Annotated in this window: 55 protein-coding genes and 1 tRNA gene (1 of these 56 cut by a window edge); 27 read left to right on the forward strand and 29 right to left on the reverse strand. The window is 47.7% G+C overall.

The features are described 5' to 3' along the window. Window positions 1-463: 463 nt before the first annotated feature. The 3 genes from ACM64D_RS10210 to gcvT all read right to left on the reverse strand — a co-directional run bounded on the left by ACM64D_RS10210 (window position 464) and on the right by gcvT (window position 2,126). Window positions 464-546, reverse strand: a tRNA-Leu gene (locus ACM64D_RS10210). Window positions 547-643: 97 nt separating this feature from the next. Next, complete coding sequence (gene gcvH, locus ACM64D_RS10215; protein ID WP_415063111.1) at window positions 644-1,033, reverse strand: glycine cleavage system protein GcvH; 390 nt, start codon at window positions 1,031-1,033, stop codon at window positions 644-646. Window positions 1,034-1,043: 10 nt separating this feature from the next. After that, a complete protein-coding gene (gcvT, locus tag ACM64D_RS10220; RefSeq protein ID WP_415063112.1) occupies window positions 1,044-2,126 on the reverse strand; it encodes a glycine cleavage system aminomethyltransferase GcvT in 1,083 nt (360 codons plus the stop codon). 86 nt (window positions 2,127-2,212) lie between these two features. Here gcvT and ACM64D_RS10225 point away from each other — a divergent pair, with 86 nt between their 5' ends. Both ACM64D_RS10225 and ACM64D_RS10230 read left to right on the forward strand, forming a co-directional pair. Further along, window positions 2,213-2,719, forward strand: a complete 507-nt coding sequence (locus tag ACM64D_RS10225) for an SAM-dependent methyltransferase (protein WP_415063113.1) — start codon at window positions 2,213-2,215, stop codon at window positions 2,717-2,719. Between the two features lie 102 nt (window positions 2,720-2,821). After that, window positions 2,822-3,301, forward strand: a complete 480-nt coding sequence (locus tag ACM64D_RS10230; RefSeq protein ID WP_415063114.1) for a DUF4423 domain-containing protein — start codon at window positions 2,822-2,824, stop codon at window positions 3,299-3,301. 63 nt (window positions 3,302-3,364) lie between these two features. On the opposite strand, the gene ACM64D_RS10235 is transcribed toward ACM64D_RS10230, so the two are convergent. The 9 genes from ACM64D_RS10235 to ACM64D_RS10275 form a co-directional block, all read right to left on the reverse strand. Further along, entirely contained in the window at window positions 3,365-3,745 is a 381-nt protein-coding gene (locus ACM64D_RS10235) for a hypothetical protein (RefSeq protein ID WP_415063115.1), read from the reverse strand. An 89-nt stretch (window positions 3,746-3,834) separates the two neighbouring features. Continuing rightward, window positions 3,835-4,860: a small ribosomal subunit Rsm22 family protein gene (locus ACM64D_RS10240; RefSeq protein ID WP_415063116.1), complete on the reverse strand. Its 1,026-nt coding sequence runs from the start codon at window positions 4,858-4,860 to the stop codon at window positions 3,835-3,837. A 9-nt stretch (window positions 4,861-4,869) separates the two neighbouring features. Next, window positions 4,870-5,859, reverse strand: coding sequence for a glycosyltransferase family 9 protein (locus ACM64D_RS10245; RefSeq protein ID WP_415063117.1), 990 nt, complete (start codon window positions 5,857-5,859; stop codon window positions 4,870-4,872). 11 nt (window positions 5,860-5,870) lie between these two features. Beyond that, entirely contained in the window at window positions 5,871-8,744 is a 2,874-nt protein-coding gene (gene gcvP / locus ACM64D_RS10250; protein WP_415063118.1) for an aminomethyl-transferring glycine dehydrogenase, read from the reverse strand. Window positions 8,745-8,912: 168 nt separating this feature from the next. Then, window positions 8,913-9,665 (reverse strand): hypothetical protein, encoded by a 753-nt coding sequence (locus ACM64D_RS10255; protein ID WP_415063119.1) that lies wholly within the window; start codon window positions 9,663-9,665, stop codon window positions 8,913-8,915. A gap of 128 nt (window positions 9,666-9,793) precedes the next feature. After that, window positions 9,794-10,270, reverse strand: a complete 477-nt coding sequence (locus ACM64D_RS10260; protein ID WP_415063120.1) for an actin-binding protein — start codon at window positions 10,268-10,270, stop codon at window positions 9,794-9,796. Window positions 10,271-10,336: 66 nt separating this feature from the next. Next, window positions 10,337-10,660, reverse strand: a complete 324-nt coding sequence (locus ACM64D_RS10265; RefSeq protein WP_415063121.1) for a DUF4286 family protein — start codon at window positions 10,658-10,660, stop codon at window positions 10,337-10,339. Between the two features lie 8 nt (window positions 10,661-10,668). Continuing rightward, window positions 10,669-12,006, reverse strand: coding sequence for a TldD/PmbA family protein (locus ACM64D_RS10270; RefSeq protein WP_415063122.1), 1,338 nt, complete (start codon window positions 12,004-12,006; stop codon window positions 10,669-10,671). 15 nt (window positions 12,007-12,021) lie between these two features. Next, a complete protein-coding gene (locus tag ACM64D_RS10275; protein ID WP_415063123.1) occupies window positions 12,022-13,446 on the reverse strand; it encodes a TldD/PmbA family protein in 1,425 nt (474 codons plus the stop codon). Between the two features lie 241 nt (window positions 13,447-13,687). On the opposite strand from ACM64D_RS10275, the gene ACM64D_RS10280 reads away from it, so the two are divergent. The 6 genes from ACM64D_RS10280 (at window position 13,688) to ACM64D_RS10305 (ending at window position 19,369) form a co-directional block, all read left to right on the forward strand. Next, a complete protein-coding gene (locus ACM64D_RS10280; RefSeq protein WP_415063124.1) occupies window positions 13,688-13,927 on the forward strand; it encodes a hypothetical protein in 240 nt (79 codons plus the stop codon). Between the two features lie 12 nt (window positions 13,928-13,939). Then, entirely contained in the window at window positions 13,940-15,166 is a 1,227-nt protein-coding gene (epmA, locus tag ACM64D_RS10285; protein WP_415063125.1) for an EF-P lysine aminoacylase EpmA, read from the forward strand. 130 nt (window positions 15,167-15,296) lie between these two features. Further along, window positions 15,297-16,553: a hypothetical protein gene (locus ACM64D_RS10290; protein WP_415063126.1), complete on the forward strand. Its 1,257-nt coding sequence runs from the start codon at window positions 15,297-15,299 to the stop codon at window positions 16,551-16,553. Further along, the gene (locus tag ACM64D_RS10295) at window positions 16,546-17,265 is read left to right on the forward strand and encodes a hypothetical protein (RefSeq protein ID WP_415063127.1); all 720 of its coding nucleotides are present in this window, start codon (window positions 16,546-16,548) and stop codon (window positions 17,263-17,265) included. Before ACM64D_RS10290 ends, ACM64D_RS10295 begins: the two co-directional genes overlap by 8 nt. 183 nt (window positions 17,266-17,448) lie before the next feature. After that, entirely contained in the window at window positions 17,449-18,855 is a 1,407-nt protein-coding gene (locus ACM64D_RS10300) for a hypothetical protein (RefSeq protein ID WP_415063128.1), read from the forward strand. 10 nt (window positions 18,856-18,865) lie between these two features. After that, window positions 18,866-19,369, forward strand: a complete 504-nt coding sequence (locus ACM64D_RS10305) for a hypothetical protein (protein WP_415063129.1) — start codon at window positions 18,866-18,868, stop codon at window positions 19,367-19,369. A 17-nt stretch (window positions 19,370-19,386) separates the two neighbouring features. Here the strand turns inward: ACM64D_RS10305 and ACM64D_RS10310 are convergent, their stop codons facing one another. The 6 genes from ACM64D_RS10310 to ACM64D_RS10335 all read right to left on the reverse strand — a co-directional run bounded on the left by ACM64D_RS10310 (window position 19,387) and on the right by ACM64D_RS10335 (window position 24,883). Beyond that, window positions 19,387-19,683 (reverse strand): HU family DNA-binding protein, encoded by a 297-nt coding sequence (locus tag ACM64D_RS10310; protein WP_415063130.1) that lies wholly within the window; start codon window positions 19,681-19,683, stop codon window positions 19,387-19,389. A gap of 94 nt (window positions 19,684-19,777) precedes the next feature. Next, window positions 19,778-21,037, reverse strand: a complete 1,260-nt coding sequence (locus tag ACM64D_RS10315; RefSeq protein ID WP_415063131.1) for a glycosyltransferase family 4 protein — start codon at window positions 21,035-21,037, stop codon at window positions 19,778-19,780. Window positions 21,038-21,080: 43 nt separating this feature from the next. Beyond that, entirely contained in the window at window positions 21,081-22,190 is a 1,110-nt protein-coding gene (locus ACM64D_RS10320) for a hypothetical protein (RefSeq protein ID WP_415063132.1), read from the reverse strand. Further along, the gene (mutT, locus tag ACM64D_RS10325; RefSeq protein ID WP_415063133.1) at window positions 22,178-22,639 is read right to left on the reverse strand and encodes an 8-oxo-dGTP diphosphatase MutT; all 462 of its coding nucleotides are present in this window, start codon (window positions 22,637-22,639) and stop codon (window positions 22,178-22,180) included. The genes ACM64D_RS10320 and mutT overlap by 13 nt, the downstream gene beginning before the upstream one ends. Further along, the gene (locus ACM64D_RS10330) at window positions 22,626-23,609 is read right to left on the reverse strand and encodes a quinone-dependent dihydroorotate dehydrogenase (RefSeq protein WP_415063134.1); all 984 of its coding nucleotides are present in this window, start codon (window positions 23,607-23,609) and stop codon (window positions 22,626-22,628) included. The genes mutT and ACM64D_RS10330 overlap by 14 nt, the downstream gene beginning before the upstream one ends. Next, window positions 23,609-24,883, reverse strand: a complete 1,275-nt coding sequence (locus ACM64D_RS10335; RefSeq protein WP_415063135.1) for a Glu/Leu/Phe/Val family dehydrogenase — start codon at window positions 24,881-24,883, stop codon at window positions 23,609-23,611. The genes ACM64D_RS10330 and ACM64D_RS10335 overlap by 1 nt, the downstream gene beginning before the upstream one ends. Before the next feature lie 272 nt (window positions 24,884-25,155). Here ACM64D_RS10335 and ACM64D_RS10340 point away from each other — a divergent pair, with 272 nt between their 5' ends. Then, window positions 25,156-26,730: a hypothetical protein gene (locus ACM64D_RS10340; protein WP_415063136.1), complete on the forward strand. Its 1,575-nt coding sequence runs from the start codon at window positions 25,156-25,158 to the stop codon at window positions 26,728-26,730. A gap of 55 nt (window positions 26,731-26,785) precedes the next feature. Here ACM64D_RS10340 and ACM64D_RS10345 read toward each other — a convergent pair whose 3' ends face one another. Beyond that, window positions 26,786-27,661 (reverse strand): alpha-ketoglutarate-dependent dioxygenase AlkB, encoded by an 876-nt coding sequence (locus ACM64D_RS10345; protein ID WP_415063137.1) that lies wholly within the window; start codon window positions 27,659-27,661, stop codon window positions 26,786-26,788. A 105-nt stretch (window positions 27,662-27,766) separates the two neighbouring features. Here ACM64D_RS10345 and rfaE1 point away from each other — a divergent pair, with 105 nt between their 5' ends. Then, window positions 27,767-28,795: a D-glycero-beta-D-manno-heptose-7-phosphate kinase gene (gene rfaE1 / locus ACM64D_RS10350; RefSeq protein WP_415063138.1), complete on the forward strand. Its 1,029-nt coding sequence runs from the start codon at window positions 27,767-27,769 to the stop codon at window positions 28,793-28,795. Window positions 28,796-28,840: 45 nt separating this feature from the next. Here rfaE1 and ACM64D_RS10355 read toward each other — a convergent pair whose 3' ends face one another. The 3 genes from ACM64D_RS10355 to ACM64D_RS10365 are packed head-to-tail and all read right to left on the reverse strand — an operon-like array spanning window position 28,841 to window position 33,886. Further along, a complete protein-coding gene (locus ACM64D_RS10355) occupies window positions 28,841-30,388 on the reverse strand; it encodes an exonuclease domain-containing protein (RefSeq protein ID WP_415063139.1) in 1,548 nt (515 codons plus the stop codon). Then, on the reverse strand, window positions 30,378-32,750 hold the full coding sequence (locus ACM64D_RS10360; protein WP_415063140.1) for a helicase C-terminal domain-containing protein: 2,373 nt from the start codon (window positions 32,748-32,750) through the stop codon (window positions 30,378-30,380). Before ACM64D_RS10360 ends, ACM64D_RS10355 begins: the two co-directional genes overlap by 11 nt. Beyond that, window positions 32,747-33,886 carry an MFS transporter gene (locus ACM64D_RS10365; protein WP_415063141.1) on the reverse strand — a complete coding sequence of 380 codons (1,140 nt, stop codon included), beginning with the start codon at window positions 33,884-33,886 and terminating at the stop codon, window positions 32,747-32,749. Before ACM64D_RS10365 ends, ACM64D_RS10360 begins: the two co-directional genes overlap by 4 nt. 235 nt (window positions 33,887-34,121) lie before the next feature. On the opposite strand from ACM64D_RS10365, the gene rlmN reads away from it, so the two are divergent. The 10 genes from rlmN (at window position 34,122) to ACM64D_RS10415 (ending at window position 44,681) form a co-directional block, all read left to right on the forward strand. Continuing rightward, entirely contained in the window at window positions 34,122-35,327 is a 1,206-nt protein-coding gene (gene rlmN / locus ACM64D_RS10370; RefSeq protein ID WP_415063142.1) for a 23S rRNA (adenine(2503)-C(2))-methyltransferase RlmN, read from the forward strand. Window positions 35,328-35,330: 3 nt separating this feature from the next. Further along, window positions 35,331-36,239 carry a PfkB family carbohydrate kinase gene (locus tag ACM64D_RS10375; RefSeq protein ID WP_415063143.1) on the forward strand — a complete coding sequence of 303 codons (909 nt, stop codon included), beginning with the start codon at window positions 35,331-35,333 and terminating at the stop codon, window positions 36,237-36,239. 177 nt (window positions 36,240-36,416) lie between these two features. Beyond that, on the forward strand, window positions 36,417-37,949 hold the full coding sequence (locus ACM64D_RS10380) for a methyl-accepting chemotaxis protein (RefSeq protein WP_415063144.1): 1,533 nt from the start codon (window positions 36,417-36,419) through the stop codon (window positions 37,947-37,949). Between the two features lie 132 nt (window positions 37,950-38,081). After that, complete coding sequence (locus ACM64D_RS10385; protein WP_415063145.1) at window positions 38,082-39,389, forward strand: hypothetical protein; 1,308 nt, start codon at window positions 38,082-38,084, stop codon at window positions 39,387-39,389. A gap of 2 nt (window positions 39,390-39,391) precedes the next feature. Then, window positions 39,392-40,531: a hypothetical protein gene (locus ACM64D_RS10390; protein ID WP_415063146.1), complete on the forward strand. Its 1,140-nt coding sequence runs from the start codon at window positions 39,392-39,394 to the stop codon at window positions 40,529-40,531. A 23-nt stretch (window positions 40,532-40,554) separates the two neighbouring features. Continuing rightward, window positions 40,555-41,772: a glucose-6-phosphate isomerase gene (locus ACM64D_RS10395; RefSeq protein ID WP_415063147.1), complete on the forward strand. Its 1,218-nt coding sequence runs from the start codon at window positions 40,555-40,557 to the stop codon at window positions 41,770-41,772. A gap of 37 nt (window positions 41,773-41,809) precedes the next feature. After that, a complete protein-coding gene (locus ACM64D_RS10400) occupies window positions 41,810-42,745 on the forward strand; it encodes a diguanylate cyclase (RefSeq protein WP_415063148.1) in 936 nt (311 codons plus the stop codon). Window positions 42,746-43,071: 326 nt separating this feature from the next. Beyond that, on the forward strand, window positions 43,072-43,692 hold the full coding sequence (locus ACM64D_RS10405) for an RNA polymerase sigma factor (RefSeq protein ID WP_415063149.1): 621 nt from the start codon (window positions 43,072-43,074) through the stop codon (window positions 43,690-43,692). A 3-nt stretch (window positions 43,693-43,695) separates the two neighbouring features. Next, the gene (locus tag ACM64D_RS10410) at window positions 43,696-44,175 is read left to right on the forward strand and encodes a hypothetical protein (protein ID WP_415063150.1); all 480 of its coding nucleotides are present in this window, start codon (window positions 43,696-43,698) and stop codon (window positions 44,173-44,175) included. Window positions 44,176-44,198: 23 nt separating this feature from the next. Further along, entirely contained in the window at window positions 44,199-44,681 is a 483-nt protein-coding gene (locus tag ACM64D_RS10415; RefSeq protein WP_415063151.1) for a hypothetical protein, read from the forward strand. 2 nt (window positions 44,682-44,683) lie between these two features. Here the strand turns inward: ACM64D_RS10415 and ACM64D_RS10420 are convergent, their stop codons facing one another. The 5 genes from ACM64D_RS10420 to ACM64D_RS10440 all read right to left on the reverse strand — a co-directional run bounded on the left by ACM64D_RS10420 (window position 44,684) and on the right by ACM64D_RS10440 (window position 48,887). Further along, window positions 44,684-45,412: a hypothetical protein gene (locus ACM64D_RS10420; RefSeq protein ID WP_415063152.1), complete on the reverse strand. Its 729-nt coding sequence runs from the start codon at window positions 45,410-45,412 to the stop codon at window positions 44,684-44,686. A gap of 49 nt (window positions 45,413-45,461) precedes the next feature. Continuing rightward, window positions 45,462-46,463 carry an aminopeptidase gene (locus tag ACM64D_RS10425; RefSeq protein ID WP_415063153.1) on the reverse strand — a complete coding sequence of 334 codons (1,002 nt, stop codon included), beginning with the start codon at window positions 46,461-46,463 and terminating at the stop codon, window positions 45,462-45,464. 50 nt (window positions 46,464-46,513) lie between these two features. Then, a complete protein-coding gene (locus tag ACM64D_RS10430; RefSeq protein WP_415063154.1) occupies window positions 46,514-47,086 on the reverse strand; it encodes an outer membrane beta-barrel protein in 573 nt (190 codons plus the stop codon). A gap of 71 nt (window positions 47,087-47,157) precedes the next feature. Beyond that, the gene (locus ACM64D_RS10435; protein ID WP_415063155.1) at window positions 47,158-47,994 is read right to left on the reverse strand and encodes an alkaline phosphatase family protein; all 837 of its coding nucleotides are present in this window, start codon (window positions 47,992-47,994) and stop codon (window positions 47,158-47,160) included. Window positions 47,995-48,008: 14 nt separating this feature from the next. Then, window positions 48,009-48,887: an energy transducer TonB family protein gene (locus ACM64D_RS10440; protein WP_415063156.1), complete on the reverse strand. Its 879-nt coding sequence runs from the start codon at window positions 48,885-48,887 to the stop codon at window positions 48,009-48,011. Between the two features lie 92 nt (window positions 48,888-48,979). On the opposite strand from ACM64D_RS10440, the gene ACM64D_RS10445 reads away from it, so the two are divergent. From ACM64D_RS10445 to ACM64D_RS10470, 6 genes are all read left to right on the forward strand, one after another. Beyond that, complete coding sequence (locus ACM64D_RS10445; RefSeq protein WP_415063157.1) at window positions 48,980-49,489, forward strand: PilZ domain-containing protein; 510 nt, start codon at window positions 48,980-48,982, stop codon at window positions 49,487-49,489. 124 nt (window positions 49,490-49,613) lie between these two features. Continuing rightward, a complete protein-coding gene (locus ACM64D_RS10450) occupies window positions 49,614-50,930 on the forward strand; it encodes a PhoH family protein (protein ID WP_415063158.1) in 1,317 nt (438 codons plus the stop codon). A 10-nt stretch (window positions 50,931-50,940) separates the two neighbouring features. Next, complete coding sequence (locus ACM64D_RS10455; protein WP_415063159.1) at window positions 50,941-51,363, forward strand: MaoC family dehydratase; 423 nt, start codon at window positions 50,941-50,943, stop codon at window positions 51,361-51,363. A 9-nt stretch (window positions 51,364-51,372) separates the two neighbouring features. Next, window positions 51,373-51,801 (forward strand): BLUF domain-containing protein, encoded by a 429-nt coding sequence (locus ACM64D_RS10460; protein WP_415063160.1) that lies wholly within the window; start codon window positions 51,373-51,375, stop codon window positions 51,799-51,801. 25 nt (window positions 51,802-51,826) lie between these two features. Continuing rightward, window positions 51,827-52,258, forward strand: a complete 432-nt coding sequence (locus ACM64D_RS10465; protein WP_415063161.1) for a DoxX family protein — start codon at window positions 51,827-51,829, stop codon at window positions 52,256-52,258. A gap of 29 nt (window positions 52,259-52,287) precedes the next feature. Further along, window positions 52,288-53,196 (forward strand): hypothetical protein, encoded by a 909-nt coding sequence (locus tag ACM64D_RS10470; protein ID WP_415063162.1) that lies wholly within the window; start codon window positions 52,288-52,290, stop codon window positions 53,194-53,196. A 16-nt stretch (window positions 53,197-53,212) separates the two neighbouring features. Here ACM64D_RS10470 and lipB read toward each other — a convergent pair whose 3' ends face one another. Next, on the reverse strand, window positions 53,213-53,869 hold the full coding sequence (lipB, locus tag ACM64D_RS10475; RefSeq protein WP_415063163.1) for a lipoyl(octanoyl) transferase LipB: 657 nt from the start codon (window positions 53,867-53,869) through the stop codon (window positions 53,213-53,215). A gap of 197 nt (window positions 53,870-54,066) precedes the next feature. Between lipB and ACM64D_RS10480 the strand changes: the two genes are divergently transcribed. Next, complete coding sequence (locus tag ACM64D_RS10480) at window positions 54,067-55,695, forward strand: hypothetical protein (protein ID WP_415063164.1); 1,629 nt, start codon at window positions 54,067-54,069, stop codon at window positions 55,693-55,695. A 53-nt stretch (window positions 55,696-55,748) separates the two neighbouring features. Here the strand turns inward: ACM64D_RS10480 and ACM64D_RS10485 are convergent, their stop codons facing one another. Then, a protein-coding gene (locus ACM64D_RS10485; RefSeq protein ID WP_415063165.1) for a lytic transglycosylase domain-containing protein crosses the window boundary here: on the reverse strand, window positions 55,749-56,290 show its 3' end. The gene runs 868 nt beyond the window's last position; 542 of the gene's 1,410 nt are visible here — the last part of the coding sequence; its start codon lies off the right edge, out of view; its stop codon occupies window positions 55,749-55,751.

Here is a 56,290-nt window from a genome sequence, read left to right on the forward strand (position 1 = left end):
GCCTCAGCTCCTGCAGCCATTGCGCGGCTATTGCTAACGACTTCGGCCAACATTAATAAAGATACAATGAACGTCTTTTTCATACTCAGTCCCCATTGTGTTGTTTATGTCCTGGGGATTTTTAAGCTCTTTCAATAAATTATAAAAGGGGATATTTTTTTATTATCTTTACTTCACGATGGACATGACCGACATGAGTTGCCTTGTTCAGTACCTGCACAGTCTCTCGCGCTTAAAATGAATTTAAGGGATCCGAGGATTGGAATAGATGTTACATCGCCAATACGGCCTTCTGTGATCAAGTTTGCAGAACCTGGGGTTGGCGAGCATGTCTGTGCGGAAGGTAAACACAATCTGGTCAGAACCTTTTATGCTGACAAATTGTATCTGCAGAAAGGTTACTAAAGTAGCCAGTCAATTTCGGACATAAAAAAAGCCGACTTATTCAGTCAGCTTTTTTATTTGGTGCCCCGCGAGGGACTTGAACCCCCACGCTTGCGCACTAGATCCTAAGTCTAGCGTGTCTGCCAATTTCACCAGCGGGGCACACCTTATTTGCGAATGTCAGTGATAGCTTAAGTCGCTATCGGGTTGCAAGGAAAATTTCACGGTAAAGACCGCAAAATCCTGCGTTGAAGGCCGATTATTTCTCGGCGATCAACTTTTTGTAGTCTGGAGCTCTCATAAGGTTTGCGAGTTCCTTTTCAGTATCCATCTCGATACGAACAAGCCAGCCCTCATTTACGGGGTCGTCGTTCAATACAGAAGGGTCGTCGCCCAAGCTGGTATTCACTTCGATCACAGTGCCTGAAACTGGGGCATAGAGGTCGCTGACGGCCTTTACGGACTCAACAACGCCGAAAGTTTGGCCTTGAGTGATTTTTTGACCTTCTTCTGGAAGCTCCACGTAAACGATTTCGCCAAGAGAGTCTTGCGCAAACTCTGTGATTCCCACAGTGACGATGTTCTCGTCAACTTGAGCCCACTCGTGTTCTTTTGTGTAATAGTAGTCTTCAGGGATGTGAAATGCCATGTTCGGCTCCTTATTTCTGAACAAACGGGGTTTTTACAACCACCGCCTTAACTTTACGACCGCGGATATCGAGAAGGAATTCGGTTCCTTCTTTTGCGTGAGCTAAATCGATATAAGCAATACCAACAGGCTCATCCAAGGTCGGAGAATGTGTACCACTAGTTACCTTGCCGATTTCTTTGTTGTCAAAAGAAAACAGGCTGTAACCCTGACGAGGAATGCCCTTCTCAAGCATCTTAAATCCCACAAGATTTCTTGAAAGACCGGCCTCTTTTTTGCCAACGATCAAGTTCTTACCCATAAAGTCTTTTTTGGCAGGTTTAATCACCCAACCAAGACCGGCTTCGTATGGATTCGTCGTGTCATCGATTTCGTGCCCGTAAAGAGAATACTTCATTTCTGTACGGAGGGTGTCGCGGGCGCCCAAGCCAATAGGCATGACTCCCAAGTCTTTTCCTTGCTCAAGCAAAGCCATCCACAAAGCCACAGTGCCGCCGGCCTCCACGAACACTTCACAGCCTTTTTCGCCGGTATAACCCGTGGTTGCGACCATGATTTTGTGATTTTGGAATTGACCGTGCTGAACAGTGAAAGGCTTCATTTCGCCGACCTTCATTCCAAGCACGCGATGGCAAAGCTCTAAAGCTTTCGGTCCTTGGATGGCGATTTGCCCCCAAAGATCACTTTCATCGGTCATGTCGGCGCCCTTATTGTGTTTCGTCATCCAGGCAAAGTCTTTGTCTTTGTTAGAGGCGTTGACGCAGACAAGGTAGTCTTCATTCTTTTTCAGGCAATAGACGATGATATCATCGACCAAGCCACCTTGGTCATTGGGAAGCAAAGAGTACTGGGCTTCGCCATCATTCAACTTAGAGACGTCGTTGGTCGTCAACCACTCGAGAGTTTCGAGGGCCTTCGGGCCTTTTACGCGGACTTCTCCCATGTGGGAAACGTCGAAGAGGCCGACGTTTGTGCGCACATTGTTGTGCTCTTCACGAAGACCGATGTATTGAACGGGCATATACCAGCCGGCAAAGTCGACCATGCGGGCGCCCAACTTTTCATGTGTTTCTGCGAGTGGTGTCTTTTTCATGGGCCGAGTGTCCTTTTCCCAAGGCAGACAGTCAAGTCGCTGTGTGCTTGCCCGCAAAAATGGCATCGTGTTATGGATGTGCCTTCATGGTTAAACTCTCTCGCCGTATGCAGCTTATTTACGATCATCTTCTTTCGGGAGAGCCCGTGTGGGACTTCTGTTGTGATCACGGTTACATGGGACTGAATGCCTATGAAAGTGGCTCTTTCCCGGAGGTTCATTTTGTTGATCAAGTGGAGCATATCGTAGGGCAGCTCCAGAGCCGCTTTCAATCTGAGTATTTACGCCCGGATTCGACGTCGCGGGCCTACTTTCACGCATTGCCAGGAGAGGATCTTCAAGAGGTTCTGCGCGGAACTGCCGTGATTGCGGGCGTCGGCGCACACACCATTCATAAAATTGTGGGGTCTTTGTATCGTCGAGAGCTCTTGCTAGTCTCCCGGTTGATTTTGTGTCCACAAAGAGATGAGGAAAAGCTCGTAAAAATGCTGGATTTTGAGCTTCGGGACAACTTCAAGTTGTGTAATGTACATTACGAAGTTGTAGAGCGTGGCCGTGTTCGTAAGTTATTGATATTCGATAAAAATGATTAATTTCTAGAATTAAAATGACGCACCCCGAATGGCATTATTAAAAGTTCGTAAGGTGTGAACAAAATATTGATTAATGGGGGCCCTATACATAAATGTGTCCACATGCAGGAAGTAAATAAAAACTCAGATTTTAGACAGTTTCTTGAAGATGAATTGGCTCGTCGTAGCCAGAACTATCCCCGTTACTCATTGCGTGCGTTCGCCCGCCATTTGGAAGTGGACTCGTCATTCTTGTCCAAGATTCTAAACGGCAAAAGAACTGTCACCATGAGAACTATTCGTATGTTTGGGGAGCGTTTGAACCTCACTCCGGACGAGCTTCTGCGCTTTGGCGAAATCAGCCGTGAAAAGAAGATGAAGCGTAAACTAGAGCGTCTTTTGGAGAGAATGCCCACGGAAGAGCGTGAGCAATCCACCATCACGATCACCGTGGATGAGAATCGTCTGACGGAAGCCAAAGAAAAGATCAAAGCTTTCCGTAAAGAATTAGCTCAGTTCCTTGATGCGGGTGTGGCAGAGGGAAAAACTTATCAAATTTCTGTTTCTCTTTTTCCTGTCGCTGGATTCGGCATTAACGACTAAAGAGTTTTGATCACAAAAAAATGATCTTGAATGAACCGAGCCTCTAGGGCTCGGTTTGTTTTTTTAGAGCCCATGACAAGCGGGAATAGTCAGCTCCTTAGTCACAGGCTTGATGTTGTCATAGTCATCGGAAAGCTGATACTCGATAGCGACTGTCAATCCGCAAACTTCGCAGCTTTTTAGTTCCATTAAATCATGAGCACCACTGCGATACTCGTAGGCGTTGCGAGCGAAGTCTTTCTTCAAAGACTTACAGACATCATAAAGATTGCCAATGTAACAGGCCTGGATGTTATAGCGGCCTCCCCAGAAAGAAGAGTCCTTAAAAGAGTTGAGCGTGTAAACGATTTCACCATCTTGAATGATGTCTGTTTTTACGTGCGTTTTCGCGGCCAGAGCTGAAGTCGAAAAAAGAAGAGCACAGAGTGCGACAATCAGTTTCATAAGAACCTCACTGAAAGCACTCTTATAACAAGCCCCAGAAGGGCTATCAAGACGGGGCGGCCAGGACCGTGAAATTTCTAGAAGGTGTCTTAATCTTCGACGATTTTTATCTCGCTTTGCACGCGCAGTTCGTTAGAGACCTTCTGGAGGGCCTCGGGCGTTTCAATCAAGGCCCCGCGGGGTATTTCCTGGCGCAACCCTGTTTTGTGCATCCATGCGAGGAACTCTCGTTCAGGGCTACGACAAATCAACTGGCGGTCTTTGCCTTTTTCTTCCAGGTGGTCACCGACGACACGGGCTAAGTTCGTCATCTTGGGCGGAGCAGTTTTTCGCATTAGAAGATAGCTCATCGTTAAAGTACGGTTTTTCATAGGGAGCTGTTCTTCCAGCTTTTCAAACCACGCCGGGGCTTGAAAGTGAACACGGTCATGACACCAATCGTGTTTTGATTGGGTCAATAAAGGGCAAGGGCCTTCGTGAGTGCAGGGGGCCCATACGTGATAACCTTGCGCTAAAAGTTTTTGACGAAGTTCTAAGAGCTTTCGACCATCTTGTTGAGTTGAAGGTTCAACCAACATCAAGGCCTCGCATTGCAAGGCCCACTCAGGAAGAGTGGAAAGTTCCGTCAGTGAGTATGAAAAAACCGCGAGGGTTTTCAGAGGATTTTTAAGTTTGGGCGCACTGAAAGTACGCTGCCATTCTTCGGCTTTGAATTGAGTGAAGAAGGTTTCAATGATCTTTTGAGGTTCCGCCGCACGTTCGATCAGGCGAAACTTGAAAGGATGTACTTCAGAAAGCACCAAGGAAGCGGTGGCTAGGCCCGCTCCAAAATCAATCACCTCGTCGAGCCCACGAAAGAAACCACGTGCCTGTGCTTCCGCTGCAATTCGACGCAGGCGAGTGGCATTTAAAGGAAGATAGTAACAGAGATACGCTACCTGAGCCCAGGTCTCATGCCAGGGCGTTTGATCCTCGGGCTTATGAATGAAGTAGTCCGACAATGCCAGGACACATTTGGCCAAGGCCTTAGAGTCTTGCAGGGAAAGCTTGTAACTTTCCAGGGCATGAGTCAGAGAGGCTTCAAAAGAGGCGGGATAAGACCATTGTTTTTGCATGATCCGATTTTACAGCGAAGACAAAGCCTTTAGCAAATCGTCAGGCAAAATCTCGTCCATGCAGCGAGGGTCCACGTGATCAGGATCCTGGTGGGTCGGCATGAAGATATGCACTTTTTCTCCACGAGCCGCCCAACGTCGCGGGTGTTGCACACGAACAGGAGAGTAGATCCCTAAAACCGGGACCCCGAGGGAAGCTGCGATATGCGCAACCCCGGTGCTGGGGACGATCACGGCTTTGGCGTGTTTTAAAACTGTGAATAGCTCTGCAGGCTGTAATTGGTTTTGCAGGGAAAGAACACGAGAATGGTTTTTAAAATATTCTTTGATCTTGGTAAGCCAAGGTTCATCAGCGGGGGTGCCGGTCAGAACCACTTGCGTGGTTTCGGCGGCCTTTTCAATGAACTCGATATAGCGGGCCGTCGGCCAGTTCAGTGCGGAGCCTGCCATCCCGGGATGCACGACGAGGTAATGCCCTGGTTGCAAGTGATGTTTTTCCAGCAGGGCGAAGTTTGCAGGGGCTTGCAGTTTTAGGACGGGCGTTTTTTCCTGAGTCACTTCTTCTTCGATGGAAAATGCATGAAGCAGAAGATCCAGATTGTAGTCAGCTTCGTGTTGCGTCGCTAGGCTGCGACGTTGGCGAAGACCATGATTCAAAAAAAGAAAGCTATGCCACTGGGATTTCACTCCGGCGCGAACAGGAACTTTCTCTGCCCAAAGGGCATAGCTGACCCACCACGGGGCTTGAAAGCTCACGGCAACATCAGGTCGATAGTTGCGAAGAAATATTCTTAAATCTCTTAAGGATTCTTGCCAGTTCTCTTTGGAAAGTTCGAGGTATGTGCGTGGAGGCTCGGCGTGGTCGGGCACAAAACCCAGGCCTTTGGAGATCACCCACTGCACCTCACAGTCTTTTAAAAAAGAAACCTGATCGACACACAAGGTGCAGATCAGGTCGCCAATTTTATCAAGTCTGATAAGAAGAACTTTCTTTTTCATCAAGTTCTATTTTATTTGTACTCTTCAATGGAAGGGCAAGAACAAATCAAGTGTCTGTCGCCGTAAGCGTTGTCAACACGACCTACGGTCGGCCAGTACTTGTTACCGCGCAACCATTCCACTGGATATACCGCTTCCTCGCGGGAGTAAGGGTGATTCCATTCTGGCATCATCATCATCTGAGCCGTGTGAGGAGAGTTCTTTAAGGCATTGTTCTCTTTGTCCACTTTTCCTGATTCGATCGCAGAGATTTCTTTGCGAATGGTGATCATGGACTCGATGAAACGATCCAATTCTTTTTTGGGCTCAGACTCTGTCGGCTCGATCATCAAGGTTCCCGCAACAGGGAAGCTCATAGTCGGAGCATGGAAGCCATAGTCCATCAAACGTTTTGCAACATCCGTGACGTCAATGCCGGAGACCTTTTTGATGTCACGAACATCGACGATACATTCATGGGCCACCAAGCCGTTTTTGCCTTTGTATAAGACTGGGTAATGAGGTTCGAGCTTCTTAGCGATGTAGTTGGCGCTCAAGATGCTGACCAGAGTGGCTTTGCGTAAACCCTCTGCTCCCATCATTGTGATGTAGGCCCAAGAGATTGGCAAAATGCTAGCACTTCCCCAAGGAGCCGACGTCGTTGCAGAAATTCCTGTTGCAGGACCGCACTCGGGAACCAAAGAGTGTTTAGGCAAGAAGGGGGCTAAATGCGCTCCCACGCCGATCGGGCCAACACCAGGTCCGCCACCACCGTGAGGAATGGCGAAGGTCTTATGCAAGTTCATGTGAGAAACGTCAGGACCGAAAGTTCCTGGGCGACACATGCCGACTAGGGCATTCATGTTCGCGCCGTCCATGTAAACCTGTCCGCCGTTATCGTGGATGATCTTGCAGATCTCTACGATCCCTTCTTCAAACACGCCGTGTGTGGAAGGATAGGTGATCATCAAAGCCGCCAAGTTATCGCGGTGTTGTTCGGCTTTAGCCTTAAGATCCGCGACATCGACGTTTCCATGATCGTCACAGGCAACAACAACGACTTGCATGTTCACAAGTGCTGCTGAGGCAGGATTGGTTCCGTGCGCTGATGAAGGAATCAAACAAATATTGCGGTGACCCTGGCCGCGAGATTGGTGGTACTTACGAATCACCAAAAGACCCGTGTATTCCCCTTGAGAACCGGCATTGGGTTGCAAGCTCACAGCTGCGAAACCAGTGATGTCAGACAACTTCTTTTCAAGGTCATGAATCATCTCAATCAAACCTGCCGCTTGCGAAGTGGGCGCAAACGGATGAAGTTTGCCGATCTCAGGCCATGACACAGGAACCAGTTCCGTTGTTGCGTTAAGCTTCATCGTGCAGGATCCCAACGGAATCATCGAGTGAGTCAACGTCAGATCTTTGTTTTGCAAAGAGTGGATATAACGAAGCATCTCTGTTTCGCTGTGGTGAGAGTTAAACACCATGTGCGAAAGATAAGTCGAAGTGCGAGTCAGATTTGCTGGCAGTTCCACATCTTTCATGGCTTCGTCGATAGAGAGAGCTGTGAAGTTGGTCGCGGTCCCTTGATTGAAAGCCGCCCAAATTGCCTGGACGTCTTCAAGGGTTGTTGTTTCGTTTAAAGAAAGACCGATCTTACCACCACCGAAGTTACGGAAGTTCATTTCCATTTTTTCAGCTTGGGCCAGAATCGCCGTCGCTTTGTCCGTCGTTACGGTGAGAGTATCAAAGAAAGGGCCTTTGGCGACAGAGTAGCCCAGCTTCTGCAAGCCTTCGGCTAAAATTCCGGTCAGGCGTTGAAGACGTAATGCAATTTTCTTAAGTCCTTGAGGACCGTGGTAAACGGCATACATGGAAGCCATGTTCGCCAAAAGAACCTGCGCGGTACAAATGTTGGAAGTGGCTTTTTCGCGGCGGATGTGTTGTTCGCGAGTTTGCAAAGCCAAGCGTAAAGCGCTCTTGCCTTGCGAGTCCACGCTGACGCCGACCAAACGACCGGGCATCAAACGTTTGTAGGCATCTTTCGTCGCCAAGAACGCCGCATGAGGCCCGCCGTAACCGAGAGGCACACCGAATCTCTGTGAGTTCCCGACAACCATGTCAGCTCCCCATTCACCTGGAGGAGTCAGAAGAGTCATCGCCAAAAGGTCCGCAGAGGCAGTCACCAGAGCACCATGATCTTTGTATTTCTTGGCAAGAGCCGAGTAGTCTTCGATCAAACCGTGGGTGTTAGGATATTGGAAGAAAACGCCGAAGACGGGTTTCGCGAAATCATATTTCGCTGGGTCCATCACGATCATTTCAAAACCCAAAGGCTCTGCGCGAGTGCCCATCACGTCAATCACGTGGGGATGCATGTCGGGGGAGACCACGAAAGCATTCGCTTTGTTCTTACAAAGAGAGTGCGCCATGAACATCGCTTCAGCCGCCGCGGTCCCTTCATCAAGCAAAGAGGCGTTGGAAATTTCCATGCCCGTCAAATCACTGACCATCGTTTGGAAATTTAAAAGAGCTTCCAAACGACCTTGAGAAATTTCTGGCTGATAAGGCGTGTAGGCTGTGTACCACACCGGGTTTTCAAAGATGTTTCTTTGAATCACGGTCGGCGTGATGGTGTCGTGGAAGCCCATGCCGATGTAGCTTTTGAAGACTTTGTTTTTTGAAACCATCTGTTTCAAGTAATTCAAAAGACCGTACTCAGAGATTCCAGAACCGACATCTTGATATTGATGTTGGCTGCGAATTTGCGCCGGAATCACTTTGTCCGCCATTTGCTCTAAAGAGTTAAAGCCCAACGTCTTCAACATCTCGTGAATGTCAGAATCAGTAGGACCAATATGACGAGGAATAAATTCATTTTTTGGGGAAAGATCTTCGATTTTCATGAGCACCTCAATTGACCCGACGAGACTAGCACACCCCCCTAGGGGAGTGAAAGATTTGTAAGTGCGCAGATCAGCTAATGCGAGGCGAAATGGGGATCTGTCGCGGAAAAGCCCGACGTTATACATAAAAACATATTTATATGGAGCATCTAAAAAACTAAGACTAGTTTATATGCCCTCGAGCTGAGAGCGACACTCGGATATGACTTTATTTCGAGGGGTTCCGCGCTCGCAGGAGCGAACGAGGTCACGAACTAATTTGAGTTTGTGGGTGTCTTGCTTTAGAGCATCCCAGCGCAGCCCAAAAGAGGAAATTTCTTTGAGCACGGCGAGTTCCAGTTTTATGGCCAAGGTCATCTTGTTGGTTTTTTGTTCAGAGTTTTTTGCTGTCTGCTCAATCTGGGCAAGCACACTGCGCAGAGAGGCCGGGAAGAGTTCTGAAAGAAATCCGATCTCTTCAAGTCTCAATCGAAACAAGGGATCTTCCAGAGCGCGAGCGCCTTCTTGTTTATAGTAGGCGGTTAAGTACGAGGTTCGCTCATTGCTGAGGCGCTCTCGGTCCATGCGAATGGGATTGCACAAGGTTGTGCAGAGTGAGGGCATGGATTTTAGAGAGAGCTCAGTGGCCAGTTGATCAAATTGCCCTAGTTCTTCCACATAGTTCACCCCAATGCGAGTGAGATCTTTGAGGTTCGGGTTGACGGCGTCGTCAGTCCTTGTTTTGGAGTCTTCTGACGAAGAAAGAGTTTTTGTCGCTTTGACTGCAGAAGTTTTCTTTCCCACCGGGGGCTCTGGCGTGACCGCTTTGGTGAGTTGTTCGATGGTGTAGTAAGAGATTCCGGTGAGGCCGACAACGGCGCAAAAGAAAGCTCCGAAAAGGAAGAAACCAAGATATTTGAAGATGCTTTTTACGAGCTTCATGATCGTTCTATGAATATCAAAAAGAGAGGGCTCTGTCAGCGCTCGGGGCCCTGGACCTGGCCGAAAGAAAATAAAAAACCCACGACCAGAGAGGCAGTGGGTTCTTCGTCCTTGCTAAAGATCTGGCTTTAAGACTTTTTAGCCGCTTTTTTAGTTGCTTTGCGAGCCACAGTTTTCTTGGTCGCTTTCTTGGCTGTCGTCGCTGCTTTTGGTTTTGCAGTTGCGGCTGTCTTTTTCACAGAAGCTTTTTTTGTCGTCTTTTTGAAAAGAGTTTTTTCAAGCTTTGTTTTTTGCGCGATCGCTTTCTTTTTGTAGGCCGCGATGTTTTTTTCCAAACTGTCTGCAGATTTTTTGATCTTCGCGATGGTGCTGTTCACTTCTTTTTCAAGTTTCGCTTCAGAAGTTCCAAGAACCTTCACGATCTCTTGATATTTCTTCCAGGCCAACTCGATCTTTTGATCTTTTTGTTTGTCGAAGCGATTTTTCAGTTCAGACTCTTTCTTTTTGATCTCGTCATTGAGCTTTTGGAAATTTTCAAGAAGGTTTTGAACGCCTTTTGTTTCAGACAGATTTTCCAAGATTTTTTGAAATGCGGGTGTCGCCACAAGAGTCTCCTTTGTTTGCCGAACCTAACATACACCTGGAAGGGCTGAAATGAAAGCCCCCCAGACTTATTTTGACTCAAAATTAATAGTTTCTAACCAAACTTCACGCTGAGCGGAAAACTGACCCGGGAACTTCTCAAGACCCTTCTCGCGAAGTTTCATCGCGTACTCAGTCATGTAGAGTTTCATGTGCTCTTCATCTTTAAGTTTATAGATGATTTTAACGTCTTTACTCGAGGCTTCCATATTGCCCCCTTTACGCAGGCACATTTCAGCAGAAATAAATCCTGGCAGCGTCAGCATTTCAGGAATGTGTTCGCTTTTAAGCCAGTCAACGTACTCAGTATAAACTTCGTGTCGAACCATCAGGTGGACAATATAAGTAACCATGATTTCCCTTACAGAGTGAATTTGAAGTCCTTGATTAACATACCGGGAACCTTTTTTCCACCGAAAGAGCGGCTTTCATAGGTGGAAACCATGGGGTCCACGGCCTGGAATTCAGTGATGGCCAAAAGATTCGGCCCCCAACAGTCATAAAGACTCTCATCAAACCGTAAATCGGCGATGGGAGCGATAATCTCGCCATTTTCCACCCAAAAACACGCATAGCGGGTCATTCCTGTAATGCGGGCGTTCAAACGATCGGACCAGTTCAAGTAGTGAAGATTGGAAAGATAAAGGCCCGTTCCCAGTTCTTTAAGAATATCTTGTTCTTTTAAAGAACCAGGGAGGATCTCTAACGACCGAGGCGCCTCATAGGAGTCTGCGGCATTTCCTTGAACCCCATATTCTTTCGCAGAACGACTGCTGGTCATAAAATTTTTGAGTTCTCCGACCGAGATCAGCTCCAGGGTTTCGTCAGCCAGTTCTCCTAAGGAGTTGAATCGGTGAGTCAGCCCCAGACCGTAGTTTTCACGAAGAGAAAGCAATTTTGAAAGAGACTTTTCTTTTTCAGCCAGCTTCTGTAAAGCGCTGCCTCCTTGTTTGTAGGCATTGAAGCTCAAGGCACCCCAGGAAAGCATCGAAGCCATCTCGGCCACCGCCCCTGGAGCAAGATAAGTGCGGTAAGCGCCGGGCTTAAGAGTTCTCTTTGGACGGTCCATCAGGTTGAGTTGATTTTTACTAAGCGCCAGATTGGCCTCGAAGTCCTTTTGGTTCCACTCTGTTCCCGCGTAAACCGACTTCACCGCCTTTTCGCCATGGTAAAGAGAATAATCCATAAAGAAGTTCTCTGTAGCAAACCAGTGACTTTGTCCTTGTGAGTTTTTATTGGCAGAGATCAACGGACCTCCGCAGTAAAGACCCGCCAGATCGGTGCCTTGGGCGGGCCGTGTGATGGCGGAAATCACTTCTTCGTCAGGCAGCAGAGCTCCTTTGAAGGTGTTGTCACTGGTGCCGTTGTTTTTAATAGGGACCTGATATGGATCTTCCGGCAGAAGATCACATTCTTTGCGAGCTTGAGAAAGCCAGAAGTCGGCGCGTTTCTTGTCTTCATCGACTTGTCCGGTGATAGAAAAACTGACGTGAGCCGTCTTTCCCTCTTTTTGCAAAAGCAGCCCCAGGGTGCGCTGTTCAACATGGGTGTTTTGGCGAACCTTGTTGCCATTAAAACGTACAAACAGCGATTCTTCGGCATTCAGATTCACGTTGGCTTGCTCGCCGCTTTTGAGTTGTCCTAAAAGATAATCTGCAACTTGATGGAAGGACTGTTTCATATTCTCGGTAAAATTCATAAAATCTCCAAAGGCTTAGGCGCCGAAAACTTCCACGTTCGCAAACAGGCAGTAAGGCGTTGTGTGTCCCACGCGAATCACTTGATTGGGTTCACCCTTCCCGCAGTAAGGGGAACCGTAGGTTTCGCGGTTTTCGCTGACCGCCTTCAGACTGTTCCAGAACTTCACGGTGGTGCCGCGATAGTTGGGATTTTTAAGTGTTTTAGTCAGTTTGCCATTTTCAATAAGTTTTGCGTATTCACAGCCGAATTGAAACTTGTTGCGATAGTCGTCGATGGACCAAGATTTATTGGCCATCATGAAAACACCGCGTTCGACGGAAGAAATCATATCTTCCAGTTTTGAGGTTCCAGGTTCAAGATTGATGTTCGCCATACGATCAATCGGCGCTCGATTCCAAGAAGCGGAACGGAAGTTGGCAACGCCGGGAAGCTCTAAGCGAGATTGGGACTCCAGGCCGCCCAGGCCTTTGAGCAAAAGACCGTTCTGAATCAGAAACTCTTTGGTCGCTTGATGGCCTGAATCATCAAAAGCATAGGACGCCAAAGCATCGGGAATTGTCGGATCAAAAGTGACGTTCATCAACGGCGAGCCGTATTGAAGTTTGCCGAAGTCATCGGGTTTTACAAAACTCCAGCCGGCGTAGTTTCTTTCGTCTCCTAAAATACGATCATATTCCAAAGGATGTCCGATGGACTCGTGAACTTGCAAAGTCATCTGATCGGGCGCGAGCAAAAGATCCATGGTCGTGTCAGGGCAGTTGTCGGCAGAGACAAGCTCTAGGGCTTCTTCGGCAATGCGCTGGCAGCGCTCTAAGATGCTGGCCCGATCAAAAACTTCGGCACCGACTTGCAGACACCGCGCCAGTCCCCCGCTGTCAGATCGTGTTTGGGTTTCGCTGCCAGTTCCGGCGGTGGTGGAAAAGTCTGTGCTGACGATTGAAAAGTGTTGATCCACTTCTGAGCCCGAAGAACTGATCGAGTGAAAAGAGGTTTCAACGATCATCGTTGTGGCCGAGCGGCTCAAGATTTTGTCAGAGATCTTCATGGCCTTGGTGGCTTCGATAAAAATATCGGTGATTTCTTTGGCGGAAAATGAGTCCAAAGGTTTAATGACCGGAGAACGATAGGAGCCTTGAGCCAGTGGGCGATGTTCCAAGGAAAATTCATGAACTTTATAGGCTGAGGCCGATTTGGCCATGGACACCGCTTTGGCAAAGGCTCTTTGAATTCCGGAGGGGCTGAGATCACTGGTGCCGGCAAAACCAAAATGACCCTCGACCAAAACCTCGATCATGACCCCTTGATCAAAAGAGATGCTATTGCGATCGGCCTTCTCATCGCGAATCGTGCGGTAGGTAGTTTTTTCTGCGACGTGACGTAAACTGACCCAGTCAGCTTGGTTCTTGAGCGAACTGAGGGTGTGTTGCAAATCAAACATATCGGGATCCTTTCCTCAATGTCCTCCGCCTCGGGGGGCGACAAGGGACTCCTTTCCATTAAAGGATGCGACCTCAAAAAACAACTCGGAAACGTCCAAATATCCAAAGTCGCGTCCAGTAATACCCGACGAATTTTGTCAGGGAGGTAGTGGCAAAAAATCTTGGCAAGGCCTTTGCTTTAATAAAAAGGCAGGAGGTGGCTGGTGTCATAAAGACCCAGTTCAAAAAAAGGCGGGAATTATGAGAATCATTTGGGCTTTAATCACAACAATGTTTATCGCGATGTTAACTCACTTGGGGGCGGCTCAGGCGGCAATCCCGACTCTTCCCGTATGCGCTTTGGCCAGCGAGGGCATCTATCAAGGTTATTGGGTGAAACACCGTATCTACGTTAATGAAGATGTGGTTTTTGGCGCTAACGACATGGATTCCATCCTCTCTCAACTTGAAAACTTGCGTGAGCAGGGGCTTTGCCGCTAAAGTGGCAGAGCTTTGACACGAAACGATTATCTAAATCACATTTGGAAGCCTTATCCCGCGATGCCATATTCTTCTTTGGCGGCGGGGCGTATTTATCGAATTCAAAAAGAAGGGGAGTCTTTAGATCTGACTCTTCTGCGTGATCAGAAAACCCATAAAATCCATTTTGAAAAGGGCCCTCCTTATTCCGAGTTTTTACAGGAAGGGGATCTGGTGGCCGTTGTGTCGGCAGCAGAGATTTGCCTGTTGGCTCCGCAAAAACAAGCTTTGCCTCCGCGACATTTTCAGAAGGATCTTTTTGAAAAGTGGTCGCTTTATCTTCAGGCCTTACGAAACTTTTTTCAGCAGCAGGGTTTTTTAGAGTTGCGCACACCTTCTTTGGTGGCGTGTCCTGGGACGGAGCCCAGTTTAGATGTATTTGCGACCCCACTGAAGGTCGGCTCGTTTCAGAAGAAACTTTTTTTGCCGACCAGCCCTGAGCTGCACTTAAAAAAAGCCCTGTCCTTGGGGGCGGAAAAGATTTTTGAAATCGCCAATTGTTATCGGAACGGCGAAGTCACCGAACGACATCAGCCTGAGTTCTTGATGCTGGAGTGGTATCGCGCTTATGAAAACCTGACGAGCATCAAACAAGATGTTCAGAATCTGATCAGTCACCTAGCCTCGGCGTTGCGACTGACAGGTCCAGAAAAAGTGCGAAGTTATAGTGTGGCAGAGCTTTTTAAAATTCACTGTGATTTTGATTTTCTCCCGACCACCACCCAAGAAGAGCTCAAGGCGTTGGCCCATAAGCTGGGTGTTGACGTGCGCAGTGCTGAAAGTATCGATGATTTTTTCTTTTTGATTTTCATGGAGAAAATTGAATCGCAGTTGCCTCCTGATGAGTTGATTTTTGTCGAGAAATATCCTCCCTATCAGGCGGCCTTGGCGCGTTTGACTGATGACGGGTGGGGCGATCGCTTTGAGGTGTACTGGAAGGGCCTTGAACTTGCCAACGCCTTTCATGAATTGAATGATCCCTCTCTTCAGCGGCAGCGTTCGAATGAAGATCTGCAAAAGAAGAATGACCTTGGTAAAGAAGCCATCACATTGGATGAGGAGTTCTTTGTTTGTCTTGAAGCGGGGATGCCTCCCAGTGGCGGCATTGCGCTGGGAGTAGAGCGCCTTTTCATGGCTTTTGAGGGAATCTCAGAGATTTCAGAGCTGCGACTTTTCCCGTGGCGTTCGCCCAATTCTTAAACACCCCTTTGTCTTTTCTACAAGGCCACGGTGGACAGGGGCCTTGTGGCGCGAACCTATTGTCAGAAATCCTTTCAAGGTGTGGCACTCTTCCTGCTTAGCTTCAGGTGAATCATTTTTTGGAGGATCCATGAAAAAAGCTTTGCGTCGGTGCATTTTTGCTGTGAGCTTTGTGACATCGCTGTCGGCAACAGCATCGGTCTGGGAAGATTCCGAGACGTGGAGCCCGGCCTGGGAACAAAAGTATTCAGAGTGGATTTCTCAGTCTTTCAATGAAGACTTCTTCATGGTGGGAAAATATCAAGGTATTCCGACGGACTGTGCGGATGCAGTTTATATGTCACGGGCCATTTTCGCCTATGAAAATAAACTTCCCTTTGTGATCAAAGATCCCACCGGAGGGTCCGCCAAGTTGACCAACAAAATGTCCCGCTTTGACTCGGAAGCTGACGAGTTTAAGCGTGTTCGTAAGTTTTTGCTTTTCTTGGCAGATGTCGCAAGCACGAAGTCTTTACCCAATGATTCTTATCCGGTCTCTATTAAGAGGGACTATGTTCGTCCTGGTGCCATTTGGAGTCGCCCCCGTATCACGAAAGACAATGTCTTCCGTCGTATTTTTGGCGGAACTGTTCAAGAAGATCCTGGCCATGCTGAACTTGTTAAAGATGTGTCAGACACGGGGGCCGTTTTCTTGATTGGCTCCACAGTGCCTCAAGCGGTTAGAAAGCTTATTTCGACTTCCAGTTTGGTGTTTATGCCTGTGGAACAAAGTACCGGTTTGCGTGCTTGGATGGCTCCAGAGCAGTACTCTTTAAAGAAAGAAGAATTGCCGGGCTACTCCTTAGAGCAGTTCTCTATGGGGAAACCGGAAGAGAATTTTTCTTCTGATAATGTGGGACGAAACACCCAACGCAATATCACGGATTGGACTCGGGAGGTGCAAGGTCGATTGGCCCTGCGCTCGGAAAGCAAAGAAGAAAATTTGAATCGACAAGCTCAGAACGTCTGCAATCTGGTCAATGCCCGTGTTGAAGCTGTGACCAAGGGCAATAACTATCGTAAGAAGCTCGACGGTGATTGCATGGATCGTGACGCCTATGATGCGTTCTCGACACCGTCACGCGATAAACGCATTAAAGCCACACTGAGTGATATGGTGGATTCTGGAGGCGGGTTTGGCTTTAGCTCGGCGCAAAGAGCAAAAAAGCTGAAGTCTTATCTGGATAAGTGTGCGGATATCGAATATGCGCCAGGTAAGAAGATCTCTCTTTATGAGTATTCCTTGAAGGCATTGGCTAATGATGTTTCCTCAAATCCCAATGACAGCCTGGAGGCACGTTGGGGAATGGCGGAGCCTGGTTCGAACAAGTGCCCTCGATATGAATAGAAGAAACCTTGTTGTACTTTTAATTATGGGAAGCATCGCTGCGGCGGTGCTTTTCTCGCGTAGCGGACCCCCCGTTGAAACATCGGCCTCGGATGAAATACGCGCTGAAGTTCCTCAAGCCACCCCAGAGCAGAGCGCAAAAACATCCTCAGCCCAAGACGCTCAAGCCGCGGAATCTTCGATGACAACAGCCAAAACTTCCCTGGCAAATCATCTGCGCGAACTGGGGGCGTGTCTTTCTATTCACAACACTCTTCGCGATGATAAAGAGAATAATTTTGAAAGTGTTGTGGCGTCAGTGCGCTCGGAATTGGGTGATCTCGAGGCGGATAGTTTGGACTGGAAAAACACCCATGTTGTTTTGCCTAGTGGGGAAAAACGCCGTTTGCGCCTGGAGATTGAAGGCACCGGGGAACAATCCACGATTCGGCGATTAAAGTATTACGGCGTGGATGCGGACGATCTGCCGGTGCCGCTGCCATTAAGCAAAGAGCAAAGTATCAACCCAAGCGACACTTTTCTGGCCAGTCTTGAAAAAGAAGGTCGCATCACCTTGCAGGAAGAGGCTCGTCGAGGTTTGTTTGCTGGCGGGGCTGAGGTTTATCATGTCGAAAGGGATGGGGTTCTTTCGGAATTCGAAATCTCCTATCAAGGGAAGAGTTTTAAGTGTTCAGACTTAGAGAGCTCCCAAGGGCGTTGTCAGTGTTTCTAAGAAGCCCCGAGGTCTTTCTGGGGGACCCTGTAGTATTTATCTGTCAAAAGACTTAACAATTCCCTCTTAAAAAGCAATGGACGGACCCTGAGGTTCGCAGCCCCTGTTAGAAATATAACAGGTGAAGTCCTCCTCACAATCCCTTATATTTCCCGGTCGAATCATTATTTGTGGAGGTATTGTATGCGTTCGTTTTTAGCGGCATTGGTCGGAGTGACCGTCATTGCCTCACAGGGCTTTGCTCAGCAAAAGTCCGCGGATAAAACGGGACCCGGCTTTGATAGTAAGCCGCAGTATCAAGACGACACTTTCAAAAATAATAAAAAGAAGATCGCGACGTTGTGGCATAGCATTCCATTTTTCCCAGGCGGAGATCTTGGTCAATATGAAAAGACCATGAGTCAGGATCGTGATTCAGTTCGAAATGATTTCTGGAATACGTTGATGTCCAGTCTTGAAAAGATGGCAGACAAAGGGGCCGTCGTTGAAGTGATGTTGGAACCCATGGCGAATATTTTAATGATGTTCGATCAGGTGCATGACATCCATAAAGCCAAAGATATTGTGGGAATTGATTTTTCGTTAGAGCAGCAGTTTAAAAGTGCTTTGGACGACCTTTTTATTCGCTATGATGTTCGTGACGATAAACGAAAAATTCAGATTTCGGAAGGAACGAAACCGGATCTTCTGCAAGCCTATATCCGCGGTATTTCAACCAAACGTCCTCTTGGTAAGGCCATTACTGCAGATGAACTCAACGTGACATACGCCATTGAGATGTTGAATCAAATTGATTACGTGGCCTATGGAACATTCTCAAGTCTTGGAAAAGGGAAGTTTCAACTGACCTTCCATGTTCAGGGCAATAAAAACGGCGTGACTCGTAATTTTATTTCTCGTGGAAAATTGACCGAAGCTGTGGATGATTTGGCGAAGCAGGTTTTTGATTTCTTCCAGAAGAATGTCTATGAAGATTGGGACACTCCTCACAAAGGTTTGAAGTGGTTGCCAATGCCGATTAATGAGGAAGGCAGAAAACGCATGGAAGACACAGGCGTTTATGATGCGTACACCTTTGCGGAAGCTAAAACATACTGTCAGGCGCGCGGTTATCGTTTGCCATACTCCCGCGAATTGTTGATGGCCGAGTCCGGTACGGAATATAAAGATGGCGGCATTAAAAATCTGAATCAGTATGCGACATATGCAGTGGCGGATCGTCGCTCTACTTTGGATAACTTGTGGGTCCGACCGATTAACGGTGATAGTACGGGAGGACCTTTCATGGCCGACGGAAGTCTTCCTATGAAGGGCCTTTTCTGGTGTGTGAAGGGAACTCCGGCACCTGAGATTCAGCTTTACGAAAAAGTTTGGACACTGTTGCGCAAATACAGAAACGTTGATTTGAAGGTTTATACCGCTCTTGAAACCATCCGTGCCGAGATCGGTGACTTTGATGTTCCCTTTGGAAGTGTTTTCTGGAAGGGAAGCTTTGTGACGATCCAACCGATGAACAGCATGGAAGAAGCTTTGAGTGTATTACGTAAAAAGGGAATTCAATTGGAAGTTCCTGGATATTTAAATCCTTAAGGAAGAAGACATGATGTTACGAAACTTCTCGATCGGTCTTGTGTTTACAGTCTGTTTCTCGCAAGGGATTTTGGCTCAGTGGAATGGGGCTCCTCACGACAGAGTTGAGGGGGCCATTTATAGAGAAGTCGGACGAGTTATTGGTGGTCATATCGGTCGAGAAATCATCAACTCCCTTTCGCCGCGCGATCGTTTGTCTTTTCTAGAGGTGGGTCGTCAGGCTTTACGTGGATCCTTGCTGATGCGCTATGCGTTTCAGGGTTCGGACTTTCGCAATAGAGTTTATGGCTACATGATGACGACACGAGAAGGACGAGATGGCAGTGGTCGTCTGTGTCGTGAAATCGAAATGGATTTAATTTATCAATTGCAAAGACACTATGAAAGATCTGTCGCTTGTTTGGATGCAGAAGGTTCTTGGGAGCCGACGGCTGAAGGTGCGGTGAACTTTCCTCCTCGAGGAACTCCTGGGGTTCCACCAGGAGCTGGAGGGGGCTGGTTGCCACCTCTCTAGATCAGAGGTGGGAACGGTTAGCCTTCTTTTTTCTTTGGACCGTTATTGATGTCTTCTTTTAGTTCTTTGCCGACTTTGAAGAATGGCAGCTTCTTTTCCTCAACATTGATGATTTCACCCGTGCGTGGATTGCGCCCTTTGTAGGCTCCATACTGACGATTTACAAAAGAACCAAAACCACGGATTTCAATACGGTCATCACGCATGAGGGCTTCCACCATAGAATCAAAAATTGTGTTTACCACAGTTTCTGCTTTGACTCGGGTGATGCCGGCTTTTTCAGAGATTAAATTTATCAAATCCGCTTTTGTCATCTTCTGCTGTCCTCAAGCTCCGCTTAAAGTATTGATAACACTCTCGATTATACAGAACTACGGGGGCCTGGCCACCAAAAATCAAGCATTTAACTCAATGCTTCTTATACAGGCCGGTGTTGAGCAGGATTTTACGATAGGCCTCTAGCGTCGCCTGGACCATTTTAGGGGTGTCGAACAGATCAACCACTTTTTGGCGGGCACGGTCGCCGATCTCGTCTGCAGGCATGGTTCCTGAGAATATTTCGACCAAAAGATTGCTCATGGACTCCACATCTGCAGGACGCAGTAAAAAACCATCTCGGCCATCTTCGATAATATTGGCAATCGGGGACACTTCCGAACCTAAAACGACCTTCTTTTGAGCCATCGCTTCCAGGGTGGAGGGTTCGAAACCTGTTGTGCGCGAGCCCATGTTGACGAAGACATCTCCCAAGACGATGTAGTCTTCAAGCTCTGTGGTAGGAACCGCGCCCGTCATCACCACGCGATTTCCGAGAGCCAGGTTCAGAACTTGGTATTCGATGTCTTTATACTTAGGGCCGTTACCAACAAGAAGCAGATAACTGTTTGGTTTTTTTATCGCGACCTTTTCGAAAGCTTTCAAAAGGGGCAAAAGCTCCTGCACATCCGTCATATCTGTGATCGAGACAGCCACATGAGCGTTCTCGGGTATGCCCAGGGACTTTCTTAACTCCAGGGACTTTTCTTTTGGAGTCAGATCCCCCAACTCGATTCCGTAAGGGACGGTATAGGTGTGATAGTCGGGATAGAGGTAGTATCGCTCTAGAATAATTCTTTGTTGAGGATTGGTGACGAAGATCCCATCGGCTGTTGAAAGAAGACGACGGTCTCCGCCGTAATAAGTTGTGAGAAATTTATAAGTCGTTGCCAGGGCCGTCGTGATCATGCTTCCCAGAGTGTCTTGTTTCATGGCGAGGATCGCAAAAAGTTGAGACATCTGAGTTGCTTCCACGTCATAGGCCATTGCCACGTGAAATTCTTTTTTGCGACTGCCGATGCGATAGCCTGATTTATCGATACTGTGAACAAGATGAAAAGGATCTTCTTTGTGAAGTTGGGCAAAACGCTGGCGGACCGCCATCTGAAAGTTCATGTGCGAAAGATTTTTTGCGCCTTCGTGAAGAAATAAGACACGCACGCCATCGCGGGTCACTTCCGGTTTTTTTAGAGGAGAACTTGCGGCTAAGACCGTGACCTTGTGACCTTCCTTGGCAAGGCCCTTGGCAATAGGCCACAGAAATCCATGATCCGTCGCGCGACTTAAAATCGGAAAACGATAAGACGTCAGGCAGATGTTAAGGGTTTCCGGAAGTCGGGACTTTTTGATCATAAATCCTTCTGGGCGATTTTGAGAGTCTCGTCGATGCCCAGTTTTATCTTAAATGATTTAAGGCTCGATTGTACAGACGATTGAGCTCGTTCAAAGAGGAATCGATCAGATGGCGATCTTCCGCCAGTTGTTCAGATAAGGACTCTGGAAGGCGCAAGTGAGGCTTGGCCAAAAGTTTGATAAGGTCTCTTTGTAAGTGATGGTGATTCAGTACCCAACAGTTGACGGTGTTCTTCCAAAGGTCGGAGTGGACGCTGGTCTGCTTGGAATCCAGAACCAAAACAGCGTGGCTTTGAATGGCCCGCATATAGTACTCCGTCATTTCTACAGGACTCAAGTTTTGTCCCGCAAGAACAAAGGCCGAGCTTTTTTCTAAAAGCAGGCGGCCCAGATAGGGACTTAAAGACCCTGTCACGGACCAGTGGTTTCCGCATTGGAACTCGTCCATCCAGGCGGCGAACTTCTTTCGCTCTCTTAAAGACCAGTGAGAGTATGAACCCCATAGCACGACTTTATATTTTTGCGCCAAGGTTCGGATGCGGATGAAGCTGTCTGATTCGGGCGAAAAGGAAGCTTCCCGAAAAGGGACGACGACGTAGGGTTCTTGATTCAGACTGAATAAAAACCGTTCATCATCCTCATCACTCATGGTATCCGCTGCCTCTGTTTTAAGATCCAAGACCGGGGGCAAAATACCGCGCCCTTGTCGAGTTGAACGCACGTTCAAGCCGCGAAGCTGTCCTAAAGTTTCAACCGTAGGGCAAGTGATGATGTCACTTTCTTCGATCAAATAGCGAACGGGGTTGCGGCGGCTCAGGCCGTACCGAATATTTAAAAGGGAGGTCGTCAAAACGCAGGTGGGATGAGACTTGGCGAAAGTGGATAGAACCATTTGCGCCGGATTCATTTTGTCGTCCTCTAAAAGAATATGCAGAATCTGGGGTTGCAGTCCAAAAAGTCCGGGGATGATGCGTAAGCCTTCAAGAAGACTCCAGCGTTTGAAGTAACCCATGAACTCAATACCGCTGGTATCCTCGGGAACTTCGCCATGGCTGGTAAGCAGAACCACTTCGTGCTGCTGGGCTTTGAGAGCTTGCGCCAGCTGCCAAGAAGTTGCGTTCACATGTTTGCTCACCAGAATTATTTTCGCCATTCAAGTCCTAGGGCTTTGTATATTCGATGGAGAATCTTGCGATTGGCCTCTGGAATATTACGATGTTTGAGTTCTTCCGGATGGATCCACTCTAACATCATATGATGTTTGGCCCGAGGTTCGCCTTTCCAATAGAGGATTTCATAAAATAATATGAGAATCCCTACATCTCCGTAGGAATGAGTGCAGGCCAGTTTGAGTTCGCCCACTTCGGCCTCAATGCCCAATTCTTCGTTGAGTTCGCGCGCCAGGGCTTCTTCAGGTGTTTCTCCTGTCTCAATTTTGCCACCAGGAAATTCCCATTGACCGGCCAAAGAATTATTTTCGGGGCGTTGGCCGACTAAAATTTTGCCATCTTTGCGCAAAAAACCCGCGACAACAGGAATCCAATGTCCTTTGCGGATTTTGGATCTTTTGGGTTTTGTTTCTACTGCGCTACCGTCCGTCATTATACCTTCTCGCCACGTCATGGAAAAAATGCGGTCCATGAAACACAAGGGCAGAGTAAATTTGAACAAGATCTGCGCCCATTTGCAATCTTTCAAAGACATCTTCTGGAGTGAGGACGCCGCCAACGCTGACTAAAAGCAGGCCGTCCCTTTTTTTGCCTAAGCTTTCAACAGCGATTTTTAGGGCGCGCTGCGAAAGTTCTTTCAGAGGCGCACCCGAGAGACCCCCTTCTTCGGGGAAGTGGCAGCCTGGGGGGCGAGATAAGGTCGTGTTGGTTAGCACGAACCCATGGATTCCCAAGCCTTGGCAATGAAGAACTGTTTCTGCCAGCGCTTCATCTCCCATATCAGGAGAAAGCTTTACTAAAACCGGAGTCGGCTCAAAGTGAGAGACGCGGTCAATGATGGGACCAAGAAGAGAAGTTAAATTGTCTTTGTTCTGAAGATCGCGAAGCCCTTTGGTGTTGGGGCTAGAGATATTCACAACATAGGCATCCGCCAACGGGCGAAACTTATCAATCAAAGTAAGATAGTCTTGAACGGCTTGATTATTGGGTGTGTGACGGTTTTTTCCGATGTTCACGAAAATCGGTGTGCGATAGTTGGGAGCATAAGACATGAGATTATAAAAAGTCTCATCAGCGCCTTCACTGGGAAAGCCCATCTTGTTCCACATCGCGTGAAGTTTCAGATCCCGATCCATAATTTTGCCGGGATTGGGGGACTGAGGAAGGGGAGTGACTGTGCCGATTTCAACAAAGCCACATCCGAGGGACCACCAGTCTTTCAGATTCTCTGCATTCTTGTCGACACCTCCGGCAATTCCCAGGGGATTTGCGAAGTGAAGATCACGCCAAGAGAAACTTTTCCAGTGCGGAGTTTTTCTTCCGTGAATCAGAGAGTACAGAGGTAAAGCCAGTGAGCTCAGATCGTGAGCCCACTGGGGTGGTAAAAGAAGCCAAGGTTTCATTATCTTGGATACAAGCCTCTAAGGAGCATAGCTTTCTCAAGACGCTGAATGGAAACGGCCATCGCCGCAGATCTCATGTCGACGTTCTTTTCTTTAGAAAGGCTATAACCCTTATCGAAAGCTTTTGTGATGATGCCTTTCAAGCGGCCATTCACTTCATCTTCGTCCCAGAAGAACGACATGATGTCTTGAACCCACTCGAAATAAGACACGATCACGCCGCCGCCGTTAGCAATAACGTCGGGAGCGATGAACACACCACGCTTGGAAAGGATTTTTGTCGCTGCATTCGTCACAGGTCCGTTTGCACCCTCAACGATGATTTTAGCTTGGATCTTTTCCGCATTGTGCGTGTCGATTTGGTTTTCAAGAGCACAAGGGAAAAGAGCATCACACTTCACTTCAAGCAATTCTTCATTGCTGATAGGTTGAGCTTTGGGGTAACCCTTCAAGAATTTGTGAGCTTTTACGTATTCCATCACTTCAGGAATATCTAGGCCGTCGCCATTGAAGATACCACCAGAAACATCGCTGACGGCCACGATGCGAGCACCGCGCTCATGCGCAAACTTCGCTGCGAAGGAACCCACGTTACCGAATCCTTGAATCGCGATAGCGGCGCCTTTCATGTTCATGCTGCAGACTTCGAAGGCTTTTTCGGCCACATAGACAACACCAAGGCCTGTGGCATGGTTACGCCCTAAAGATCCACCGATTTCGACAGGCTTTCCGGTCACAACTCCCGGTTGTGCAAAGCCACCTTGCTCTTGCGAGTAAGTGTCCATGAACCACGCCATGGTTTGTGGATCTGTGCCCACGTCAGGAGCCGGGATGTCTTTCGTAGGTCCCACGAAAGGTCCAATTTCCGAAGCATAACGACGAGTCAGATTTTGTTTTTCTGTGCGAGAAAGTTTTGTGGGATCAACGGTGATACCACCTTTAGCTCCACCCAAAGGAAGACCCAAAACAGAGTTTTTGAATGTCATCAAAGCAGCCAGACCGACAACCTCAGAAAGATCTACGTTTTGGTGATAACGGATTCCCCCTTTGTAGGGGCCCAAAGTGGGAGAGTACTGAACACGATATCCCGTGAAAACTTTTACACTGTAATCGTCCATGCGAACAGGCACAGACACAGTGATACAGCGACGAGGACGTTTCAAGCGTTCAAGAACGTTGGGATCGCAGTTGATGATTTTAGAGGCTTCTTCGAGAGTCTGAATGGCATTTCTGAAAAGAGGCCCATCATAAAGGGGCTCTATCTTGTGTTCCATGATTTGTGTCTCCTTAAGATCACGTATGTACTCCGCTTTTCGCGGATTGGACTGGAAAAGTCTAATGAAGTAAAAACTCAAAGTCACTCCGGAAAAAGGTGATGACTCAGTGGTTCTTTTTGACCACAATGAGGCCTATGCTTCGGTCTTGTTTTCTCTCTATCAGTCTTATTTTTCTGACCTTTCCCGCTATTGCGGTGAGTCCTCAACGAGCCTTCCTGGAACAGTTCAACAGCTCGAGGATTACGTTCCCCTCTGAAGAGTCCCCTCTTATGACTGACAGCCCGGGGCGTTATCCCGAGCCTCTGAACTTTATCTTGGAGAGCCTTCTCAGCTGGATTCCCCGAGGCGAGGCCAGGCTGATGAGTGCCGCCTGTGCCAACGACGTGTGGGCGGATCGCCTGAAGGACAAGCGGGTACAGAGTTCGGCGCAGTTACAGGGCGCCTTGGTGCAGAAGTATTTCCAAGACTGCCGAGGTGAGATTGAGACCGGAGACAACGGATATTTCGCCAATATGAAGGGCATGATGACGATGAAGTATGCGCCTCAAGAGCATCCTTTTCTTCGCCGTGTGATTGTGAATCTTCCTGGGAACGTCAAACTCAAAGGTCTTTTGGGTTTGAAGGGGGATATGAAGCGTCGCCCTCTGGTGATTTTGCGACTGGGAATTTTTTCGAACGTTGAAGATTTTAAGCCCGAGCGAGCGTGGCTGATGATGCTCTTTGAGCAATCGCCTTTTAATGTGTTGATGCTTGAGAATATGTCGAGTGCCGATTTCATCGCCAACAACAGTCAGTTCTCATTCGGGGGGTATGATGAGGGCATCCAAAATATTTTAGTCGCGCGTCTTCTCGCGGATCCGTCAGAGCCTTTGTCGCAGTTGGTGGGAAGCGTGCATATTTTTGGGGTGAGCTTGGGGGGACAGGGCGTGCTGTTTTCGTCTCTTCTTAATAAGTACAACTCGCCAAAGCAGGGGGCCTTGATTAATAGCTTCACGGCCTTGTGTCCGGTGGTGGACTTGAAGAAAACCATGGAGAGTCTCACTCAAGGGGGCGTGAAGTCGGCTTTTGTGGATTTCTGGGGGCGTCAGCGTTTGCGCGGGTTGGATCAGAAGATTCCCAGTCTTGTTACGTATGACAGTTTTGCATTTTTGACGAAGACGATTTCTGAAATTGCTCGCACCTATCATGGGGGATTGTCGTATGTGTCGAGTGTGCATCTTCCTCCCGGCATGAGTGATGGGGCTGACTTTTGGGGGCTGAATAACTTTTGGAAGTATTATAAACAAGTGGAGCAGCCGGTTTTGATCTATGCCACTCAACAAGATCCGGCCGTTCCGTTTGAGCTGAATTCGCAACTTTTGCAGAACAAAGAAATCAAGATCGACAGCAAAAATATCCGCGTGGTGGATTTGCCTCAAGGGGTGCATTGCACGTTGCCGATTCCCTATGATTGGCACACGTTGACGACTCTATTTCAGGCCTACATTCTTTCACATTCTCCAGAGTTCAAGATGACCGAGAACTCTTTGGAGGTGGAATTGAATGATGAGGAATGGAAGGGCTTCTTTGACGCCGGTTCCAAGGTGCAATTCGAGGTGCAAGAGCCCAGTAAAAAATCAAGTTTTGTGACTGTTGAAATGCGCGTGGAAAATGCGCAGGGAAAAGAAAAGACGATGAATCTTAGTTTGCCTTTGTCGCAATTCGACTTCCGTTTTCTCAACCCCGAACTGAGCACTTCAGAGCAAGAGATGATCGTGCGCTGGCTCAACCAAAACCTCCGGGTCCGTCTCAAAACCCAAAAAGGCATCCCGACCCTCAAAGCCACTTGGCCCACCGCCCTCTAACGAAGGCGAGGGCGAAGGTACGCCGTACCTTTTTGTAGCGCGGCGCGCGAGGGGGCTAGAGCTGCTCTTTGAAGAAGGGGGAGTGTTCGGCCAGCTTTTCCATATAGCCACGAACATCTTCTTTGGCCTCGTCGGGAAGGCGGGCAAAGGGAACTACGTGTTCGGTGGGGACGTAGCGGAAGGTGAAATTAATCCGGCGAGTTTCAAAATTGCTGATTTCATTCAGAGGGAAGAGGTGTCCCTCTTTTTTGTCGACACGCTGAACGCGATGGAAAAGATGTTTTTTAAATTTGTCAGAGCCGAAGATCTGCAAGCAGCTATCATCGAGCCATTGCTGAAAAACGACGTTGGATTTTGATTCAGTGCCACGGCTAGAGACAAATTGAAAGAGGGCGCGCTCTCCAAAAGAAATAGAAGCGACGGGGCCGGGTTCGAAATCTTTGTGTTCTCCCACCCGGGCGCAATCGATGCGTTTGCCGTCTTCTTGAATTTGATTTCCATAGTAATTGATTAAACAGGTATTTAAGTGCCAACCACGGGGGATGTCCCGAGGTTCATAGGTTTCGTGAACCAAGGCTTCAATCTTCTGTACGAGATATTCCAAGATGGGAGGATAACCCTCGGCTTGAACGCAGCGATTGTAGATTCCTTTGGGAGGATGATAATAGTTCAAACACGCAAACTGCCAATTTCCCAGCCAGTAAACGGGTCGCAGTAAGGATCGTTGCTTTTGATTTTCAGGCGGTGGATTGTTTTTAGAATAGCGCATCTCCCAGATGGGATAGAGCGTGTTTAAGTACTTGAGAATTTCTTCTTTTTCACGAGCCGAGATGTAGTTGGGCTTATAGACAAGTCCCCGAGGTGAACCTGTTGGTTTTTCTGATTTCTGCGGGTTGAATTTGGGTTTAAAAGGGCCTCTGGGTTTGAACATAGGGCGAAGATTTAGCACAGCTTTGGGGCCTAGGCCAAGTCTCGCGCTTAGAGAGTGACAGAGTCCCTGCCATCCGCTACAAATGAGCCGTAGGAGGATGAAAAAATGACATCACCCGTGAAGGCGACCGTGGGTCCTCAAGAAAAACAACTTCTTTTAAATCAGATTCCTTTTCTTAAGGGTAAAAAAATCCTCATTATCGGAGACGTTGGTTTGGACGAATATGTCCTGGGGCAAGTTCGCCGTATCAGCCCCGAAGCTCCGGTGCCTGTGCTCGAAGTTGAAGAAGAAGATAAGCGTCTGGGGCTTGCTGCCAATGTGGCTCAAAACGTCGCAAGCCTGGGCGGGGAAGCCATGCTGGTTTCCGTGGTTGGTGAAGACACGGGGGCTCAACTCTTGCGCGATCTCTTTCAAAAAAGCGGAGTGAGCTGGGATTATATGATCGTGGATAAAGCTCGCCCGACCACACGCAAGACCCGTGTGATGGCCAAACATCATCATCTGGTGCGAGTGGATTACGAACTTCGTAAATATCTTTCTGCCGAGGCGGAAGCGCGTTTGATTGAAACGGTTGAAAAGAATGTCGCCAAAGCGGATTGCGTGGTGATTGAGGATTACGCCAAAGGTGTGATCTCGAAGAATGTCGTGGAAAAAGTCGCGGCTATTTGTAAGAAACACCAAAAGAAATTGATGGTGGATCCGCATCGCAACAATCCGGGTTCGTTCTATCAAGGGGTTGATCTGATTAAGCCCAACTATGACGAGGCGGTGGTTCTCACGGGAATGGATTTTGATGACCTTCGAGACAATCCCAATAAGGTGATCGAAGTGGGGCGCGCTTTGCAAAAGATCACGGGCGCGAAAGAAGTGGTGTTAACTCGTGGAAAAGACGGGATGACCATTTTTTCGGGCGATGAAATCACGGAAGTTCCAACTTACGCTCGCAAAGTCTTTGACGTCACAGGGGCTGGAGACACGGTGATTGCAGCATTGTCGTTAGGATTGGTGTCTGGCTTATCTCTTGTGAACTCGTGCATGCTTGCAAACTACGCCGCAGGTGTCGTCGTCGGCAAAGTCGGCTGCGTCCCCTGTGAAATCCCCGAACTCCAAGAATACATCCAAACCGCCCACTAAAGAGAGGGTACGCCGTACCTTTTTGAAGTGCGGCGCGTTCAAAAGTTAAAGTCGATGAATTTCAACGGACTGATTTTGCGCACGCAATTTATTGAGCTCGGTGTGCAAAACAGTCATGCGATCATAGGTTTCGATAGAAAGATTTTTCCACGCATCTTTTGGATTAGAGACAGTGTTTGGCGAGGTCACAACTTGTCCTTGCGACAAAATAAGTTCGGTGTTTTCTTGCGACCGAATGGCAATGCGTGTGTTGAGAAGACGGGTTAACTGTTTTGCGCGCACATAGGCTGCGGCAGAACGAAGGAAGTGGCGCTCAAACTTGTCGGCGATATCCTCGGCCGTTAAAACCTCGTCGCTTTCGGGGGCGACGGTGTCCTCCTCAAGATCTTCAGACTCCTCTTCCTCTGCAAGCTGTCGATACCAGTTAAGCCCCACCGCTAAAATGGCCCGCACGGATTTGAAGTGCTCTTTGTTTAAATCATGACGAGCACAAAATAGATCAAATCCTTCCACAAGCAGAGTCGAATCCAGAGGTTCATAAAAAATATTTTCATCAAAATGGGGCGCCTGGAGCGACTGACTGAGCTTTAAGATGGAATCCAACGCCAAGACATTCGAAAAAGGGCCAATAGAGTGAATATCATCGGCCGTGGTGCTGACCGAAGTAAAATCGCGATTGAAAAATGCCAATTCTCTGCGCCCCACTTTTAAGCTGATATTGTAGGGAGGGTCGAGCCTTTTGATTTCATCTGTCTCTAGCAGGGCGGCCTCAAGAGGGCTTCCGACAGTTGTCACCTGAAGATCCCAAACTTGAGTGAGCATTTCAAGTTTACGAGTGTCGCGATTTTTCTGTCCCCGGAAGTAACTATTCACGCGGTCATGCAAGGAGGTGGCTTTTCCAACGTAAAGGACCTCACCCCAGCGGCTGATCATGCGATAGACGCCAGGCTTTTTGGGAAGGCTCAAGCGTTTTTCTTTGGGAAGTGGATATTCGTATTTAGTTCGAGCTATTTTGGGAGTTTCACTCATCCAGTCTTGAAGCTGTGCAAAGTTTAGAATGCCTTTTTCTTCAAGAGCCGAGGTGAGTCCCTGCCAGATGATTTGCGTCGCTTGGACGTGGTTGCTGGCACGCTTAAGTTCTCCGGAAGGACATCCGAAGTATCCCGCCAAACCCTTGATCCCACGCGTGGGGAGATTGGGGAAAAGTCTTTTGGCAATTTCGTGGGTACACAGAATGGAAAAGGGCATCTCTTGCTGAAGTTTTTGATAGGCATCCAAAAGAAAGGGTTTTTCAAATTGCGCAAAATGGATTACCGCGAGGGGACTGGCGCCAAGCTGGACATTTATAAACGTCTGAAGGGAAGCGAAGGCTTCTTCCAGAGGGCGAGCCGTGTCCATGTCTTTTTCGTAAATGCCAGTAATGAATTGAATACGACGAGGGACGGGCTGTTCAGGCGGCTGTTGAATCAAATAACTTTCAACGGCTTCGGCTTGAAGGGAGCTCCAAGCAATCTCTAGAATATGGGCTGAATCTGGTTTTGCTCCGGTCGTCTGTAGGTCAAGAAAAAGCACGGGCTGTCTTTTAAGGCTCATGGCAAGACTCCCAGAATGTTTTAACGTCATGGAGAATTTGACGAGACACTAATTCTTGAGGGGACTTTTCAAACCAACCTTCAGGCATTGTCTCTGCGTAGCTATTTTGCAGGAACCGCGAGTCCAACATCACAATCACTCCGCGATCTGATTCCGAGCGAATGACTCGACCGGCGGACTGAATAGCTTTGGCCATGGCGGGATAGACATAGGCATAGTTAAAGGCGTTGTCTTTGCCATAGCGGGTTTCATAATAGGTACGAATCTGTTCCCGTTCAAAATCAAAGTTCGGAAGCGCGGGCCCAACGACAAAGGCACCAATCAGCATATCCCCCGGGAAATCTACACCTTCCGAAAAAACGCCCCCTTGCACGCCTAATAAAAGAGTCGCCTTCTGCCCAGACTTAAGCTCTTCAAGATAGTCTTGAATTTGCTTTTGTTTCATCTCGCGCTCTTGAACCAGAATCTGAAAATCGGGAAGTTGCAGTTTATCTTGAGTCATGCGCAGGAACTCAAAGCTTGGAAAAAGAGCGATATAGTTGCCAGGTTTAAGTTGTGTGATGCGCGAGATCGTCTCGGCAATTTTTCCCGCGTTCAGATTGCGATCGGAAAATTTTGTCGAGATCTGAGGGATGATCAGCAACTTGCGGTTTTCTTTTGCAAAGGGAGATGAAAACTCCACCTGTTTGGTGGTGTCCTCGGGGAATCCCAAAAGCTCCTGGTAATAGCTAAAGGGTTTTAACGTTGCGGAAAAAGCAACGACGTTTTTAAACGCCTTATAGGCAATCTTTAAATGTTCCGAGGCATCACAGCAGGTGATCTTCAGCATCTCGGTAGAGTTATTGCGTTGGTAAGTTTGAAAAAATTCTTCACCACTTAAACTTAAAGAGTTCACGAAGTCGGACCATAGATTCATCATACGCAGAATGGGATCTTGGGGAAGCACTTCCGAACCCGAATCCAGATACTGCATCGTCATGTCGCGGATTTCTTTTTCCAAATCCAAAAACGGATCAAGATCAATGTCGATTTTTTTGGAAAAACCATCTTTGCCATAGGACTGAATCAGGCGGCGAGCTTGATTGGTCAGAGCTTGCGAACGAATAGAAAATGAAGGAGACAGCTTGGCAAAGTCTCGTTCCAACATCGCCAACTGTTGGGTCGAGATGCTGGGTGAAAAATAGTCTTGGGCCCGGGACGGGAGGTTGTGAGCTTCGTCGATAACAAGATTGGCTTTCTCATTCTCTTCAAGCAAAGGCTCCGAAAGACGTCCTAAGAGACCCCGCGGCGCAAAGACATAGTTGTAGTCCCCGATAACAACATCGGCGCGTTCGATGGCTTCGATGGAAAGTTCGAAAGGGCAAACCTGAAACTCTTCCCCCATGGATTTAAGTTTTTCACTGCTCAGGCTGCGTAGCTTTCCCAGTTTATTGACAAGATCATGCTCGGCAATTTTTTTGTAGTAGTCTTTGGCGTATTCGCAGTAGTGAGGATTGCAGAGCGGCTCGGCCTTTAAGCACATCTTGCTTTTTGCTGTGATTGTCAAAGAGCGAACCTTGCAACCTTGATCTTGAATTCGCTCGACGGCCTCTTCGGCCACCTGATGTTGTGAGTTTTTCGGTGTCACATAGATCACCTTTTGTCCTCGCGCCAAGGCCTCTTTCAAGGCGGGGTAGAGGATGCCGGCCGTTTTCCCTAGACCCGTCGGCGCTTGGACCAAAAGAGGATTCCTTAACTCAAAATGTTCCGTGATGGTGGCGACGAGCTCGCGCTGTCCGGGGCGAGGGGCGGCGAAGGGGAAGGTCATTTCCGAAGCCATCTTCTGGCGTTTTTTAAAAAGTTTTTCTTTGATTTTGGTTTCGGCCACCAACTCGGTCAGACGTGTTTTGAGCCACTCTTCATAGCCCTCAACATCTAAAAAGATTTCTAAATCACGGGATCTGAAGTTTCGTGCCGAAACCAGGTGCAGATTGAGCTTAGGCACTTCGCCCGTTTCTTTGAAGTGCATATAACCATAGGTGCGAAGTTGCCACACGTAAGGGTGATTGGGATCTGTTTCCAATTTGTAGTGCAGCTCTTCCATGTCAAAGGCGGATTTAATTTCTTCGATCTGCGCAGGAGCCTCGACCACCCCATCGGCGCGTCCTGAAACAATAAACTCATAGGGGTCGCTGGTAAAAGAAAGCGTCATACGCTTTTCGGGAGTGTAGCCCGAGATTTCGCGACCGCGACGTCGCTGCACCATTTGGTGAATTTCCTGCCCACTGGTCGGCGTGGCTCCATAGCCCGAGTGTGTCTCAATGCTCCCGGCAAGGGGGCTTGGAATGGCAAACTGAGTGACGTTCAGGTGAATCTTTCTCATCGCCGGAACAAGTATTTAAAGGTGTTAACCATAACCAGTGAGATCACGACAAAACTGAGGCCTGCTAAAAGTGCCGTCTTGATGCTGAAAAGATCAGTCAGCTTTCCGATTCCCAGATGCATGGCGATCAACATGATAGAGTCGGTGGCCATCATATAGGACACGGCCGAATCCAAATCCTCGGGGAACTCTGTCGAGACCCACGAGATCGTCAAGGGGTAAAAGGGAGCGATCGTGAATCCCGTCACCGTCAGGAACAGAGGATGAATAAACAGACCGGCCAAGATAAAAAGCCCCGTCGCAATGAGCGATAAGGTGAGATGGAATTGCGGCGAGCGTTTGAAATGAACCAAGGTGAATAAAAGGCGTCCCGCCATCATGCATACGAAAAAGTAAGAAACATAAAGACTGGAGGCCTCCATGTTGTAGTTCCAGGTCCGCTGCATATAAAGAGCTAAGCGAGAAGAAATCATGATCTCGGCCGCCACAGCTAAACTGAGCATGATGGCAAGAAAGAGCTGAGGCTGGAAGTTTTTTTGTTTATTGGCTTTGTGAGCCTCTGCCGAAAAAGCGGCTTTGGTGTGAAGAGATTTGTGACTTGGATGGAAGGTGTAGGCCAGCAGTCCCAAGGGCGCAAGGGAGGCCGTCGCAAAAGTCCAACGCCAGTTCCCGGAAAGATATTCGACAGACGCGGCCAGAAGAGGGGCTAAAAGACTGGCCAGTCCATACATCGTGTGCAGTCCTGAAAGCATTTGTTGTTTGCGGTGAGGACTGGAGCCCATAGGCACAAGAATATTGGGAACTAAACCGATCACGCCGAGGCTCAGTCCAAAAAGAAAACTGCATACTAAGAAAACCGGAAAGATCGTGGCGGAGGCAAGGCCCCATAAAGACAGAGTGAGGGCAATGGCGCCCCCTTGTAAAACTGAGAGTCTATCATATCGGCGCAGGAGATAACGGCATCCATAGCTGGCAAAAAAGCCTGAGATGTTGCTGAGGGCAAACATCAATGACCCCATAGAATCACTGACGGCAAATTGTTTCATAATTTCAGGGAAGAGAGGCCCGCGGATGTTATCCGTTAAACCAAAAACAAACAAACTTGCGTAGGAAAGGAAGATAAAGGGCCAAATCATGCCGCCACTATAGAGATCCCGAAGGCAGATGACAAGAGCGCCTTATGTAGAATTTTCTTACGAGCCATGGCAGTCATGGAGTTCCGGCCCGTTCTAGAGGCAATCCACTGAAATTCCTAGGAAATCAGGGGGCCTTATGCTACAAACTCGGGCTCACATAATCCTTTAACCAAAGGGACTGTTTAAGGTCCCAGCTGTAATAAGCATGGCTGTAATAAGCCCAAGGAGCCCGAAGATGGAATTAAACAATGGCAGCGCCGAAAGCGCTTCGTCTGCACCTCTGAATTATTCTGACGACAACGTCGTAAAACCTCTCGAAAACAAACCCGTCAATTTTTATTCTCTGACACTAGAAGATTTGAAGGCCTACCTAAAAGGAAAAGGTAAAGAGCAATTTCGCGCTCAGCAGATTTTTAAATGGGTTTATGAACAACGAGTCACAGATCCAGAGCAAATGACGAACTTGTCGAAAGAGTTCCGCGCTAGCTTGCCCGAAATTCTTTCTTTTGAACTTCCTCGTGTGATCACCCATTTAAAATCCGTGGATGGAACGCAGAAGATGCTTTTTGATATGGGTCAGGGACAAAGCGTGGAAGCGGTTTTGATTCCCTCTGAGGGGCGTCTGACTTTGTGTATTTCATCCGAAGTGGGTTGTAACATTGCCTGTAAGTTTTGTTTCACAGGAAAACAAAAATTAAAGCGCCGTTTGCGCACGGAAGAAATCGTCGGTCAGTTCATGCAAATTCATGATCGTTTGGGCGAAGATCAGCGTATTACGAATATCGTTTTCATGGGCATGGGTGAGCCTCTGGATAATCCCGAAGCGGTCTTTAAGACGATTGAGGTCGTGCATTCTCCGTGGGGTATTAATCTGTCCCGCAAAAAAATCACGGTGTCCACTTCTGGTATCGTTCCTGAGATGTGGAGAGTTTCTGCCGCCAAAGTTCGTTTGGCCGTGAGCCTCAATGGACCGAATGATGAAATTCGTACGCAAGTCATGCCCATCAATAAACGTTGGAATACGACGGAACTTTTGAATGCTTGTAAAGAGCATTATCGTATCACGAAGGATAAGATTACTTTTGAGTACGTCTTGCTGAAAGGGATCACGGATCAAATTGAACATGCTCGCCAGTTGGTGAAGCTTGTGAAAGATGTGCCTTGTAAAATCAATATCATTCCTTTCAATGAACATCCGGGCTCTGGGTACGAGCGTCCTTCCGACCAAACCATCGAAGCCTTCCATGCAGAGTTGATGCGCCTGGGAGCTCATGTTCTTTTGCGACGTTCAATGGGGCGTGATATTTTCGCGGCTTGTGGACAGTTGACCAGTCAGGTGCCTAATAAGCCTGAATCCATGGATATTTCGAATTCAAAACTAGCGGGTCTTCCCAAATATAAACGTGAGATGTTGCAAGACTCTCAGCATCAGGAGCAATAGATTATGTCAGAAATTCTCGTTGTCGGCAGCTTAGCATACGACTCTATTTCAACCCCATCTGGAAAAGTGGATCGGGCATTGGGTGGCTCAGCTAACTATTTTTCGCTTGCGGCGTCTTTGTTTTCAAAAGTTCGTGTGGTGGGCGTGGTCGGTGAAGACTACGATCAGAACGATTACGAGTTACTTCATTCTCGTGGTGTTGATTTGAGTGGTCTTTCTAAGGTTCCTGGGAAGACTTTCCATTGGGAAGGCTCCTACGAAGGGGATTTGAACGAAGCCAAAACTTTGAAGACGGAATTGAACGTTTTTGAACATTTTAATCCACAGTTGCCAGAGCACTTCAAAGATTCTTCTTTTGTTTTTTTAGCCAACATTGCGCCTGAGTTGCAGTTGCAGGTTCTTGAACAGGTCAAATCACCTAAGTTCGTGGGCATGGATACGATGAACTTCTGGATCTCGATCAAAAAAGAAAAGTTGATCGACGTTCTTAAGAAGGTGGATTTGGTTTTGATTAACGAAGGGGAAGCAAAGATGCTTACGGGCGCAGCGAATGCGATTTCAGCGGCACCTCTGATCACGGCGATGGGTCCTCAAGCAGTGGTTATTAAGCGCGGTGAGTACGGTTTTGCGATGTACTCTAAGACGGAAGGTTACTTCATCTTGCCGGCAATGCCGATTCCGACAGTCGTCGATCCGACGGGCGCCGGTGATACTTTTGCTGGCGGGTTCTTTGGCTATCTAGCGGCTCAGAAAACAGTCCCCACCATTGCGCACCTAAAACAGGCTTGTATCATGGGCTCCATGATGGCCAGCCACACCATTCAAGACTTCTCTGTTCGCGCTCTTTCAAAAGTGACTTTGGGAGATCTTGAAAAGCGTCTTGCAGAATACAAAAAAGTTATCACAATTTAGTATCTCAAATAGTTCCTTCGCGGTTTCTCATTTTGAAGCCGCGAAGGAAAATTTCATTTTAGTTTTTGTCTCAGTCTGAAATTTTCACTCCAAATAATAATTCACACCATGATTCTCGTCATCATCCCACCCGGCTGGGCTGCCTTAACCTTACGTTATTAAAAAATTGAGGTAGAGATGAAGCTCATTACAAAAATCATAGGTATTGTCGCATTGGCAGCAACGTTGGCATCGATCACTGCAACACAGATCGCGTGGAAGGAAATTGAAGAACAAGGAAAGGAAGATTTAGTTCAAAAAAGTCAGGCCATTTTAGATCAACTGGAAGGAACTCGCGACTATGTCGCTTCTCAAGGGGGACTTGACGAGTACATACGCTCGATCGTGACGAAGTATCCTGAGGGTGATCTTCCTAAAGAAGTTAAATTGAACGTGCTAAAAAGAGTTCCGATTTTTGCGTCTATCAAAGTAGGGCATGATCAGGCTCAGCGCAGTGGTTATGAATTTCGAGTGTTTTCTCCTGAACCACGTCGCAAAGAAAATCAAGCGACCACTGGTGAGATGGAGATCTATGCGCGCTTTGATAAGAACCCAGATCTCAAAGAGATCGTTGTCGATAGCGATCAATCTGTCGCCGTTTATCGCCCCGTTCGCCTTTCTGAACAGCAGGGTTGTTTGTTATGTCATGGCCATCCTGATCAGAGTCCTTTTGGAAATGGCAAAGATGTTCTCGGTTATAAGATGGAAAATTGGGCAGATGGCAAATTGCATGGTATTTTCGGTATCACCTCAAGTATGGAAAAAACCCATGCCGCCAGTAAAGCCTCTGTGGCGAATATCATTATGTTTGCCCTGGGAGGACTCGCTGTCAGTGTCTTTCTTGCCTGGCTGATTCTAAAGAAGCCTTTGACGCAACTTCGATCGGCGGTGGAGTCTATTAAAAACTCCAGTGCTCATCTCACTTCGACCAGCCATGAAATTTCCAGCTCGTCACAAAATTTGAGTTCGGCCACCACTCAAGCGGCCGCGGCCTTGGAAGAAACTTCCGCTTCGTTGGAAGAGTTGACCAGCATGGTTAAACTCAATACTGAGAACGCAGGGAGTGCCAAAGAGATCTCAATTATTGCGATCGAGGCGGCTAAAAAAGGAGAGAATCAAATTAATACTTTGATCACCTCAATGAAAGAGGTGGCGGCGTCTGCGAAGAAGGTGGAAGAGATCACCACGGTGATAGACGATATTGCTTTTCAAACCAATCTTTTGGCCCTGAATGCCTCGGTCGAAGCGGCTCGGGCGGGAGAGCAAGGGAAGGGGTTTGCCGTGGTGGCCGAAGCGGTCCGCGGTTTGGCGCAGAAGTCGGCAGTGTCGGCAAAAGAAATTTCGGAACTGATCGCAACAAGTGCCACGCAGATTAGTCAAAGCTATGACTATGCTTTAAAGAGTGGTGAGACCCTTCACTTGATCGTAAGTGAAGCGGAAAAAGTTTCGGTTTTGAACAACGAAATTGCCACAGCCAGTGTGGAGCAATCCGAGGGAATCCAGCAGATCACGCGCGCTCTTCATGAGTTAGACAAAGTAACTCAAAATAATGCGGCGTCTTCAGAAGAAACTGCGGCGGCCTCCGTTGAACTGTCTGGACAGTCCTCGAATCTCGATCAACTTGTTGATGATGTGGGGATTGTTTTAAATGGAGCCCAAAAGGCGGCGTAGCTTTCCCGACAAGAAGGGCATGGGCCCTTCTTGTCTTAAAATGAGATTTCCCCGACCTTGATCCTGATATTGATGGGGCTTTGTTTTATCTTTAAAGGGGGCGAGTAAAAATTCCGATATTTCCCTATAGATATGAGCAAAAAGAAAAAGAAATCTTCAGCCGCTGACAATCTTATTGAGTCCCTGATGGATGATCTCAAGGATATTCAGGCCGAATCTTCTTATCACAAAGAAGAGGCGGGGGATGATTTTTCTGGTATGCCAACCTACGATGATCAATCCCATCGTGTTGAGAAAACCAATATCAACAATATGTGGGAAAAACTGGAAAACGGTATCGAGAAAGATCTGGTTTCTTCAGAATTTACCGGGGGCGTGGAAGCTTCGGACGGGGACTCTGAAAATATGGAACCTGCCGTTTTTGAGATGCCAGAGGGGTTGGGCGATTTGCCTCCTTCTGAACGCTTCATGACGGGACCTTCTGCGGATGAAGATCGTTATGAGGGACCTTCTTCTGATGGTGGGTATCAATCTCCTGATGATCTGTTTGCTCCTCCCGTGCCTCAAGGATCTTATGAAGGTTCTTCAGAGGATGAATCGACTCGCCCTGTAATGGGTGGAGGCGGTTTTGGCGGTGGTGGAGAAGACAAAACTGTTTCGATTCAACAAGATCTCAATGCCACTTCTTCCGTCGTAGCCGGGACTGATGCTGACAAGACGGTGGCGGTGGATGGTTTTGCCAATGCTCGGTTGGGAGCTCGTAAGGCCCCGGATGTTGATGTTAAAGTTAGTATTGGCAACTTCCGTGGTAACCGTGGCGGTTCAGCGAATGTGATGACTTCGGTGGACGCAAGTTTAGCGCAGGCAGAAAATCTGAAGTTGGCTCAGCAGCGCATTTTAGAACTTGAAAAAGAAGTTGAAGGCTTGCGTGCCGAGAACGAAGAACTGGCTTCGGCCGGCGAAATCATTCGCTCTCGAACGGATGACCTCACGGTGCGTATCACCGAGTTGGAAAAAGAAAAGACCGAGATTCAAGAGTCCGCGCACAGTGAACTTTTGATTCTGAAGGGCAATCTGCAATACAAAGAAAACGAAGTGGCCAAGGCTCGCATCAAGGTGGAGGAGCTGGAAACTCGACTAAAATCGGACTTCAAAAAGATCCGTGTGCGCGAAAGAGAGCTAGAGAATCGTCTAGAGCTCTTGCGTGCGGAAAAATCCGCCCTCGTTCGGTCCAAAGATGAGTATATTTTAGAACAGAAAAGAAAGATTGATCAGCTATCTCAGGAACTCGATAATTACCGTAAGAAGTGTCTTGAGCTTAACAAGACTATCGAGGCGAATCAGGATCAGGTTAAACGCACCGAGCGTGCTTTGCGCTTGGCTTTAACTAATCTAGAGGCTAAAGAGGAGAACCTCGTTCCGTTGAAGAAAGCTGAGTAGTTATGGAATCCGCTTCCCCTGTTGAGAGCACCGAAAACGCTGTATCAGCGAAGCCCGCTCCCATCAAAAAAATCAAAGTCATCGTCAGCGATCTTCATTTGGGGAAGGGTCGTCTTTTGGAAAAAGGCGGGATCAACTCCCTGGAAGAGTTCTACTATGGGGAAAAGTTGGTGGAGTTCATCCATTACTATTCCACGGGAATCTATCGCGATTACGATGTGGAACTCATTATCAATGGCGACTTTCTAAATTTTCTTCAGTGCGACTACAAAGGCCACTTTCTTTCGGTGATCACCGAGTCGGTGACGCTCGAGATTTTAAAAGAAATTGTCAAAGGTCATGCGAATGTCTTTCAGGCAATGGCCGAGTTTGCAGCAAAGTCTGGAAACACCATCACCTACGTGGTGGGGAATCATGATCAGGGTATGTTATGGCCTGCGTGTCGGGCTTATTTGAACCAAGTCATTGGCACCCCGATTCGCTTTAAAAACATCGTTTATTTTTTTGATGGTGTACATATCGAGCATGGGCATATGCACGAGGCTGCCAATCGTATGGACCCTAAGAAGTTCTTTCTAAAAAAAGACCTGGTCGAGCCCATCTTGAATCTTCCTTTTGGCTCGCACTTTTTTTTAGAAGTCGTTCTGAAGATCAAACAGCATTACCCCCATGTGGATAAGATTCGTCCGTTCGGGAAAATGGTGCGCTGGTCTATCGTGAATGAAACGAAGATCATGATGCAGGCCTTTTTCATGGCCTTGGGGTATTTTATCAAAAGTGCTTTTGTGAAGGATCCCCGTCGCCATTGGCCGATTCGTCGAATTGTTCAGGTCATCGCTGAGAGTGCAATTTTCCCGGATTTGAGTGAATCAGCGCGTAAAATTTTAAACGACGAGCGTGTCCATACGGTTATTTTTGGACACACGCATGTCTATCAGTATCGGCAGTGGTCCGAGGACAAAGAATATTTTAATACGGGAACATGGACTGAGATCACTTCTTTGGATATTGTATCTTTGGGAAAGATCACGAAGTTGACGTACGTATTAATTGAATACCCTGAAGATGGAGGACGCCCCCGGGGACGTCTGAAAGAGTGGAAGGGTTATCACCGAATCGAGGAAGACGTCGCGATCTCCTAATACTCTATTTAGGATGAGGACGTATGTTAGAAATCTCTCAAGCCGCTCACAAGTTAGACCCTTCGATTTTGCAGAAGTGCCAGGAATCGCTGAAACTTTTTTTACAAAGAAAAGACATTGGTTTTCCGCAGTTGGTTGAGCGTATTCCTCTTTGGCAGCAATCGCATAAATTGGGACAAGAGTTTAATCAACGCTTCACGCGTTTGGTTGTGGTGGGACTCGGAGGTAGTTCCCTCGGCACGCGCGTAATTGGTGAAGTGTTTCGCGCCAAGAATCTATTTTTCGTGGATAATGTGGATGCCCTTGAGTTTGAGACCTTGATTGAAGAGCTGGGTGATTTACGTGAAGTGGGTTGGGTCTTTATCTCTAAAAGCGGAACCACCATTGAGTCTCTCTGTGCGCTCGAGTTTTTAGATCAGATTTATAAAGAAGAAAAGCTGACATTGGCGGCACAAAGTTTGGTGATTTCAGAACCTAAAGACAACACTTTGACCGGTTGGGCGAAGAAGAATTCTATTCCCACCTGCGAAATTCCTTTTGATGTTGGGGGGCGTTTTTCTGTCCTTTCTCCGGTGGGAATGGTTCCTGCGGCGTTTTTGGGATTGGACCTTGAAAAGATCCGTGTTGGAGCCATGCGGGCTTTGGCCGACACTTCGTTGGTGGCCCAAGCCATGGCTCAGACGGCGCAAAGTTTTGAGAGAGAGGAGTGGATCACTCTTCTTTGGTTCTACAATTCTCGTTTAAAAAATTTCGGTGGCTGGTTTCAGCAGCTTTGGGCGGAATCTTTGGCGAAAGCCAAGGGACGCACCGGCGGCCCAGCACCACGAGCGAGCACGCCCATGTGGGCGGTCGGCGCTTCAGATCAGCATTCTATTTTGCAACAGGTGATGGAGGGAGCCCATGACAAGTTTGTGATGTTCCTTCGCGTGGAAGAATCAGAGGCGGGTTCTCAGCGATTGCACAAGACTCAGTTTAAAGAAACTCTGGATCTTGAGGGGCGCACGATGGGCGAATTGTTGCGCGCGGAAGCGTTAGCGACCCAAGAGGCGTTGACGGCAAACGGTGTTTCTACCATGACGTTTAAGACGAAGGTCCTAGATGAAGAAACTTTGGGATACCTCTTTATGTTCTGGCAGTTGGTAGTTGCGGGGCTGGGTGAGTACATGCAAATTGATGCTTTTGATCAGCCTGGCGTCGAGCTAGGCAAGAGACTAGCGAAAGAGAAATTGAAGAAAGCATGATTGTCATTCTACGGAGAGGAGTTTTATACTTTTCTCTATGGTTCATAGCGATGACAACTCCAATGACAACTTAGAAAAAACCAGTATTGTCGCCAGCGACACTTTTAAAGGCCGCCTGAAGGAGGCCGATGAGGTGCCTCCGGCGATTGTGGTCTTGATTGGCCCTCCAGGTTATGTGGGGAAGCAATACCCAATTACGGCCAGTGATATTGTGATCGGCCGTTCGGTCGAGAGTCAGGTTTACATTGATGATAAGAGTTTAAGTCGTTCTCATGCCAAGTTTGCGGTGAACGCCAGCGAAGTGTCCGTGATTGACTTGGGTTCCACCAATAAGACCATCGTGAATGGGCAAGTCATTCCTCCTTTGGCATCTTGTTTATTGAAAAATAACGATCAGATTAAAACCGGCAACGTCATCTTTAAGTTCCTTGAAAAGGGAAGCATTGAGGCGATGACAAACGCGGCGATGTATGAACGTGCGCAAAAGGATGCTTTGACCGGAGCTCACTCCAAAGGGGCTTTGCTTGAAAAAGGCCCGGAAGCGATGAAACGCGCGGAAGTGTTGAGTGAACCATTGAGTTTGGTGACCTTTGATATCGATCATTTTAAGAAGATCAACGATAACTACGGGCATCCCGGTGGTGACTATGTTTTGAAGGAGCTTTGTCGCATCGTGATCACAAAATTGATTCGTTCCAATGACTTCTTTGCCCGCTATGGTGGGGAAGAATTTGTTTTGCTTCTTTCGGGATCTCCTTCCAAAACGGCCGGCGAGGTGGGTGAACGTATTCGTCAAACCATCGAAGGCCATGAGTTTGTGTGGGAAGGTAAGAAAATCCCGGTGACCATTTCTGTGGGAGTCGCCACGAAGCTTGCGACGGAAACAGAGTGGACGCAAATCTACGATCGCGCCGATAAGGCCCTTTATCAATCCAAACAAGGTGGCCGCAACCGCATCACCATTGCTCAGTAGTCTCTTTTGACTCGGAATTCCGTGGGAGGGCTATCTAGCACTCCCCGCAAATGGCATTCTCGAAGCGACTCTATATATAGAGCCTTCGGTCCTTTCCATAAGAATTGCTAATACGTGTCATAACAAAATGCGTAATTCATAAATTATTTCATATATTTAGGGTCACTTTGACTCCTGTCATTTCGGCATCATCGTTGCACTAGTGAAAGAGTGTAGGCACTGCGGGTTTGGGGGCGAATTTACCGAGGGCTGAGGGGGGGCGAAATGGCCTTTCTGGGAAAAAAATTCAGAACGTTAACCGAATTTAGACAGAAACGAGTCATAGTATGGAGAGAGATCTAAATGTAACGGATCTTGAACTGGTAGAAAAAGTGAAGTCTGGCGACAGACGCTCTTTTTCCGAACTCGTGAAACGACATCAAAGAAGTGTGCTGCGGTTGAGTTTGAGGTTTGTAAAGGATATGGACACGGCGGAGGATGTAACGCAAGAAGCGTTCATCAAAGCTTACGAGAAGCTGAGCTCCTTTGAGGGGCGCGCCTCTTTCAAGAGCTGGTTGTTCCAGATTGCCGTCAATACGGCTCGGAATAAAATCCGCGAGTGGAAAAGAGACACTGTAGATATCGACGATGTTCAGTTGGCGGTGGATGCTGAAGCTGAAACAACCCTGGTCCATACTGCGGTGGCGGATATCCTGCACAAGGAAGTGGATAAATTACCTCTAAAACAAAAAACGGCGTTGGTTCTTCGTGTTTATGAAGACCTTAGTTTCAATGAGATCGCTGATATCATGGAGTGTCCTTACGACACCGCGAAGGCAAACTACCGCCACGCGCTCATGAAACTTCGTCAAACTTTTGAGCAACAATCTGAGCTCAAAAATTGGACTGAGGAAATTGGTGGTTTCTTTATGGAAGTTAACCAAAGATTTGCGGAAGCAGAGGGATAATCAATGGATCGCAAAGACCCAATGGATCGCATGGACAAAGTACGTAAGGGCCTGAAGGCTGCCGACGATCTGGAACTGCCGATGAATGATGATTTTTTTGATCGTCTTCATGATAAGATCATGGCTGAAGTCGATAAGACGGAAATCGCTCCGCCCCCGATGTTGGTGACGCCAAGAAATCTTCTTCGTGCTCACTGGAGAGGATGGCTTTATCCGGCAGGCGGTGTAACATCTCTTTTTGTCCTGGCATTTCTATTGATGCCTCAGGTGTCAAAAGTAAACCAGTCGATGCAGCGAGTAGGGCTTTTTAGTGATGGCCACGAGCGTATTGTTGCTGAAGCTTTATTGTCCCCAGAGGATTTGTCCCAGACTTTAATCAGCACGCAGAGCGAATCTGACTTTTTTATGGACGTAGCTCGCGAATCATTCGAAAATTTATCTGTATCTAAATTCAATAAAATCATGGGTGAAAGCGCTCGCTAGTCACCCATCATCGGGTGATAAAAGTGCGCTGGATAGTTATTTTCATTTTTACTGGGGTCTTGTGTGGACCCATCAACCCTGCGGTTCACGCGGCGGAAAAACGCAATCAATTGGAAGAGCTTCTTATTTGGAAAATGAGTGATGAATTGAAACTCAATCCGATAGAAGAGAAAAAGTTTACCGAGATCGTTAAAGGTTTGAATACAAAAAAGACTGAGCTGAATCAAAGTCTGCAATCTTCCGTCGAGAAGATGAGCAAGTCCTCGTCAGCAAAACTCAAGGAAGAAGAGCTGAACCGTTATCGCATAATTTTGCAGAACTACAGTCGTATGGCGGAAGAGGAGTTCGATCGTTTGAAGCCTCTTCTGGGGGCTGAGAGAATGGCTCAGTATTTGGTGATTAAACAAGATCTCACCAATCGAATTAAAACAATGTTGGCAAATCCAGAGGCCAACGGTAAGGGAAGCAAGCCACTTCCCCAGCCCAAGTTAATCGAAGAAAAATAATTTTAGCGAGTTTTGGAAAGGCCGGTGCGGACGATGGAAAGATCGGCCGACTTTTTCGCTAAGTCCAAAACTTGATCTTTATAAAGCGATGCCAGCTTATCCGGACTCAGACGTAAAGCCTCACGGCAAGTGCGCCCGGTACGAAAAGCGAGATCCGCAGGGGTCAATGTCGTGCGGGTTTCAACTTCTCTTGTTTTCACATTCCACAAAACGGCTCTCATCAGAAAATAAGCTTCGAGATCACCCTTGGCGACCTCAGTTTGGCAAAGCATCCCGTAGCCAGCTCGATAGGCCGCGAAGTTTTCATCCCCCATGGGGTGAATCACAAAAAGATATTGGGCGCCCTGCTTTTCCGCTTGAGATAAGAAGTATTGTTCCAAACCTTGGTATCTATTTCCTAAATAGAGATCTTTGAGGGCTCGCGCCTCATTTTTTCCTTGTTGAACAAGAGCGGGATCCACTTCAAGAGCAAAGGCTCTCTTGTTCATTCCTTTAAAGGAGCTGAGCAGCTCCGTTGTGATCGTGTTGTTGATAGACCACGTGGTCACGTCCGCGGCGTGCTCTTTTGTGGTTGTCGCTTTAGGAGTCAGATATTTTATCGAAAGAGTGTCGTCAAAAACGGAAACAACCCCGATATCGTCGACGGAATCCAATTTATGAGTCTTATCTGATGTTGTGGTACAGCTAACTAGAAATACAGCGAAAAACAGAAAGAAGATTTGCTTCAACATGATGATCCTCCGGGACATCTAAGAAGATACGCAGTTTGCCTGCGGAAGTCTACAGGACCGGTCTCCAGGTCGCGATGAGGTCCTTCAAACTTTGAGCGGGATCTTTGGCGCCCTCCAGGGATTTGCATTTCTCAATGAAACGCGAATAGTCCCGCCCCATAAGCTCATAGAGCTTTTCAAAGTCTCCCAGATCTTGCATATAGGTCTTGTAGACAAGCAGGCGAGCATTGTTGAGTTTCAACTCGGGAAATTTATCAAAGGCCTTCGTCTTTAGTTGTGGCTGCAGGTTTTTGATGAAATGTTCCTGGATCTGTCGAATGCGTTCCGTGCGTTTTTCCTCAGAGCGCGCCGTTGCCGGGAGCTCATTGTACCATTTTTCCAGATTGTTTAATTCGGTAGAGATAAATAAAGAGAAAAGTTTATGGTCCTCGTTCTCTTGCTGGATGTGTTTTAACGTGGGTGAGTCAGGACCTTCTTTTTTCAAGTAGAACTGCTCAGCCCCTTTGTTTCCCAGAAAGGTGGCGAGGCGCTCATTGAAGTCAGCAGCTTGTTTGATATACAAGGTGGCGTGAACGGTTTCGTGAATGATCGTATTGACCAGATCATAGTCGTCATAGCGAAGCATAGAGCTGAGGACCGGATCATTAAACCAGCCCAGGGTGCTATAGGCTGAGACGCCACGGAGGTAAGTGTCGAGATCTTCCTTTTGGAGTTCTTTTTCTTCTTCCAAGGCGTCGGTTTCATTGAAATACCCTTTGTAAGGCATTTTCCCCATGAAAGGATAAGACCATTGATAGTGTTTCAGTTCCCAGCGAGGGGCTGCGCTGATCACGTAGGTGACGTAAGGACGTCCCAACTCGACATAGGAAGTGTAGTTTTTTGTGACTTTAAGATGCAGATTTTTTTCCGCGAACTCACGAGCTTCTTGGGACAGACGAAGTTTATTTTTTTTGCTTTCATCTAACTGAGGATCTTGCAGAGCCGTTTCAACGGGGACGCGGCTGTGCAGCAGTTTCATCTGCCCCACGCCCGATTTCATCAGGTAACCCATTTGACAGCCACTTAGCAGGAGCAGTGACGAAAGAATCCAGAAGAACTTTATCAAAGAACCCAAGTGATTCCCGCGCGGACGGCCGTGTCGTCAGTTTGCAGGCCGCCTCCAATAGGGGTTTTCCAAACATCGTATGAAAGTTTCACACCAAAAGTTTCCGTGAGTTGAATCTTGAGACCCGCTCCATAGCTGGGCACGGTGGCTTTTTCAGGCTCAATGGTGAAGGTGTCTTGGCCCTGGATTTTGACCTCTTGGTACCGGCTGATCTGAGCTCCGCCGCCTTTGATATAAGGTTGGAAAAGAGCTTTCTTGTCGGCAAAAACTAAAATCAAGTCAGCACCCATGATCTGTGATTTTTGAGTCGTGGTTCGTTGCGCGTCTGAGGCGCTGGCTTTCTCTTCTCGCAAACCGCGGGCGTCGGTGTAACTCAGTTCCAGAGCCAAACGCTCTAAGAAGTACAAAGACAGTGATCCCGTGATCGACTCAGAGTCAAAAGAGTTGTTCTCGTCAAATGTGGTGGTTTTTCTTCCGTAGGAGAGTCCCAGTTCGGTGTAAAGAGCATGAGCTGGGACCGTGGTGGACACTAAAACGGACAAAATAATAAACGCGAGAATTTTCTTCATGTTCCCATTCTAGCAAGGCTCAGTGGCAAGGGACATGGATTCTGGCATTCTCTAGACTAAAGCAGTTAGACCTATCTCCAGATGCCTTCGATCGCGGGGGAGGTGGCATCCAGTCGTCCCAGACTGCCAAGGTTGAACTCGACTTCGATCGTCTTGAGGATGCTTGCGTGAGTCAATGTTTGGCGGTTGCTGGCACCTGGTTTTACCGAATCTCCGAGGAGGACGGTGTAGATGTGGTTGTTATTGCGGGCGCGGGATTCATCAAAGGTAATGACCACAAGCAAGTCTTTCATGAACGTAGGATCTTGAAGTTTGTCTGCGAGGACTTTTTCTAACCAAGCCGAAGCGAAGCGGCTTCCGGTATCGTGTCCATCGTTATCAAGATCCGGGGACAGAAGAGAGAAATTAGGAAGGGTGCCGGCGGCAGCATCTTGGGCAAAAGCTTTGAGGTCTTGAATGTTCGCACAGCGATTTGGGTCTGAGGAGATATTATCGAAGCTGATGAAGGGATTGTGTTTGCGCACATAGCGTCCCTTGGTGGCGCCGGTAAAGCAGTTCCCCGGATAATTTTCCATGTAGCCTTTCCAAGAAAGACCTCTTTTTTCCAAAAGATCGATCAAGTTTTGCTGACGAAGATTAACAGGGTCGTCGTTTTTGACTTGAAAGGAATCCCCCCCAATCATGGCCAGGTAATTTCCTTGAGAGGGGTGAGTCAGGCCATTCATCTTTTCAAGGAGCGCTCCTTGAGAGGCCGCCTTCTTGAGGAAGGGTTGTTTCAGGGCCTCGTCGTAATCGGTATTTTCCAGAACAATAATTAAGACTTTCTTAAAGCGCTGTCCCGTTGATGAGTCTGCGGCGTGAGCGAGGTTGCCAAGAAGGAACGCACATAAAAAGAACAGTTTAAACATAGAGGCTCCTTAGCCTAGTTGCGATTGACTAAAACCGGTGGATTGTAGTTCACCGTGAATGAAAATTTAATATGAATGAATCCGTCGTCTTGAACCATTTCCTGAGGAGGATTGGGGAAGACGCGCGCATCTTTAAAAGCATTAATGGCTGCGGCATCAAAAGACTTAATGCCGGATTCTTTCATTACCAGTGCTGAGCGCAGAAAGCCGTTTTTATCCAAAAGGAACTCGACATGCGTTACCCAGTTGCGGTTTCCGACGGAGGTCAGCGTGTTGTGATCAAAATTATTGATGGCTTGTTGCACGCGGGTTTCCCAGCGGAAGCGAATCAGCTCTTCCATGCGTGCATAAAATGTGTAGAACAGATAACGATCCGTATTCAGCGCCGTGAAGGATCCCACTTTGACGTCACGAGGCATGGATTCGCCAATCGTCGACATGCCGTCATTGAAACGATTCATCTCTTGCAGCTCTTTGGAAATATCCACCGTGTGATAGCCGTCTTTGTCCTGGTCTTCCCCTCGGGAGGTAGTGGTTTTTTCAGAGGGGGCGTTCTTTTTGTTTTGTGCCGTCCTTTGATTGCTGCGGTTTTCCGTCATGCCGGATTGAGCCGCTTGAGTTTCTTCACGCACGCGTTGTTTTTGTTCAGAAAGAAAGCGCGCCAAATTTTCATCGTCTGGAGCTTTGAGCTTTTCCGGAGCCAGCGTTTGGCGCACAACTTGTTTTTTCTCTGTTTTAGGAGTGAGAGCTTCCAGGATTTGCCCCTCGGGAAAAAGCGCCACTTCGATCGTTTCTGGAGGAGTCACGGCAATGCGTGGAGCAAGCCAAAGCACAGCCCCAATAAGGAGAATGTGGAAAAAAGAGCTAAAAAGGACCGCGCGAATCACTGGCATTGTCTCATTCTAAGACGAAACTAGACCTAAGGGCAAGACGGCTAAAGTTGAAACGTTTTTTACCGATAAGAAATGAGTCAACAGGGGGAAAAATGGGGAAAGTTCTCGATATCACGCCACGCCTAAAAGCTCAGAATTCTTTAGAAAACACCAAAGTAGAGGTTGGGGCGGAAATCCACGATATTACTGAGGCTCGTCAAGAAATCCTGAGCCGGGATCGTCGGGACGTTAAAAGAACAATCTTAACTGAGTTTGTTGGGGCCTTTGTGGTTCTGCCAGAGAAGGGGCTTTTGAAAGCCGCACTCTATGATATTTCTGACAACGGGATGGCGTTTGACTTAGAACTTCTTGAGGGTGGTTTTGCTGCCGGTGAAGAGGTGGCGATGCGTGTGTACCTCAATCATTCAACGTACTTTCCGTTCACTATTCGTGTGACCAACAGTCGCGCCATTGAAGATGAAGGCGTGGTTCGTCACGGTGCTAACTTCGTCAAAGGCACAATGAATGATGTCGCGCTCCATCATTTTGTGAAGTTTATCGAAAATGTCAGTGCAAGCTTAAAAACAGACACGGGTGACGTACTCGTTTCTCACATCTCGTAATTTCATTTTTTATCGCGGTCCTTTTCCGTAGACTTTAGTCCTGCAATTTGTTGCAATTTAGGCTGCAGATATATACTGCAGCCAAACTGCAGTATGCAGGGAACTAAACTACGGAGGGCTGTCCTTGAGCAAATCTAAGCGCAGAAAAATTGTTGTAGATACGAACGTCATTCTTTTCGATGCTCAGGCGATCCTGCGTTTCGGCGAAGCTGATGTTCATATTCCTATCTCTGTTATCGAGGAAGTAGACAAGTTTAAAAGAGATCAGGGCGAGAATGGACGTAATGCCCGTCAGTTCAGTCGTTTTATCGACGTGCTTCGTGCCAAGGGTTCTTTGGCAAGTGGCGTGCAAATCGATAATTCCGAAAGCATGGTTTACATCAATACGGATTTGATGTTGGCGGGAATGCCTTCTGAATTGGACCACCAAAAAGCGGACAATCGTATTTTGAATACAGCGTTGGCTCTGCAAAAACAACATCCCCGCTATAAAGTGGAATTGATCACCAAAGATATCAATCTTCGTATTAAAGCGGACGTGTACGGCGTGGTCGCCAAAGACTACGAGACCAATGATATCAACCGCGATGACCTTTACGAGGGTTATCAAGAGATCATGGTGACTCCAGAACAGATCGACAGTTTCTACAAAGAAAAACGTTTTATCACGGATTTGAAGTTGTATGCGAATCAGTACGTGATCATGAAAGACACGGCGAATTCGAACCACTCTGCGATCGGTCGCTACAGTTTTGCAGAAAAAGCGATTGTGCCTTTGGTGCAAGCGGCGGACTCTATCTGGGGAATTCACGCGCGCAACGTGGAACAGGCCTTTGCCTTGGACTGTTTGTTGAATGATGAGATCATGTTTATTTCCTTGGTGGGTAAAGCGGGAACAGGGAAGACTTTGATGGCTATTGCCGCAGGTCTTCATAAAACTCTTGATCAGGGGCAATTCCAAAGATTGTTGGTGTCTCGTCCGATCTTCCCAATGGGGCGTGATATTGGTTATTTGCCAGGTGACATTGAACAAAAATTGAATCCATGGATGCAGCCGATTTTCGATAACGTCGAGTTTTTGATGGGTGCGGACAAAAAAGCAGCGGGTCGTGCTCAGGAATTAATCAATCAAGGGATGCTCAACATCGAGCCATTGACTTACATTCGTGGCCGCAGCATTCCAAAGCAGTACCTCATTGTTGATGAAGCACAAAACTTGACTCCGCATGAAATCAAGACGATCGTTACGCGGGCCGGTCGTGGAACCAAGGTGGTTCTGACGGGCGACGTTTATCAGATTGATAACCCTTATGTGGACTCAGCAAACAGTGGTCTCACATATGCTGTCGAGAGATTTAAAGGGCATCCGATTGCAGCCCATGTGACTCTCACAAAAGGTGAAAGATCTGAGCTGGCCGAGTTGGCAGCGAATATTCTTTAGGAGTTAAGTTATGACGGATGCAGTAGCAGCAACAGGAATTGACGTCGGTTTTACGGCGTCATTCACCACGCAGGTCACAGATAAAATGGTTCATCAGTTTGCGGATCTTTCCGGAGACCGCAATCCGATTCATTTGGATGATGCCTATGCAGCGAAGAGTCGCTTTGGGCGCCGTATCGCCCATGGAATGATTGTGGGGGCTTTGATTTCCAGAGCTCTTGTCGATGGCCTGGGTGTGGGCGGTATTTATTTGGGACAAAATTTGAAGTTTGTGAATCCTGTTTTTATTGATGACGTCGTCACTGTAACAATCAAAATCACCGGTCTTCGAAAAGAGAAGGGGATTGCGACTGTTGAGACGATGGCCGTAAATGCCAAGGGTGATATCGTAGTGAAGGGCGAAGCCGTCATTATGATGAATGCACCGGCCTAAGAAGGCTTTATGAGCGCCATTTTCCACCTCGTCTATATTAGCGATGCAGCTATGGATATCAGTTACACTGATATCCGCGATATACTTGAGGTGTCCCGTCGAAAAAATGCGCTCGATAACATCACCGGTCTTTTAATTTACCGAGATGGTTTTTTTCTGCAGTTGCTCGAAGGGGAAGAGAAGAACGTGAAGGCTCTTCTCAATAAAATTCGCCTTGATGAGCGTAATAGTGCCCTTCGGGTTCTTATTGAGACCACAGGGGATCAACGTCTTTTTGAGGGTTGGTCGATGGCATTTATGGATGGAGATATTTCTTCAAACTCCACCCAAGATCTTATTGATCTTTTTGATGCTTGTTTGGGGGCGGAAACAGATCGCCGTGATTTAATCATGCTGATGCTGAAGAAGTTTCGCGCCTCCGCTCCGGAATTAAAATAAACAACATTGTTAAAAGGAGATTCCCATGAAGAATCTAATGTCACGTCTTCTATCATCGAGAAATTATAATACCAAATACGACGACATGGCTTTGACGGTTTTACGTGTGTTTATCGGTTTGACCATGGCCTTTTCGCATGGCTTAGGAAAACTTCCTCCGTCAGAAATGTTGATTTCGGGCGTGGCGGCTTTGGGCTTTCCAATGCCCGAACTTTTTGCTTGGAGTGCAGGACTGGCCGAGTTCGCCGGAGGCATATTGTTAGCGATCGGCTTGCTCACGCGCCCCGCAGCCGCTTTTGTTGTTATCACCATGATGGTCGCCGCTTTTGGGGCACATGCCGCAGATCCATTTGCGAAAAAAGAAATGGCCCTTTTATTTCTGTTTTCGTCCTTGTTCTTTGTTCTTCATGGAGCGGGTCGCTGGTCGGTGGATCATCTGATCACAAAGAAGAAATAGCCTATAATAAAACTTAAGAGGTTGAGCTCATGAGTTCAAAATCGAGTTTTTGGCTTTTAATATTTTCTCTTCTGCTTCCGTCCTGGGGGCAGAGTTCCGATTTGAGTTGCCGTCTGAAGTCCCGGCCGGGGCTTACAAAGTTAGAACTCAAAATAAGTGGTGATGCCACCGAGTTGGCAGCGAAACTTAGTGCAAAGGGGTTCTCCTGTGATCGCCCGGCCCCCAGCTATGAACGAGGGGTGCGCTGTCGCGGCAAATTGGCGGCGTATCCTGAAGCCGTTAATATTTTCATCCCCTCGCAGTTTGAAAAGAAGAACTCTTTGCCTGTTGCTTTGCATTTTCACGGTCACAATACCGGGTGCGAGCGAGGAACGCCCGAGTGTCACTTCAATGTGGTCAACGGAGATGGGGACTATGGAAAGTTTTTGACTGACTCTGGGGCGAACACTCTTTTAGTGATGCCCGAAAGTCAGGGACGTGACGATACCTTTAAAAGCTTTTTCAAAAAGCCTCAGGATCTGGATCTTCTGATGAATGCCGTCAAAGAAACGGTAGGTGTGCAGTCTTGGGACTCGCTGTCGTTATCCAGTCATTCGGGCGGCGATGCCGTGATGGACCGTTTGGCCCGGTGGTATGAGTCTGATCAGAAAGGGGCTCTTCTTCAGAAGTTACGAAGTGTCGCCTTGTTTGATTCCTTGTATGCGGATCGTGAAGGGGTGGCGCAGTGGCCTGCGGCGATGAAAAAAGAAAATCCTTCTTCGCGATTTTTGGGTTCTTATGTCGTCGGTCCCGGAGCTTCCACGGTGAAGCACATGAAATGGCTGCGCACCCGAGTGCCAGATACAGAGCAATGGCAGTTTCGCGAAGTGCGCACAACGCATATGGCGATCATGAAGGATGGCGGGATGAGTGACTATCTACGCGACTCTTGCAGATAGCAATAGAGGATGGCTTTTAAAGTGCTCGTAAAAGTTTGTTTTTAAGTAGCTCTTTGAAGGCCTGTGCATCCACAGGTGCCTCAAGAAGTTGTTCAAGGCTGACCATGGTCTCTGTCGTGAACCCACAAGGATTCATTCCACGGAAAGCTTGAGGGTCATAGTGAAGATTGATCGCGGCCCCATGGAACGTCACCCACTTGCGAACACCGATTCCAATCGATGCCAGTTTGCGATTTCCCACCCAGACTCCGGTTTCGTCTGCCTCTGAGTTTGTCTGTGGATTTTTCTGTAAAGATCTTCCTTGGGCTTCGATTTTGTAAGCGCCAAGGACGTCCACGATGGACTCTTCAAAGACGCGCAAGTAACCGATAATTTCACGGTCTCGGCGTCCTTTGCGGATGTGCGCAAGATTCAGAATGGGATAGACGATCAATTGGCTAGGACCATGATAAGTGGCGCGGCCGCCTCGAGAAATCTCCATGACCGGCCCTTGCCACGCGAAGACGTCTCCGGGTTTGGTGGCTCGCCCGAGGGTCACGACGGGAGGGTGAGTGCAAAAAATCAAAAAACCTGGAAGGTCTTCTGTCTGCACCTTCTCCACCAGAGCATTTTGCTTCGCTAAAGCCTCTTCGTAGTTGATGAGACCCCAGTCTTGAAAATCCAAATCCACCATGTCTTCGTTTTGCCATCATCTTACGAAGAAGTCATGCAAACTCTTTGGGGAGGCCATTTTCAGAGGTAATGAAGAACATTTTGACAGCAATTAAGGGGCTTGTGTTGAGGGTTTAGTCAGAAAAATTTCAGAATGAGATTCCCTTGAAAAGCACCCTCAACAGTCGGAACAATGGAAGCATGGATAGGGAGATTGTTATGAAAAATCTAGGACTGATGACAGTTTTTCTTGCAGGGATGATGCTGACAGGATGTCTTGAGAGCGGGCAAGGGACGGAAGTTCCTTCGAATCTGAATAACGGAGACTTCTCTGTAATTACTGATCCAGGTCAAGACACCAGTAATAATGGTGGCGGTCAGAACGGCGGCAATACAACTCCCGATGATGGCGGCAGCTCCACCCCGCAACTGCCCAGTGAACCCGATGGATTCTACATCAACAAAGGGCAAGCTTTGACATCTTCGACCAATCTCATGTTGGATTTCTATCCTCCCTTCTATGCCGCCTATACCAAGGTTTCAGAGAATGACACCTGCACCGGAGGTGTTTGGGCGGGATACGCGGACGTAGGCTCCTTTGTCAGCTCAAAGATCAATCAAAATGTCCCCTTAAGCGTGCAGTTCCGCGATCATGATGGTCGTATGAGTTCTTGTAATGTCAGAAGTATCTTTATCGATCAGGCAGGCCCTGACATTGTCTTTGCGAAATATCCTTCGGCTCCTGTCGAGGAGGGGTTGGATGTGGAGATCGTATTTTCTGTGACAGACCCTGGGGCGGGAGTTGCCGAAGTGACTTGTCAATTCGCCAATACCAGCAAACCTTGTGCTGCCGGACAAAATAAAATCCTCTTCCCTAAAATGGCTGGAGGCGATTACACACTCACTGTTTTGGCTAAAGATAAATTGGGATTTTCTTCACAGAAGTCTGTTTCTTTCAAAGTCTCCTCTTTGTATAAACAGATGGCTCAGAATGTGAAAGTGAATGAGTATAAAAAAGTTGATATCCTTTTTGTCATCGATAACTCGGGTTCCATGGCTTATGAACAAAAAAGCATGGCGTCTCGTGTTCGCAATTTCTTGGATGTCGTGAAGGGGCTGGATTGGCAGATTGCGGTTACAACCACGGACCCTGTTCACAAAACATTGGGGGACGGTCGTTTAGTTCCTCTTTACGGAAAAACGGGTTCATATATTTTGACCTCTTCGGTGTCGGATGCGGACGCTCGCTACACCTTGGGTATGACTTTGCAAAGACCTGAGACAGGAAGTGGCAGTGAACAAGGGATTTACGTTGCTTATCGCGCCATCGAAAGATCCTTGGCGGCTGCTGGAGGCAATACCAACTTTATCCGTCCTGATGCGCAACTGGCCGTAGTTTTGATTTCCGACGAAGATGAGTCTGCGAACGGGCCGAAGAATGATCCTGCGAATTTTGTTAAATTTGTCCAAGATAGTTTTGCCGGACAAAAAAGTATGAGTTTCCACTCCATCATTGCTCGCCCTGGAGACAAAGCTTGTTTGAATGGCGAAGGTTATTCAGCGGGATATCGTTACGAACAGATTTCAAAGCTGACTGGCGGAGTGATCGGGGATGTGTGTGCCACAGACTATGCGGCTCAAGTGCAAGGCATCGCCGAGGGTGTCAGAAAGACGTTGAAGTCCATCACCTTGTCATGTGCTCCGATTGTGGACTCCATGAGATCTATCTTGGTTCTTAAAGATGGTCAGGTTTACAATGGGACCAGCAAGATGGAAGGCCTGAATCTGGTGTTTGACGGAATGTTGCCAGCTGGGAATTACGAAGTGTATTACTCGTGCTTGAAATAAGCGGATCTTTTAAAAAATGAACAGTGAAAGAGGGTCTTTGTGGAGGCCCTCTTTTAGTTTCGCAGGGCCTCAGGGTTTGAGTTGAAAGAAACACCACTTTGACTGACTTTGGTGTCGCTGGGGCGAGTGTCTTTGGTTAAAAGACTTTTTAAAATCAAACGCGCAGGGGTGTCCACCATCAAGGTGAAACCGGTAGGAATCGCGCTATTACGCTCGACAGCTTTGCGCAGATCTGGATTGTAAAGGATAAAATCCTCTTTCGCCAAACCACTGCGACGTAAAAGTTCTTTGGCCCCAATCGGACGTGCTAACTTCACTGTGTGCAGATCCAAAGTCTTTTCATACTCCAGATCTTTAAAAATCTGCTCATGATATTTTTCGGCATAGAGGGCCGCCAAAAATTCACTATAGAAATTTGAAGAGGCGAAGTCGAAGGTGCGAGATTGATAGTTGCCGACAATCTCGGCAAGATCCTCGCTGTCCGCCGCTTTCATCGCACGACGAATTCCTGAAGGACCATGATTCCAGGCGGTGATTGCCAAAGGCCAAGAGCGACGAAGAATCATGTGATTTTCTTTTAAAAGTCGGGCGGCCG

The sequence above is a fragment of the Bdellovibrio sp. genome (assembly GCF_047637665.1).
In the GTDB taxonomy this organism is placed as follows: Bacteria; Bdellovibrionota; Bdellovibrionia; order Bdellovibrionales; family Bdellovibrionaceae; genus Bdellovibrio.

Excerpts from the sequence above, each read along its gene's own strand:
- gcvH (WP_415063111.1), bottom strand. The coding sequence starts at position 1,033 with ATGGCATTTCACATCCCTGAAGACTACTATTACACAAAAGAACACGAG.
- gcvT (WP_415063112.1), bottom strand. The coding sequence starts at position 2,126 with ATGAAAAAGACACCACTCGCAGAAACACATGAAAAGTTGGGCGCCCGC.
- ACM64D_RS10225 (WP_415063113.1), top strand. The coding sequence starts at position 2,213 with ATGGTTAAACTCTCTCGCCGTATGCAGCTTATTTACGATCATCTTCTT.
- ACM64D_RS10230 (WP_415063114.1), top strand. The coding sequence starts at position 2,822 with ATGCAGGAAGTAAATAAAAACTCAGATTTTAGACAGTTTCTTGAAGAT.
- ACM64D_RS10235 (WP_415063115.1), bottom strand. The coding sequence starts at position 3,745 with ATGAAACTGATTGTCGCACTCTGTGCTCTTCTTTTTTCGACTTCAGCT.
- ACM64D_RS10240 (WP_415063116.1), bottom strand. The coding sequence starts at position 4,860 with ATGCAAAAACAATGGTCTTATCCCGCCTCTTTTGAAGCCTCTCTGACT.
- ACM64D_RS10245 (WP_415063117.1), bottom strand. The coding sequence starts at position 5,859 with ATGAAAAAGAAAGTTCTTCTTATCAGACTTGATAAAATTGGCGACCTG.
- gcvP (WP_415063118.1), bottom strand. The coding sequence starts at position 8,744 with ATGAAAATCGAAGATCTTTCCCCAAAAAATGAATTTATTCCTCGTCAT.
- ACM64D_RS10255 (WP_415063119.1), bottom strand. The coding sequence starts at position 9,665 with ATGAAGCTCGTAAAAAGCATCTTCAAATATCTTGGTTTCTTCCTTTTC.
- ACM64D_RS10265 (WP_415063121.1), bottom strand. The coding sequence starts at position 10,660 with ATGGTTACTTATATTGTCCACCTGATGGTTCGACACGAAGTTTATACT.
- ACM64D_RS10270 (WP_415063122.1), bottom strand. The coding sequence starts at position 12,006 with ATGAATTTTACCGAGAATATGAAACAGTCCTTCCATCAAGTTGCAGAT.
- ACM64D_RS10275 (WP_415063123.1), bottom strand. The coding sequence starts at position 13,446 with ATGTTTGATTTGCAACACACCCTCAGTTCGCTCAAGAACCAAGCTGAC.
- ACM64D_RS10280 (WP_415063124.1), top strand. The coding sequence starts at position 13,688 with ATGAGAATCATTTGGGCTTTAATCACAACAATGTTTATCGCGATGTTA.
- ACM64D_RS10290 (WP_415063126.1), top strand. The coding sequence starts at position 15,297 with ATGAAAAAAGCTTTGCGTCGGTGCATTTTTGCTGTGAGCTTTGTGACA.
- ACM64D_RS10295 (WP_415063127.1), top strand. The coding sequence starts at position 16,546 with ATGAATAGAAGAAACCTTGTTGTACTTTTAATTATGGGAAGCATCGCT.
- ACM64D_RS10300 (WP_415063128.1), top strand. The coding sequence starts at position 17,449 with ATGCGTTCGTTTTTAGCGGCATTGGTCGGAGTGACCGTCATTGCCTCA.
- ACM64D_RS10305 (WP_415063129.1), top strand. The coding sequence starts at position 18,866 with ATGATGTTACGAAACTTCTCGATCGGTCTTGTGTTTACAGTCTGTTTC.
- ACM64D_RS10310 (WP_415063130.1), bottom strand. The coding sequence starts at position 19,683 with ATGACAAAAGCGGATTTGATAAATTTAATCTCTGAAAAAGCCGGCATC.
- ACM64D_RS10315 (WP_415063131.1), bottom strand. The coding sequence starts at position 21,037 with ATGATCAAAAAGTCCCGACTTCCGGAAACCCTTAACATCTGCCTGACG.
- ACM64D_RS10320 (WP_415063132.1), bottom strand. The coding sequence starts at position 22,190 with ATGGCGAAAATAATTCTGGTGAGCAAACATGTGAACGCAACTTCTTGG.
- mutT (WP_415063133.1), bottom strand. The coding sequence starts at position 22,639 with ATGACGGACGGTAGCGCAGTAGAAACAAAACCCAAAAGATCCAAAATC.
- ACM64D_RS10330 (WP_415063134.1), bottom strand. The coding sequence starts at position 23,609 with ATGAAACCTTGGCTTCTTTTACCACCCCAGTGGGCTCACGATCTGAGC.
- ACM64D_RS10335 (WP_415063135.1), bottom strand. The coding sequence starts at position 24,883 with ATGGAACACAAGATAGAGCCCCTTTATGATGGGCCTCTTTTCAGAAAT.
- ACM64D_RS10340 (WP_415063136.1), top strand. The coding sequence starts at position 25,156 with ATGACTGACAGCCCGGGGCGTTATCCCGAGCCTCTGAACTTTATCTTG.
- ACM64D_RS10345 (WP_415063137.1), bottom strand. The coding sequence starts at position 27,661 with ATGTTCAAACCCAGAGGCCCTTTTAAACCCAAATTCAACCCGCAGAAA.
- rfaE1 (WP_415063138.1), top strand. The coding sequence starts at position 27,767 with ATGACATCACCCGTGAAGGCGACCGTGGGTCCTCAAGAAAAACAACTT.
- ACM64D_RS10355 (WP_415063139.1), bottom strand. The coding sequence starts at position 30,388 with ATGAGCCTTAAAAGACAGCCCGTGCTTTTTCTTGACCTACAGACGACC.
- ACM64D_RS10360 (WP_415063140.1), bottom strand. The coding sequence starts at position 32,750 with ATGAGAAAGATTCACCTGAACGTCACTCAGTTTGCCATTCCAAGCCCC.
- ACM64D_RS10365 (WP_415063141.1), bottom strand. The coding sequence starts at position 33,886 with ATGATTTGGCCCTTTATCTTCCTTTCCTACGCAAGTTTGTTTGTTTTT.
- rlmN (WP_415063142.1), top strand. The coding sequence starts at position 34,122 with ATGGAATTAAACAATGGCAGCGCCGAAAGCGCTTCGTCTGCACCTCTG.
- ACM64D_RS10375 (WP_415063143.1), top strand. The coding sequence starts at position 35,331 with ATGTCAGAAATTCTCGTTGTCGGCAGCTTAGCATACGACTCTATTTCA.
- ACM64D_RS10380 (WP_415063144.1), top strand. The coding sequence starts at position 36,417 with ATGAAGCTCATTACAAAAATCATAGGTATTGTCGCATTGGCAGCAACG.
- ACM64D_RS10385 (WP_415063145.1), top strand. The coding sequence starts at position 38,082 with ATGAGCAAAAAGAAAAAGAAATCTTCAGCCGCTGACAATCTTATTGAG.
- ACM64D_RS10390 (WP_415063146.1), top strand. The coding sequence starts at position 39,392 with ATGGAATCCGCTTCCCCTGTTGAGAGCACCGAAAACGCTGTATCAGCG.
- ACM64D_RS10395 (WP_415063147.1), top strand. The coding sequence starts at position 40,555 with ATGTTAGAAATCTCTCAAGCCGCTCACAAGTTAGACCCTTCGATTTTG.
- ACM64D_RS10400 (WP_415063148.1), top strand. The coding sequence starts at position 41,810 with ATGGTTCATAGCGATGACAACTCCAATGACAACTTAGAAAAAACCAGT.
- ACM64D_RS10405 (WP_415063149.1), top strand. The coding sequence starts at position 43,072 with ATGGAGAGAGATCTAAATGTAACGGATCTTGAACTGGTAGAAAAAGTG.
- ACM64D_RS10410 (WP_415063150.1), top strand. The coding sequence starts at position 43,696 with ATGGATCGCAAAGACCCAATGGATCGCATGGACAAAGTACGTAAGGGC.
- ACM64D_RS10420 (WP_415063152.1), bottom strand. The coding sequence starts at position 45,412 with ATGTTGAAGCAAATCTTCTTTCTGTTTTTCGCTGTATTTCTAGTTAGC.
- ACM64D_RS10425 (WP_415063153.1), bottom strand. The coding sequence starts at position 46,463 with ATGGGTTACCTGATGAAATCGGGCGTGGGGCAGATGAAACTGCTGCAC.
- ACM64D_RS10430 (WP_415063154.1), bottom strand. The coding sequence starts at position 47,086 with ATGAAGAAAATTCTCGCGTTTATTATTTTGTCCGTTTTAGTGTCCACC.
- ACM64D_RS10435 (WP_415063155.1), bottom strand. The coding sequence starts at position 47,994 with ATGTTTAAACTGTTCTTTTTATGTGCGTTCCTTCTTGGCAACCTCGCT.
- ACM64D_RS10440 (WP_415063156.1), bottom strand. The coding sequence starts at position 48,887 with ATGCCAGTGATTCGCGCGGTCCTTTTTAGCTCTTTTTTCCACATTCTC.
- ACM64D_RS10445 (WP_415063157.1), top strand. The coding sequence starts at position 48,980 with ATGGGGAAAGTTCTCGATATCACGCCACGCCTAAAAGCTCAGAATTCT.
- ACM64D_RS10455 (WP_415063159.1), top strand. The coding sequence starts at position 50,941 with ATGACGGATGCAGTAGCAGCAACAGGAATTGACGTCGGTTTTACGGCG.
- ACM64D_RS10460 (WP_415063160.1), top strand. The coding sequence starts at position 51,373 with ATGAGCGCCATTTTCCACCTCGTCTATATTAGCGATGCAGCTATGGAT.
- ACM64D_RS10465 (WP_415063161.1), top strand. The coding sequence starts at position 51,827 with ATGAAGAATCTAATGTCACGTCTTCTATCATCGAGAAATTATAATACC.
- ACM64D_RS10470 (WP_415063162.1), top strand. The coding sequence starts at position 52,288 with ATGAGTTCAAAATCGAGTTTTTGGCTTTTAATATTTTCTCTTCTGCTT.
- lipB (WP_415063163.1), bottom strand. The coding sequence starts at position 53,869 with ATGGTGGATTTGGATTTTCAAGACTGGGGTCTCATCAACTACGAAGAG.
- ACM64D_RS10480 (WP_415063164.1), top strand. The coding sequence starts at position 54,067 with ATGAAAAATCTAGGACTGATGACAGTTTTTCTTGCAGGGATGATGCTG.